Here is a 57,671-nt window from a genome sequence, read left to right on the forward strand (position 1 = left end):
AATGCCGGGCGGTCCCGGCGGAGGTATGTTCCCCGGATCAGGCGGACCGGGAGTGCCGGGTAGCCTCGGCGGAGGGATGTTCCCCGGATCAGGCGGACCGGGAATGCCGGGCGGTCTCGGCGGGGGCATGTTCCCCGGATCAGGCGTACCGGGAATGCCGGGCGGTCCCGGCGGAGGCATGTTCCCCGGATCAGGCGTACCGGGAATGCCGGGTGGCCTCGGCGGAGGCATGTTCCCCGGATCAGGCGTACCGGGAATGCCGGGCGGTCCCGGCGGAGGCATGTTCCCCGGATCAGGCGTACCGGGAATGCCGGGCGGTCCCGGCGGGGGCATGTCCCCCAATCCGAATGGACCGGGTAGACCGGGTAGTCCCGGTTTCCCGCCATTACCGACTTTCCCTGGTCCGAACTTTTGAATTCGCCGATAGGTGACGTACCGTTACCTCTTTAGGCTTTCAATCCCCTTCCATCTCCTGTTCCACTTTACGGCGGAACAGGAAAGGGACGGAGAGGGCAACGGCAAAGACGCAGCCGGCAATTGCAAATTCCCGCCAGCTTCCCTTAGTCAAGCTGGATCCGAGAAAGTTATAAGCGAAAGTTCCCGGTAACGTTCCAATGATCGTGGCGGGAAGAAATGCCCTTAGTTGCACGCGGGCTACGCCCGCCGCGTAACTTACGAGATCGAAGGGCACGAAGGGAGCGATCCGCAGCAGGAGTACCATCATGAACCCCTTCCTCTCCATTGCCCGTTCTATTTTCTCCAACCTCGGATCCTCTTTGCCTCGAAAAAAGCTCCTGCCTATTCTCCTCGCCAGTAGAAAGGACAGCACAGCCCCGGTAACCGCTCCGACTAACGTATACAACATCCCGAACCATGTCCCGAACGCCAAACCTCCAGCCATGGATAGAACGGATGCGGGAAATAAAATAAACGGTCGAGCGATATACATCCCGATATAAAGAACCGGAGCTATCCATCCGAACGATAACACCCAAGTTCGAATCGACTCCGGATTCAGCTTCAAGTAATTCAGATCGAACCATAACAAACCTGCCACGATAATGCATGCTACCGCGATTTTCCAAACCCAAGAACGACGCAATCGGACAAGCCCCTTCCTTTGTTTTCCATCCTTCTATTCGTATCATACAAAAACGGAGATAAGAAAACAAAATTAGCTGGCTAACCGATGCCAAGCCTCAAACGCAAGATCGATCCACGATTGTTCGCCACTTGGAAATATTAGCTTCTCTAGCCCAATTATTTAGATTACACTGGAACTGGCACCATAAATTAACGTTATTATCATAAAGCCGGAATTGGGTGAGTCCTCCTTATGTGCACGAATTTATTGCTGCTGCTTGGTTCGAATTTCCCGAAGTTAAACCAATCGCTGCAGGAAGAAATTTATCGCGAATTTTATCGGTTTCTGTATAAACCCATTCTATATATGGTCAACGATCATTCCGTGACGGAAGACATTATTCAGGAAGCGTTCATGACAGCGTTGAACAAATGTCCCGCAGCCGAGAATGAAGAACATATGAAAGCTTGGATCAAAGTCGTCGCCCGAAATTATACGATCAACCATATACGCAAAAGAAAAAAAAGCCGAAACGATGTCAGCTTGGAGTACGCTTGGGAGAATAGCCCGATCGTGAACATCGCAGCGGGGGGATCCGTAGAACAAGAGGTTGAAGCCAAGTCGTTGGAAGAACAAATTTCCCGCCATATGTCGGACATGAAACCCGAGCAGCGCACGATCTTAGAGCTGAAGTGGAAAAAAGGGATGTCTTACAAAGAAATCGCGCATGAAATCCAAGATACCGAAATCGCGGTCAAGCATAAGCTTCATCGAGCCCGTAGCTATCTGAAAAGGAAATTGTTCAAGGATTGGGGGAGCCGCGATGAATAACGATCCTATGGAGCGAATATTCGATGCCGCATTCGAGGCTTCCGCCAACCAGCCTCAAGACGATTCCATCGACCCTCATCCTTCTTGGCTGAAGGTACAAAGAAAATTGGCGGCACGCCGCACTCGAAAAAACTTCCGATCGAGGTTATCAAAGCTATCCCTCGTTGCCGCTTCTATCCTGATCGGAGCGACACTCTTCGGCGACAACGAAGCGGCAAGAGCCATCGACCCCGTCTATGCGAAGCTGAAACAATATCCATCGGGCATGTTAAGCTTTTTTTTCGGACGTTCCGACGATACGGCCGCCACCAAAGCAAAGACGCCTCCCCCCCCGGAGGCTCTGGAAGGGTTGAGCGTAGAGCGGGTAAGTGACACAACCGTTATGGTCAAAGTATATAGCCGCGACCATGCGAGCAAGTTAGTCTCGTTCCGTGCGCCAAGCTTTCCTTACATCCCGACAGGGTATTCCTTCGATACGGCTCAATTGTACCTCTCCGAGGGTAGCGAGAAAGCGGATCATGCCGTTTATATGTTTCACACGAAGGAAGAGAAGCTTATGTTTGTAAGCTTGCAAAAAATAGAACCTAACACCGGTTTCGGAACGAACGTGCCGAGGGAAGGGGTCACCGTCAAGCCTATCCAGCTAAGCTCCGGTCCGGCTATACTCTCTACTACGACTAACGGCAGCAGCGCGATTGAAGCCATCGTAGGCGGAATTTACATTAATATGAGCGGTATCGTGGCAAGCGACGAACTGATTCGGATGGCTGAAGAGATGTTTGATTCCTAACAAAAACAAGGTTGGACAGGATGATCATCCTGCCAACCTTGTTTTATATTCAAGCCAATTGTCCGCTTCAAGCGTAATCTACGAGATGATCTTAACGCGAAGCTTCGTCCTTCAATGACTTCAATCGTTTCATCACGTCGTTTGCGCCTCTGCCGAAGTAATCATGCAAAACGCTGTACTCTTGGTAGAGTTTCTCGTATACGGCAACGTTAGCGGGAATCGGCTTAAAAGTTTCCTCGCGCACTCGCGCCATCGCTTTCGCCGCGTCCACGACGTTATCATAACCGCCTTTGGCGCTTCCCGCCGCAACCGCTCCGAACATCGCGGCTCCGATTGCCGGCGTTTGCTTGGAATCCGCGATTTTGATCTCGCGATTCGTGACGTCCGCGTAGATTTGCATCAATAGACGATTGCGTTGCGGCAATCCTCCGCATGCGTAAACTTCATCCACCGGCACTCCGTTATTGTGGAAGGCATCGATGATTTTACGCGTTCCGAATGCCGTCGATTCCAGCAAAGTCCGATAAACTTCCTCCGGTTTGGTCAACAAGCTATACCCTACGATGACGCCCGTCAGGTTCGTGTCTACGAGCACGGAGCGATTGCCATTCCACCAATCAAGCGCGAGCAAGCCCGTCTCTCCGGGAGTATAAGCTTCCGCCCGCTCGGTCAACCATTGGTGTACGCCAACGCCTTCCTTCTCCGCCGCTTCCTTCACGTGTGCCGGTACCGCTTCCTCCACGAACCACTCGAAGATGTCCCCTACCGCGGACTGCCCGGCTTCATAACCGAGATATCCCGGAATGATTCCGTCCTCGACTACCCCGCACATTCCTTCGACTTCTACTTCATTCGATCCAAGGAGCATATGGCAGATGGAAGTTCCCATCGCCATGACGAGCTTGCCCGGCGTGACGACGCCGACCGCAGGAACGGCTGCATGCGCGTCCACGTTTCCGACCGCGATTGCCGTCCCAGCATTCAAACCCGTTAGTTGCGCCATCGCTTCCGTCAGTTCGCCCGCTTTGGTTCCGAGCGGCATGATGTCTCCGCGCAGTTTCGTTTCCGTCAAGTTTTCTAGACGCGAATCTAGCGCTTTGAAAAAATCTTTGCTCGGGTAGCCGTCTTTTTTGTGCCAAATGGACTTATATCCCGCCGTGCAACTATTGCGCACAAAATTGCCGGTCATCTGCGAAATGACCCAGTCCGTCGCTTCCGTGAACAAATCGGTTGCTTCATAGACGTCGGGAGCCTCATTGACGATCTGCCATACTTTCGCGATCATCCACTCGGAGGAAATCTTGCCGCCATAGCGGGGAAGAAATTTCTCGCCGCGCTCCGCGGCAATCGCATTCAACCGGTCCGCCTCGTCTTGGGCAGCATGATGCTTCCATAGCTTTACCCAACCGTGAGGATTATCTTTCCACTCCGGCTTGAAGCACAGAGGAACGCCTTGCTCATCGATCGGCAGCATCGTACACGCCGTAAAGTCGATTCCTAATCCGATCACGTCTGACGGATCGACGCCGGATTGCTTCAGAACTGCCGGAATAGAGCGACGAAGCACCTCTAAGTAATCATCCGGGTGCTGCAATGCCCAATCGTGCTCCAGGGGTTGGCCGGAAGTCGGTAATGTCTCGTCAATAACGCCGTGCGGATAGGGAGTGACGTGATCCGCGATTTCGTGTCCGTTGGACAGGTCGACAAGAACCGCGCGTCCCGATTGGGTACCGTAATCAACGCCGATAGCGTATTTGTGGCTCATGATTTGCCTCCTCGAAGGAATGAATGATATCGTTCACAGATCGAAACTTAGTGCTTCGAATCTCCCGGTTGACCGTAATAAGCGTTCGCGCCATGCTTACGCAAATAATGTTTGTCCAGCAGCGCTTGATTCATGGACGGTACTCCCGCGTTTAATTGCCTTGTGTGATAAGCCATCTTCGCGACTTCCTCAAGCACAACGGCATTATGCAGCGCGTCCATGGCATCCTTGCCCCATGCAAACGGAGCATGGCTGTTCACCAGCACTCCCGGAACCCGATCCGGATTGAGGCCATGGAACGTCTCGACGATAACGCTGCCCGTTTCCGCCTCGTACGCGCCTTCGATCTCCGCGTTCGTCATTGGACGGGTGCAAGGAATCGTTCCGTAGAAATAATCGGCTTGGGTCGTTCCTAGCGCAGGAATTCCTTGCCCGGCTTGCGACCAGATCGTCGCCCACGGCGAGTGAGTATGAACGATTCCCGCTATGTTCGGAAAAGAACGATAGAGCACGAGATGAGTCGGGGTGTCCGACGAAGGGCGCATCGTCCCTTCCACAATGTTGCCGTCCAAATCCACAACCACCATTTGCTCGGGCTGCAATTCCTCGTAAGGGACTCCGCTCGGCTTGATCACCATGAGGCCCGACTCCCTATCGAAGCCGCTAACGTTCCCCCATGTAAATGTCACGAGGCCGTATTTAGGCAACTCCGCATTCGCTTGGCATACTATTTTCTTAAGTTGTTCTAACAAGTAAAACACTCCCCTTCCCTACGCAGATCAAGATATCAACGATAAATTTCTCCTCAATAGCTGATCTTATTATACACTTGTACGTACAGGTGTGTCGATAGTTAGCATTAACGGATTTCCATCGTCGATTGACGAACGACCAGCTTAGGCGGATACAGCATCTCTTTGTTCGGCGGAACCGTGCCCTTCTCCAATTGCGCGATGAGAAGATTCGCCGCTTGTTCGCCTAGGCCGGACTTAGGATGCTCGATCGTAGTCAATTTGATTTCCGTTGCCGTGGCCAAGAAAGAATCGTCATATCCGATAATCGAGAGGTCTTCCGGAATTCGCAAACCGATTTCCCTTACCGTATCCAGCAGAGAGATGGCCAATTGATCGTTATAGCATACGAGCGCCGTCGGCGGCTGATCGGACAGCAGCATTTCGCGAAGCATGCGATGCGGATGTTCTTCCTTGTCCTCCGTTGAATACCGCACGAGAAGGCTTCCGTCGGACGGAATATGGTGCTCCCTGCAAGCGCGGATAAATCCCTTCATTCTTCGAACGCCTTGCAGGTCATCCGTTTTGAAGAAGCCGGCAATCTTCCGGTGTCCTAGACCGATCACGTAACTAGCCGCCATGAAGCCACCTGCATCGTCATCTACTCGAACGCTAGGAAATTCCATGTCCGGATAGGACTCGTTAATCATCACCATCGGAATGCCATGATCTTCAATGGCCAAATAATTATCGAAGTTCGGGTTGCCTTCCGCGCTCTTCGTCGGTTCTACAATTAACGCGCATACCGAATGGCTAAGCATCATCTCCAAGCACTCCCGCTCCCGATCCTTACGGTGATCCGTGCTGGACAACAGCATGCGGTAGCCGTTATCCTTCAATGTCGCTTCGATTCCGCGGACGATCGAAGGAAAGATATAATCCGAGATGGAGGTCGTAATGACGCCGACAGTACGATTGCCAGAAACGCTGCGGCGCTCCGCTGATTGCCTGCTTACGAAAGTTCCTTTGCCCTGCTCGCGGGCAAGCCATCCTTCCGTCACAAGCTCGCCGATCGATTGGCGCACCGTCTGGCGGCTTAACGAGTACTGCTCCGCTAACTCGTTCTCCGAAGGCAACTTGTCGCCCGGACGATATTTTCCGCTCGCGATCCATGACAGAATCTCTTCTTTTAACTGCAAATATTTGGGTGATTGAGCATTCAATTGGGGTACCTCCACTTCACGCGACCCTGTCAAAATGTATGTGGACATTATACCACAGCAATCGACTTGTACGTACCTTTTCGAAGACTCTGCGGCTTAGTTGTACGGTACTAGCATTAACAATAGCCCGGGATGCCCAAACCTCGCGAAGTTATGTTATAGTTTGTGTATTCTGTCCGTTGGGGGGTTGTCTTGCTGGCCAATCAAATGATTTATTCGACCGAAAACATTGATATTAGCGCTGATTCCGATAAAAAACAGGTTCATATCGAACTCGCTAGCAGCGGATATCGCCCAAAATACGTTTCGCTGTTCATCGAAGATCGACACGAGCTGGAACGGATCATCCAAGCTTTGCAAACCGCGAAAACCTCATTGGAATAACGCATACGTACGCCGCTTCATAGAATAAGGAGGAGTATCACATTGATCGACATCACGTTTAAGTACAATGAATATATGGGCAAAGCCATTCGAGGTTATCATTACAACTCCCTTAGGTTCTGGATTTCCAACGGACTCGGCCTAGCGATCGTCCTGCTGGAAATCATCATGTACACCCAAACATCCAACCCCAAACTATTATGGATCGCATTAGTCGTATTGCTGGTGCTCGCCTTCTCTTACTTCACTTCCTGCTACCTGCAGCCTACGAAGTTTTCGAAAGATCCAAGGTATAGCAAGCTGTTCACTTTATCCGTCGGAGACGAAGACATTCGCCTTCACTCCGAGGATCTTAGCTCCGATACGACTTGGGCGTCCGTTAACAAAGTATGGATGACGGACAAGTTCTACTACCTTTTCTTAGACAAGAGACAATTCTGGATCGTTCCGAGAGACCGATTCGCGGACGCCGCTCAAGAAGATCAGTTCAAGCAGATCGCTGGCCGACGCCACAAAATCAATCGGGGACTCATTAAGTAGAATTTATGTAGACTGTCCCAATGCGTCAATGATTTCCTTTAACGAACAATGCTCCAGGCTCTTCAGGGTCAAATCCGCTTCCGAGAAATCCATCCTGGCCGTTACCTTGTTCGGAATGGCTACTCCGAAGAGCCCCGCCGCTTTCGCCGCACGCAGCCCGTTAACCGAATCCTCGATCGCGAACGCTTCATGGGGCTGAACGCCGAGATCTTCAACGGCTAGCCTGTACAATGCCGGATCGGGCTTGACCTGCTCCACGTCATCGGAAGTTCGGACCGTCTGGAAATACGGCCTGATTCCTTGGTTCCCGAGATGACGTTCGATCCAAGCCCGGTCCGAGCTGGAAGCGAGTCCGATTGTTAATCCCAATCGACGCGCCTCCTCCAATCGTTCCAACACCCCGGGGAACAGCGTCGCTTTCGCGACGTTCGCCGCATGCGCATTCCGATAACGCTCCCTCATCGCATTCCGGTCTACCGGCACTCCTAAGCCTCTTTCCAATTCCGCGAAAGGATCATACCCTCCCGCCTTAGTGCCAATGCCCGCCGTCCAAGCATCGAAAGGGAATTGCACCCCATGTTCCGCGTATATTCCGCAATACGCCTCATAGGCGCAAGTTTCCGTATCCATCAACGTCCCGTCAAAATCAAAAACTACCGCTTTAATCGCCATCCCTATCGCTCCCCGTCTATTTCTCTGTTTGATTTCATTCTATTCTACGCAAGAATGAGAGAATCGTCGACTCGGCAACGGATCGTAAAAAAAAAGAACCTGCTTTCGCAGGCCCTTCGTCTCCAGAGCGATCATGAGTTCGATCACGCCGCCTTCATGTCTGCCACACCTTCCACGGCGCAGATCCCGATTTCCACATGCCCTCTAGAAGCATTTTATCCCGCAACGTATCCATCGGATGCCAGAACCCTTCGTGGGTGAAGGCTTTAAGCTGTCTTTTCTCGGCAATCGCCTCCAGCGGTTCCTTCTCTAACATCGTATCGTCTCCGCCCATATGGGCGTGTGACTACACGAATCTGACCCGATGAGACAACAGAGAAGACATTAGGTAGACGATCGCAACGACACTCGCTTGGAGCGTTGCCATTCCCCCTCGCGGGCAGGCCCAATCCCGCGATCTAACGTATAGACGACTTTGCCGCGGCTCATCGTCAGCATGACCCGACAGCGGAACTCGTTCCCCGCGTACACGCTTTGCCGATGTCGATAGAGCAGATGCTCGGGCCGAAGGACGTAAGGAGCGTCCGGATTCACCAAGACAATATCCGCATCGGAACCGATCGCCAGCCTTCCCTTCCGGGGAAATAACCCGAATCTCTTCGCCGGCCCTTCGGAGAGCAGCTTAGACAATAAAGGAAGCGGCAACCCCCTTTCAAAATGCCCTTCGTCTATGATCAACTCCAGCGTGCTTTGCGCACCGGAAATCCCGCCCCAGACCGCGAAGTAATCGTCCCCGTCCAGCTTCATCGAAGGGGGACAGGGAGAATGGTCGGAAGCGATCATATCGACTTTGCCTTCCGCTATTCTCGCCCATAACCCTTCCCTTTCCCTTAGGCCGCGAATTGGCCGAGCGCATTTAGCTAAGGGGCCAAGCCTCTCCAAGTCTTCCTCCGTAAACATCAAATAATGGGGACACGTTTCTACCGTCACATTGACGCCGTTCAATTTCGCTTCCCAGATCAGATCGACGGCCTGAGGGCAGCTAATATGAACCAAGTGCAGCGGACATTCCGTCCGTTCCGCGAACAAAAGCACCCGGCGTACCGCATCCAATTCCGCAGCCAGCGGCCTGGAATCGAGAAAATCGCGCACGCTTCTCTTAGGCCGTCCGTCGAATTTCTCGGACAAGGCAACGATGATTTCCTCGCTTTCCGCATGTACCGCTAACACTTTATTTTTACCGGCGATGACCTTCATTCCTTCGAACAACGCAATATCGTCGACCTGTTTAAAGCAACCTCCCCCCGTCTCTCCTGGAGATGACATGAAGGCTTTGAATCCGATCACTCCGGCATCCGCCAGCGCTTCCAGATCGTCCAGATTGTCTGGAACGAGTCCGCCCCATAACGCGTAATCGATATAGGTTCCCGCGGATTTCGCCTTTTCCAGCTTTTGATTCATCGCTTCTACCGTGACCGTCGGAGGGAGCCCATTAAGAGGCATGTCGATAAAAGTGGTACATCCCCCTGCCGCCAACGCCGCCGAACCGCTCTCGAAGCCTTCCCACTCGCCCAATCCCGGTTCATTCAGATGAACATGCGCATCGACGGCTCCCGCCATCACGTAAAGCCCTTGCGCGTCTATTGTTTGCTCAGAAGAAATTTGAATATCCGGGGCAATCGCTACGATAACGCCGTCTTGGATCCCAACATCCGCGACGCGAACCCCGTCCGGCAGCACGACTTCTCCTCCTTTAATGATCACATCCAACCGAACCTCTTCCCCCATATTCAATCCCTCCTGCATCCCAAACTAAAGCCTAGTTTATGTTATATAATATAACATAAACTAGGCTTTAGTTTTGAGAAGGAATTCATTATTCTTCTTTTATGTAATATTTAGTTACATTATCATCCCATAGAAAATGTCCCTACCGATTAATCGAACCATCCTTTGCGTTTAAACCACAAATACATCCCCACGCCCAGAACCATCATGACTCCAATGACGACGTAGTAGCTTGCGGTCCATTTAAGCTCAGGCATATTAACGAAATTCATACCGTAAACACCGGCTATAAAGGTTAGCGGCATGAAAATGGTCGTAATGACCGTTAACGTCTTCATAATCGCGTTCATTCGATTCGAGCGCAAGGAGTCATAGCTATCCCGAAGATCAGCCGTCATCTCGCGATTGGACTCGATCATCTCCGTCAGCTTCAACAAATGATCGTAAATGTCCGTAAAATAAGCGTATTGGTCTTTAACGCCTTGAATCTTGTCGGAGTTAATGACCCGATATAACAAATCCCTCATCGGAATAACCGTGCGCCTTATTCTAAGCAGATCCGAACGAATATCATAAATCTGCTCGGTTTTCTCCTGAATGTCAGTTCTGTTCTCCCCTTGATCCTCCAGCTCGTTAAGCTGATCCTCTATCTTATACAAGGTCGGAAAATAGTTGTCGACTAACTTGTCCACGATCAAATAAGCCACGTAGTTATGGTCCCTGTCCTTGCGGAAACCCGGGTCCTGCATTCTGCGCCAAGCCTCTTCCACTTCCTGCGAATGGCTCAAGTGGAACGTTACGATTCCTCGCGGCCCCCAGAAAAAATCCACTTCCTCCGCTTTAAGCGTCTCGGGATGCAGAGCGTGCAAAACGAAAAAGTTCGTCTCCTCGTAATGGTCTATCTTAGGCCGTTGAAGGAGATGCATGCAGTCTTCGATCGCTAGCGGATGAAAATGAAAATAACTGTCCAGAAGATGAACTTCTTCGTCCGTTGGACAGTCGAAATCGACCCAAAACCATTTGATATTGTCGTTCATCAGGTTATGAAGGGGAATGTCCACCAATAGTTCCTGCTTTTCCGTTACCGCCATTATCCGAAGCAATTCGCCTCACCTCTAACGTACATTATGCTCCGTAATGGCAGGAGTTGGCAACCTGCGTCTGGGGTACCAACCCCCGTACAGCAAAGACGCGCTGCCGAGATGAGTCTACTCGACAGCGCGTCTTATGAATTCAATATGGATTTTTACGAACGTTCAGCACATCGCATAAGAAGGCCAGCGTCAGCCCTTGCCCCCAGCCTTGAATACGCTTGTCGGGAACCCCCTTGTAACCCGCAGCATCCTGCATGACGGCAGTGCCTGCAGACACTCCGGTTACCGTGCCGTCCTCCGTGATCTGGGCAACGATTCCGTCGATGGATCGTTGCGTATATTTGTTATACAAGCGCCCTTTCGTCAGCAACGCGGCAGCGATCCCCGCTGATCCCGATGTCTCCAGCGGAGAGGTCGGATCATCCAATATCGTATGCCATAATCCGGATTCATCCTGCAGCCGCACTAACGAGCTCAATTGGTCGCGCAACGAGCCTTCGATGACCATGAAGTTCGGAAGATCGACCGGCACGATATCCAGTGCCCGCGCCATCGTCAGCGCCGCCCAAGAGTTGCCGCGCGCCCAGTGAACGCCTGACATATGATTACCGGCAATATTGTCCCAACCGTGATAATAGAGATTGGTCGTGGCGTTCTGAAGTACATTCTCATGTCCATGATATTGACGTAATCCATCGGCGAAATAATCGTCTCTATTCAACAGCTTGCCAATCCGAAGCAGGAAGTACCCCGCCATGAACATCGTGTCTACCCAGGCTTGCTCCGGGAAATTATACGTTTCGGAATTGACCGTATGCTGGAAAATACCATCCCCGAACCTTACCGCTTCATGCGTCAAATACTCCGCCATCTCTTTTGCCGTCTCAATATAACGTTCGTCCTTCGTAACTTCATAGAGCGTAAGCAACGAATGCCCGATCGATACTCCGTTTACGGACAGCTTAGGCAGCCCTTCCTCCATATTTTCGTCTACCCAAGCTTTTAACCGCTCCAGATACTCCGCTTTCCCCGTTGCCGCATACGCTTCGCACACTCCGTAGAAAGCTACGCCCCCGGGCCAATCCCAGCTAAAGTCCATCCGGAACGTCCGGTCTACTACGCGATCGATGACTTCGATAATTTCGTTATCGTTAAATTGTAATGCAGGCATGGTGTCTGCTCCCTCCAATGTGAATTACCCCTTTAAGCCGCTTGTGCTGATACCTTCGACGATATACTTCTGGAAAATAAAGAAGATAACGAATACCGGTACGAGAGACAGCGTCGACATCGCGAACATTCCGCCCCAGTTGTTAAGAGACTCTCCATCGAGGAAAAGCTTTAGCGCCAGCGATACCGGATATAAATCCGGCTTATTCAAATAGAGCAGCGGGTGAAGGAAGTCCTCCCACGTCCAGTAGAAAGAGAAGATAGCGGACGTCATCAGCGCAGGCACGATTAACGGCAGGATGATCTTGAAGAAAATCCCGTATTTGCTACACCCGTCGATCTTCGCCGCCTCATCGAGATCAACCGGAACCGTCCGGATGAACTGCATGATCAGGAAAATGAAAAACGGAATACCTAGAAACTGTGGCACGATGATCGGCTTGAACGACTGCAACCAGCCGAGCTCCGAGAACATGATAAATTGCGGAATGATCGTAACGTCGCGCGGCAGCATCAAGGTCAGCATCATGCATCCGAACCATAAGCCCTTGCCGAAGAACGGGATGCGCGCGAACGCATAGGCAACCAATCCAGAGCTGACTACCGCGCCTATCGTAGAGAGAATAACGATAATAAACGAATTTTTGAAAAACGTTCCGAAAGAATTGCCCGCGAATCCGGCCCATCCGGTTACGTAGTTGTCCCATTCGAGGCGGCTTGGAATCAGGCTATACGCCGTCGTGAAAATTTCGTCGTTAGGTTTTAGCGAGCTGACGATCAGCCATAAAATCGGATAAAACATGCAGAACGCCAATCCGCCGACGAGGAGATGATAAGAAAGCGACTTCCATCTTTTGCGCGAGATCGCCATGTTATTTGTCTCCTTTCGATTCGTAGTGCACCCAGTAGCGCGACGATTGGAAAATAAGCAGAGTAACGATACCGATCACGATCAGCGCTACCCAAGCCATTGCCGACGCATAACCCATCTCGTAGAAGACGAACGCTCTTTTATAAAGATAGAGGGAGTACAGCAAAGTTTCATCGAGCGGACCGCCTTCGCCTCTGGAAATAATGTAAGCTGGCGTGAAGGTCATGAACGCGGAGATCGTCTGCATGATCAGGTTAAACAGGATAATCGGACTAAGCAGCGGAAGCGTAATCTTGAAAAACTGGCGTACCTTATTCGCTCCGTCGACGCTTGCGGCTTCGTAATAATCTTTCGGAATGTTCTTGAGCCCCGCCAGGAAGATCAGCATCGACGAGCCGAACTGCCAGACGGACAAGGCGATCAGCGTCCATAATGCCGTTGAAGGATTACCGATCCAAGACGTATCCGATTCGATTCCGATCAAACCAAGAGCCGAGTTGACCAACCCCTGATCTCCGAACACTTGCGACCACAGAATCGATACCGCGACGCTACCGCCGATCAGCGATGGAAGATAATAAGCCGAACGGTATAGTCCGATACCGGAGATCGCTTTGTTCAGCAACATCGCGACTCCTAGCGCGAACGCGAGCCTTAATGGCACGCTGGCAAATACGTAATTAAGCGTGACGGAAATCGATTTCATATACTTCTCGTCGTCCGTAAACATCTTGTGGTAATTGTCGAACCCTACCCAGCTTGGCGCCTCCAGCAGGTTGTAATCCGTGAAGGAGTAATAAAGAGAGGAGAACACCGGGTAAACGATAAACACAAGGAAACCCAGGATGAAGGGGGAGGCGAACAAGTAGCCCACCACATGGTTATTTTCGCGTAGTTTCATGATTTCAGCTCCTTGGGCATATCAGACTCGTAAGCGTTTACTTATACTCCTATTATGAAGTTCTGAACCGCACATCTGAATGCAAAAAACCGTTGTTTTTGTTCAAATTGCAGACATGGTAGGTTGGGGGTATCCGTCAATTGGATCCAGCGTTAGAATAGCGCGGCTTTTCCGCTTTAAATCGCCGTTTGCAAGTAATCCTGTGCGGGGTGCGCAACAAAAAACCGAGCCTGCGACGATCGCAGACCCGGCTTGCTTAAGGCAACTTATTTTTTGTTCTTAGCAAGAATTTTGTTTGCTTCTTCACGGAACTTAGCCGCGCCTTCTTCAACAGTTGTCTTCTTGTAAAGAATTTGTTCGGCTACGTCTTTCAACAATTTGTCGACTTCGACGGCTCCAACCGGATTCGGAGGATCCATCTGGCTGCTGTTCTGTTCAGCCCAAGCCACATAGTCGAACACTTTAGCTTGATCAGGAGTCAGGCTTGGCTTCAGCGCTTCCTTCACTTTGGAGGAAACCGGTACGCCGCGCTCGCCCATGATGATTTTGTTCGCTTCGATATCATTAACCCAGAAGCTGATGAATTTCGCCGCTTCTTCTTTGACTTTCGAGTTTTTGGAGATAGAGAAGTACATGCTCGGTTTCAGGAACAAAGCTTTGTTGTCGTTCCAGCCTGGTACAGGCAAGATTTCGAAAGGACGTTTCGCTACACTGGATGAAAGAATATATTGGTTGGACCAGCCCCATGTGCTGACTGCGTTACCAAGCTCAAGTTCGCCGTCTTCCGGCGTACCTTTCTTCTGAGCCAATTTATCAAGAGACAACAGATTGCCATTGTCATACCAAGATTTGTACATGGTATAGAAGTCGATGAACGGTTTATCGTCGGTATAGCCTAAGCTTGTGCCGTCAGCAGCATACATGTGCTGGCCTTGGCCTCTCAGGTAGAACGGGAAGAATACGTCATGGCGAAGATCTTGAGTCAAAATTTTGCCTTGCGATTTCATGATAGGTCCAAGCTTAGTGAAGTCATCCCACGTCCAATCTTGCGTCGGCATCGTGCCGCCGGCTTTCTCCAGCATCTCTTTATCAATGACAGCCAAGAGAGCATTGGAGCCCAAGTTCATCGCGAACAATTGATCGCCGATTTTACCGCCGGACAATGAAGCTTCGCTGATGGAGCTGACATCGATTGTGCCGTTCTGCGTATACGGAGTCAAATCTTCTAATTGTCCGCGTCCGCCGTATTGCGAGAGGTAAGAGATATCCATCTGAATGACGTCAGGAAGATTGCCTGCAGCCGCGTTCGGCGCGAGTTTCTTCCAGTGATCGTCGAAGGAAGCATACTCAGGTTCGATCGTCACGTGCGGGTTAAGCGACTCGTACAATTCGATGACTTTAAGCGTGTAGTCATGACGGGCTTGACCGCCCCACCAAGCGACGCGTAGAGTAACCGGATCCTTCTTATCGCCTTCCGATGCTTTAGGAGACGCTTCTCCAGAGCTTGTTGCTGGCGATGATGCCGGTGCCGAGCTGGCCGCTTCTTTGTTGTTATTGGAGCCGCATCCGATCATGCTAATGACTAAAGCAAGCATTACTAACCCCGTTAGTGCTTTTTTCATTTTTAGTCCTCCCCTGAGCTTTGAGTAATTATTGATAGTGCTTACATTTCCTATTATCAGCGGGATAGACCGAAAGCGTAATCCAAAAAACCGTGCTGTTTGTTCAAAAACCAGAGTTGTCCGGAAGCTTCATATATTCGGATGGGGTGCAGCCCATTTGTTTTTTGAACACTTGGCTGAAGTACTGGGGATTATCTCCAAAGCCTAGCATTTCGGCCATTTCGAATATTTTTATATCCGGGTCCTTCGCCATGAACTCCGTCGCTTTTTTGATTCTCGCCTTCACGACGTAGTTGGAAAACTTCTCTCCCGTTTCTTTTTTAAATAACTTACCTAAATAGTCCGCGTTCATGTAGAGCATTTCGCTAGCTACCTGGTTAAGAGACAATTCGGAATTTCCCAACTGGCTGTCCACGATATCAATCACTTTGCGAACGATCGAAGTATGCTTGACCACGTTGCGATCATAGTGATACTGCACGAGCTCGCGAACCGTCTCTTCCAACAATTGTTGAATCGCTTGCAGCGTGTTCAACTCAACAAGCTCGGACAACCGTCCGTAATATCGGTTGATCTGCTGCGGGTCACCTAAGCGCAACAAAGAGACGAACTGCTGGATGACGTACGTTTTCGTCACATGGATATCAAGCTTAGCCTGCTTAAGCCCAGTCATTAAATTTGCCAACGCCTGCTCGGCTTCTTCCTTGTGACCGGACTGTACCGGCATCGTCAACTTCTCTTCTTCGAAGTTAAAATTGCCTATCATCTCGGGCCCTCGCGCCCCCGTATCCTTGCGCGTGATCAAGCCCCCTTCGCCAAGATAGAACCGGTAGTTCAGGCTCTGCAGCGTTTCCTGGTACAAGCTGCGCGCTCGAGTAATGCGGTCGGGTTCGCTCAAGGCGATCGTCACGTCCAACTTGTAATAATGCTGGAAGGTATCACGAATTTCATGAATCCGCCGGTAAAGTTCGGGCAGATCTAGCGTATCTTCGACGAGGACGAGTACGTGATCCCCGATCGTCGTGCTGAGCAACGTCGTATCCAACAAATCCTCGGCAATGTTGTTGACCGCGAACAGATGCTCGAATTCCACGACTGCCCCCTCTAGCTGGAACAGGAGCAAGCGCACCGGACGTTCGAACTCGAATTGAAATAGCTCGCGATAGTAATCCCAGTCTCTGCTCCCGTAGGTTTTGTTCGTGACGAATTCCTTCAGCACTTGTTGTTTCAAATGCGGTATCGCCTTTTGCAGCCCTTGCTTGATCGTGCTGACGAACCGTTCCCGTTGCTTGTCCGAGTCCAGTTCCGATACGATTTCCGATAGAGCTTCGGCGATCTTATTCTCGTTCGTCGGCTTCAGTAAATAGTGTTTGACGCCATATTGCATGGCGCGGCTCGCATAATCGAACTCTCCGAAGCCGGAGAGCAGCACGAATCGGATATCCGGATCAGCCTGATGTACGGCAGCTACGAGCTCCAACCCGTCCATTCCCGGCATGCGTATATCGCTCACAACGATGTCGGGCTTAAGCTCCTTGATCCGTTCATAAGCCTCTACTCCGTTAGGAGCCGTTCCGATCAACTCCGTGCCGAGCGATGACCAGTCGATCATCTGCGATATGCCATCAATAATAATTTTCTCGTCGTCTACTAGCATCACTTTGTACATCGTTTATACCTCCTCTTCACGCGGCAGGGCAATCAACACCCGAGTGCCGGTATCAGCGGCGCTATCTATCCGAATCCCATACTGCTCACCGAATGCGATTTTGATTCGTTCATCGATGTTGAGTAAGCCGATCCCTTTTCCCTTCGCTTTCATTTCACCGTTACGCAGCAGAGCAAGGGTGTCATGAGGCATGCCCGGACCATCATCCTCAACGAGGATGATGAGACCCTCTTTCGTAAGCTCGGCGCGAACGACGATACGGCTCGTCCCGATAGTCGGTTCCAAAGCATACTGAATCGCGTTCTCCAGGAGCGGCTGCAGCGTCAGCTTAGGCAATTTGCGGGACAGCAAGTAATCGGGAACCTCCAGCTTGAAGTCCAATCTCTCATCGAATCGATACTTCTGGATCGTCACGTAACTTCTGACGACTTCAAGCTCTTCCCCCAGTGTGAGTATTTCTTCCTTCATATTAATGGAGTTACGAAGCAGGAAACCTAGCGATTCCACCATGTTCGAAATTTGCGTTTGCTTGTTCACCTTGGCGATCCAGTTGATCGATTCCAGCGTGTTGTATAAGAAATGGGGGTTAATCTGCGCCTGCAAAGCCCTGAATTCCGTTTCCTTGATCAATAGCTGATTAGCGTAATTTTCCGTTATCAGCGTATTGATCCGCTCGACCATGAGCCTGAACGTGCGATGCAGCAGCCCCATCTCGTCCATCGACATCGGCGAATCGTCCGCGGTTTGCAGATGCGCCCCGGCGAAATTCCCTTTCTCGGCCATCTTCATTCGGGTAATCAAGCCATCGATCGGGCGCGTCAGACTTCTGGAGAACCGAACCCCTATTAACATTACGAGTGCGAATATTGCAACGAATACGATGACGACAAGCTCTTTAATAAAAATAACCCGCTCGAAAATTTGATTAAAAGGGGTAATATTCAAATAAGTCCATCCCGTATTGGAAGATCTCGTATATGAGATAAAATACGTATGGCTTTTCATTTTCTGAGTAAAATAGCCCTTCTGGGCACGGAACGAATCGTTAACCTCAGCTAGACTGAACAGAGGTTCCTTCGGATAGATAACCTCCTCGCCGGAGAAGAGAATTAGATCCCCTTCCGCTGCCGAATATTGCTGAGCGATCTTCGCGATGTTGACCCGGATGACCAGCGTCCCCAAATATTGCAGATCGAAGTTCGTGTTGCTGAACGAGCGAATTTCCCTCGCCGATATGAGAGCGGGATCCTTCTCGTCGGGATAGATCCATAGATTGTCCCCTTCGGCCTCGCTAGTCAGTTTCTTGATTCGCTCGCTCTTCTGAGGATCAATATCGGTTACATTCCCCGCTCCGTTCTCCTTCCCCTGCGAATCGATTAACTGAATCGAGTAAATAGACGGCTCAGAACCCGCGTAAGTCAGAAGCCGATCGATAACCTTCTGTCGCAAAATATGCTTGTCATACTCGGAATCCGCATCCTTAATGGACAGGAGCTGACTCTGCAGTTGAATGTCCGCGATGATGTCGTAAGACATCTGCTCAATGCGGCTGAGCTTGGTTTCGATCGCGGCCGAGGACAGATTCAACACCTGCGACGATTTGTCGTATAACTGTTTATCATAGATAGAGAAAGCATATTGCTGAACGAGGAACGTAAATGAAAACGTAACCAAAATAATGAGCGCGAATAGGATCGACAGCTTATTTTTGATCTTCATGTGCCGAAAGGATATAAACCACTTTTGCATGCTGGATGTCATCCTCTCCGTCAATCGAAATAAGTATTAGAAGTATGACATCCGCGACAATCTCTGTAAAGCGAGCCGATTCGTTTCCCACGCATTCCCATTTATCTCAAATACATCGTCAACGGCCAGATTCGTGCCTGCCTAATGCCAGAAACAACCAACTCCGCGATCCTTATCGCACCCTGCTCTTGAAAATGCGTATTATCTTCGATTCCGCCAGGGAACTGAGCAAACTCTCCCGGGGCGCCCCACATGAAGAGCGACTTAGCCTCTTCCTCGCCAATCTCTTCGAATAAATTCTTGCTCATCACCGCCAGATCCAGGAGAGGAACGCCCTGCTCCGCTGCCAATTCACGGACGGACTCCACATATGGACCGTGCGTATTCATGAGCTGTCCATTCTCTTCATAGAAACGTCTATGCACCGAAGTTACCAACACCGGATGGGCCCCCCTCGAACGGGCGCCATCGATATATTGCTGGAGGTAACGCTTATAGGTCGTAGAAGGATCGGTGAACCGCTCTTCGTCCGGCTTCTGGTCGTTATGTCCGAATTGAATGAACAAATAGTCATCGGCTTTCATTTCTTGCCAAATCGCTTCCAGCCTACCTTCGTCAATGAAGCTCTTCGAGCTCCTTCCGGACATGGCATGGTTAGCGACGAAGACATCATGCTTCAAGTATTTCGGAAGCATCTGTCCCCATCCAGCATAAGGAAACCCATCTTCGGGCTGATCCGTCACCGTCGAATCCCCAGCCAAAAACAAATTGATTGCATGAGGCGCCGCTAGGATCTCAAGCGCATTCACTCTCGGCGCAGGACCGGAAAACGTCAAATTCATCTGACCGTCCCTCACGTATACCGCGACCGTCTCCCTTACGAACTGTCCTGCGGATACGGAATGCAGATGAAGCAACAGTCTGCCCGGACTTGCCTTCAACGTCGTGCAAGCCGGCACGATCCAATCTCCCATCAAGATCGACACCGTATAATTCCCATTCGGCAAGTCCACTCGGAAAGACGTATCCGCGGGGATACACAGATCGCGCTTCAGCGCATCGGGTGCTTTCCGGTCCCGAGTGGTGACCCGGGACACGTCCGTAAAGCCGTATCCTTGCGCCTGATCATACCCGCAATCCGCGGTAACTTTCGTATATCCAGCCGCAGCATCGCCGATGCCGAAGTCGAATTTCCATTCACTCGTTGCCACAGTGCGCCCCCTAGCGGAAGGTTTTCCTTCCAGTATAGAAGAAAGACCGGATAATCGATGATCGATAATCCGGTCTCTTTGTTTAAAAATCAGTGTTCCTGCCCGGGCTTCCCGAAATTCGGAGTTCCATCCTCGTTCCACCCGAATTCCTGAGCTCGCGCATGCCGATTCGGGTCGAACAGCGGCTCGCCCTCGATGTCCTTGTATGGACGGGCGTGATATACGATAATATCCCGTTTGCCATCCGGCGTCGTCGTGAAGCTGTTATGTCCCGGCCCGTATTGATTCGCTTCCGGATTCGTGTAGAATACGGGGGTCTCCGACTTCGTCCAACTCTCCGGATCGAGAAGATCGCTTGAATCCGAAGCCGTGAGTAAACCCATTGCATAATTAGCGTCCGTCGCGCTGCCGGAGTAGGCGATGAAGATGTTGCCGTTTCGTTTAAGCACCGCCGCCCCTTCATTCACCATATAGCCGATCCTTTCCCACGCTTGATCCGGCTTGGAGATCATGGTCTGCTTGCCTATAAGCGTCCATGGATTATCCAATATTCCGATATACATATTCGTGTTCCCTTCAATTCTCGGATCTTTCTGCGCCCAGACGAGATATTGCGTCCCTTCATGCTCGAAGGTCGTCGCGTCCAGAGAGAAGGACTCCCAGTTCGTCTTGAGTTGCCCCTTCTCCGTCCATGATCCTTCGAGCGGATTGGCCGATTCATTCTCCAGCACGTAGATTCGGTGATCGAATGGCGCATCTTCTCTTGCGGCGGCGTAGTAGATATACCATTTTCCGTTTATATAATGAATCTCAGGCGCCCAAATATGCTTGCTCATCGCGCCGCTATCCTCTTTCTTCCATACACCTACCGGTTTAGCGCCGGCAAGCCCGTTCAAAGTTTTAGCCCGTCGCACTTCGATGCGATCATACTCAGGCACCGATCCCGTGAAATAATAATAACCGTCCGAATGTAGGTACACCCACGGATCTGCCCGTTGCTCCACTAAGGGGTCGCGAAGCTCCTCCTTTTGGTTCCCGCAACCCGCAACTATCGTCAGCAGCATAGCCAACGCTACGACTAATGAGGATTTGTTCCATCCCTGCATGCGCATTAAACCCCACCTGCGACTCTCGTCGGATAATTAGTTTCTCTTAACGTCAGCCACAGGTATGCCGAAGTCAGGCATTCCATCCGAGTTCCATCTCACGATCTGCGCGCGTGCGTGCCGATTCGGATCGTATAATGGATCTCCGACGATCTCCTTATAGTTGCGGGCATGATACACGAGAATATCCGTAAGCCCATCCTCCGAGACGGTAAAACAATTATGGCCGGGGCCGTATTGTCCCGTCGTCTCGTTCGTTTCGAATACCGGCTTAGCGGATTTGCTCCAGCTACTCGGATCCAGTAGATCGCTGTTTTCATCCGCCCACAGCAATCCCATGCAATAATGATGATCCGTAGCGCTAGCGGAATAACTGATGAATACTTTTCCATTACGATGAATGACCGCCGCTCCCTCGTTAACCAAGAAACCGATGATCTCCCAATCGTACTCCGGCTTGGTAATCATCACCTGCTCCCCTTCAAGGGTCCATGGATTGCTCATCTTAGCGATATACAGATTGGAATTCCCCTTAATATCCGGGTCTTTCTGCGCCCAGACGAGGTAACGGATCCCCTTATGCTCGAACGACGTCGCGTCTAACGCGAACGATTCCCACTTCGTGATGATTTTCCCTTTTTCCGTCCAAGTTCCTTGCGTCGGATCCGCAGATTCATTTTCCAACACGTACATCCGGTGATCGAACAGCCCTTCATTCGTCTCCGTCGTATGAGCCGCCGCGAAGTAGATATACCATTTACCGTCGATATAATGAATTTCCGGAGCCCATATGTTCGCGCTCATAGGACCGCTGTCATACTTGCGCCAGCAGACGACCGGAGCAACCGACTCGATGCCTTGAATCGTCGCCGATTTACGCAATTCGATCCGATCGTATTCCGGTACCGAAGCCGTAAAATAATAATAGCCATCCGTATGTTTGTATACCCAAGGATCGGCACGTTGTTCGACGATCGGATTGCGGAATTCCGTCAACACGGCAACTCCCCCATCGTTCCCGGAGGACTTCTCACCGTTTACTTTGTTTTCTATATTCTCCATGCTTCAGCACCACTCTATCTTTAGTATGAATTTCTCTTCCACGCTGACTTACTTGCCCGAATCGAGCTTCTTCCCCCACACTCCAGTACCGTCCGACGATATTCCGGTAAAAACAAGGGCGGGTTTCCTCAACTCCCAATCCCATGATGGCAACAGCTCCAGAGCTTCTACGGTTGTCTCGCCATTGTCGAGCGACCACGTCACTTCAAGGGTATGCTCGCCCTTCAGTTTCCACTTGCCGGTTCCCGGTTCACCTTCCGCCGCGCCATCCCAGGACAACGAGAGCGGCTTCCCTTGCACGCGGCCATTGACATCTTTAGCTTGATAGATCCGCTCCCACTCACCGGGAATGGACGATTCGGGAATCGCTTGGATGGTCTCCCCCGCATATCTTTCCGGCGACACGACCGGCCAACCATCCTCGGTCCATATCATTTGCCTTACGTGCAAATACGCCCATGAAGTTTTGGATTGACCTCTCGCATGATGGATCATGAAGCTTCGATCCCCATCTTGAAGGATGGAGTTATGCCCAGGAGCGACCCAACCGTCACCCTCCGAGAAGCTGTAGTCTCCGAGCACCTTATTACCGATTTCGTACTGAGGCTCATAAGAGGAATCATTCATCTCATGACCGTTCCTATCTACATAAGGCCCCTCGATGCTGTCCGACCGGCCGACCCGAACATTGTAATCTGCAAATAACGAATCATAAGAAACGAACAAATAATACTTCTTAAACTTCGGTTCATAGATGATATAAGGACCTTCCAACGCGCCTTCTTCCGTCTGATGGCTTCTGCTCGCGATCTGCTTCCCGAATCCCTCGTCTTTGAACTTCCCGGTCGCCGGATCGAGTGGCGCGACATAGATTCCTCCGAAGAAGGATCCGTAAGCCATCCACGGCCGACCGTCCGCATCGATAGCGATATTAGGATCGATCGCGTTCGGCGCATCGCTTTGCTGCGTTCTCACGACTTCCCCTTCATCCGTCCATGGCCCTTCGATGCTAGAACTCGTAGCTACTCCGATTATGGAACGATTCGTCCCGAACTCGGACGCGGAATAGTAGAGATAGTACTTCTCGCCGAGCTTCGCAATGTCCGGAGCCCATAAATTCGTCGCTTTCGTCCATGAGGAGGCAGCCAAAGGAATGCCACCCTTCAGCGCGTAGCCGACCCAATCCCACTGAATGAGATCCTTCGACTTGCGCACCATGATGCCCGGGCGCGGAGTTCCGGCGGCCTTAATATCGGTGGAAAAAACATAGTAGGTGTCCCCGACCTTAATGATCGAGGGATCATGCGCATTGCTAACATGCCATTCCTGTTCGTTATCGACGTTGCTCAGATCATAGAGAGGGTAATCTATCGGCGCGGTTGGATAGACCGGCTCCGCCACTACGGCTCCACCGGAGCAGCCTCCTATGAGAAGAGCGGCCGACAATAGAATGCTGGCCGCCCCTTTCGAATATTTAGGCATGCGCTTTTTGCATCCGGATCACGTTCCATGACTGTTTCGGCAGCACGGCGTTAATGATCCCGCCATCCAGCTTCGCATTGCCGTTGTTATGAGGCTTCACCATCTCCGCGCCGGCGGTGTTAACTGCTTTCAGATTCGGATTCTCAAGTACGATATGCTCCACGATACGATATCCTTCGAAGCTTCTGACATCGCACGTCAACTCCAACCCATTGTCCAGACTGCGATTAACCGCGAATACGACCACTTCGTCCGCCTCATCGTTATAGACGGCAGCCGCCTCAAGATAAGGGACGTCGGTGAAATCTTTGCTATCGTATTTGTCCGATACGACAACCGGATTGAGCGCGATCCCTCGACCGAATACGGATGCGTGCATATACGGATAGTAGATCGTTTGTTTCCATGCCGCGCCGCCATTATCGGTCATGATCGGAGCAATAACGTTAACTAATTGAGCAAGACACGCGATCTTAACGCGATCCGAACGCTTGAGGAAGGAGATAAGCAAGGTTCCTACAAGCAGGGCATCCTCGAAATTATAGATGTCCTCTAATTGCGGCGGGGCGATGGACCAAGGATCAATCCGCTTATCCGCATCATTAGAGTGATACCATACGTTCCATTCGTCGAAGCTCAGGTTCATCGTTTTCTTGCTTCTCTTTTTGGCCTTAATGTAGTCGCATACGGAAATAATCGTATTGATAAATCGATCCATCTCTAACGAAAGAGCCAAGTAATTCGCGCTATCGTTGTCGCGATTGCCGAAATACTGATGGAGGGAAATATAGTCAACCGCCTCGTAAGTATGTTCAAGCGTCGTCGCTTCCCATTGCGGGAACGTAGGCATACTCGAATTCGAGCTTCCGCAGGCAACGAGCTCGATATCCGGATCGACCCAACGCATAACCTTCGCCGTTTCGATCGCGATCCGTCCATACTCGTCCATCGTCTTCCGGCCCATTTGCCATGGACCGTCCATCTCATTGCCTAGACACCAGGTTTTGATCTTGTGAGGCTGCTTGTATCCATGGGAGATACGAAGATCGCTATAATAAGAACCGCCCGGGTGATTGCAATATTCGATCAGATTTCGAGCATCCTCGATGCCGCGCGTTCCTAGGTTGACCGCCATCATTACCTCGGATCCGACCTTCTTGCACCAATCGGCGAATTCGTTCGTGCCCACGTAATTCGGCTCGATCGTCCTCCAAGCCAACTCTAGCCTGCGAGGTCGGTTCGCCAGCGGCCCGACACCATCTTCCCAGTTATAGCCGGAAACCATATTGCCTCCCGGATAACGGACGATCGGAACGTTCAACCCTTTCACTAACTTGATAACGTCCTTGCGGAACCCGTTCTCGTCCGCTTCCGGATGGTCGGGCTCGTAAATACCGCCGTATACGGCTCTGCCGAGATGCTCTATGAAAGAGCCATAAATTCTTTTATCGATACGAGAGATTTGAAACTCTTTGTCTACGATCATTTTCGCTTTAACAGTCGATGTCATGGTGCTCTCCTCTTTCTATGTCCGTTTCTGTTATCCCTTAACTCCGCCAACCGTCAGACCGGAAATAAAGTATCTTTGGAAAAATACGAACAGCAGCAAAATCGGCAAGATTGCCATCACAGAGCCGGCTATCAGCATTTGATAATTATTTCCGTAAGGAGTCAGTAGGGTACTGAGACCGATCGGGATGGTCAGCATATCGTTCGTCCTGAGAATAAGCAGCGGCCACAAGAAGTTGTTCCAGTTACTAAGCGCGATAAGAATGACCATGGCTCCGAACGCCGGAACCATTAAAGGAATAAAAATGCGGAAAAACATGCCGTATTCCGTACAACCGTCGATTCGTCCCGCGTCCATGAAATCTTTTGGCAGCCCGCTGGCATATTGCCGGAAGAAGAAAGTCGGAAGCGGCGCTACGGCAAAGGGAATGATGACCCCCCAAACCGTATTGATCATCTTGAAGCTGATCATCAACTTGTAAAGCGGGAGCATAATGATTTCCATCGGTACCATCATAACGAGCAGGATGGCCACGAAGATAACGTTCTTGAGCTTGAAGTCATACATCGCAAGTCCGTATCCGACGAAGGCAGACAAAAATAAAGATAAAACCGTCGCAAGAACGGTAATGACGATACTGTTCTTGAACCACATGAAGTACTTATCCGCGGATTCGTTGAACAGGGATTTATAGTTCTCGAAGGTGAAGATTTCCCAATCGATCTTATAACCCAAGCCCGAGCTAATCGCCAGCTTAGCCGGTTTGAAGGAAGCTACGATGATCGCGTAGAAAGGCGTAAGCATTAGCACCGTAACGGCTATAAACAACAGGAGCATCAACATCGAAGAAGGGGTGATTTTTACTTTTTCTTTCACCGGTCAGTCCTCCTTCTTGAAGAGCCCGAATACTTTAAGCTGAATCAAGTTCAGCACGAGGGTGAATCCCAGCAGGGACAAACCGATCGCCGATCCTAAGCCCATATTGTTCTGTTCGAAACCTTGTTGATAAATATAGCCGACCATCGTGAGTCCCATATCCTTAGGCGAGCGATTCCCACTCCACAGCATGAAGCTCTCGATAAACATCGACAAACCGCCGAATATGCTGATGGTCAGCACGTAAATGGTTACCGGTTTAAGTAACGGCACCGTAATTTTCATAAACCTTTGCCAAGTCGTGGCGCCGTCGATCGAAGCCGACTCGTAAATATCGTGCGGAATGCTTTGCAGCCCCGAGAGAAAATAAATAATGTTCACTCCGAGCCAACGCCAAGTTGCCATCAATACGAGAGCGATCATTCCTAGGCGCGCATCCGCCAGCCACTTCTGGGGTTCAAAACCGAATAAGCCGATAATTTGGTTCACGATCGCGCCTTCGGATTGACCGAGCATTAAACGGAATATCGTACCTGCGACTACGATCGATACGAGCGCAGGGATAAAGAACGTCGAACGGAAAAAGTTTTTGAACGGCAACTTATTCGAATTAAGCATAACCGCGAACAATAAAGGAAGCGGAATAAGTACGACTAGCGTCAGTGCCGTGTATATCAAACTGTTGTAAATCGCACGGTAGTAGTGCTTGTTGAAAAGATTTTCATAGTTTTTGAATCCGATATATTTCGTGGCGCCCGGCAGAACCTCTTGAAAGCTCATCTGGATCGTAGAAATGACCGGGTAAGTGAAGAAAATCAGAAACGTAAGGACAAACGGCAGCGTGAATACGTATGGTGCATAACGTTGGTTGTACAGGAAGCCGGTTTTTCTCGGTGCTGGCGCTTTCGCGGTCGCGGTGCTGGACGGTTTGCTCACCACGTTAATCCCCCTTCTTGGAAAGAACCACTAGCCAGGCTGGACCGATGCCAACGCGGCTAGTGATTGTTTGTTGCGATTTCAATTAGGATTCCCTTATTGCGCTCTTACTTCTTCCGCTACTTCTTTAAGCACTTTCGCCGGATCTTCCATGTCATTCAGGGTACGGAACATGACCGAACGCTTCACCGCGTCGATAATCGCAGGCGTTTTCTCGCCGATGTTAACTGGCTTGATCTCGTTTTTCACTCCGGACAGCATCGTAAAGATATCGGTACCGAAGTAGTCCGTGAATTTGTTCGCTTCTTTAAGCTCAGGAGCTTCCCAAACTTCGGATCGAATCGGATCGAAGCCAAGCTGTTTCCAGATCTCGATGTTTCCTTCTTTAGATAATTTCGCGTAAGCAAGGAATTGTTTCGTAATCTCTTGTACTTTGGATTGTTGAGTAACAACCGTACCCGTACCGCCCATACCTGCGGAACGCGCTCCGCCTTCCGTCCAAGCCGGCATCGGTTTAATGACCATTTTGCCTTTCAAATCAGGCATATTGTCTACAAAACGGCCCATGTACCACATCGGCATCCAGATGGAAGCCGCGCCGCCTTTGTTCATGAATGCCCAATATTCTTCGGAGTGGTGGAAACCGCCCGGAGTGCCGATAGCGATTTTCTCTTTTATGAGGTCTTGCATGTATTGCACGGTTTTGATGTTTACGTCGCTATCGAGCGTTACGCTGCCGTCCGCGCCCAAGAAATCGCCATCTTGCTGAGCGATCAGAGGCCATAAGGACCATTGCTCAGTCGTTTCCAAAGTCGTCATCGGAACGCCCGTTTTCTCAAGCACGGTTTTACCGGCCGCTTTGTAGTCGTCCCAAGTTTTGATATCATCCGGATTTACGCCGGCTTTATCGAGAATTTCTTTGTTGTAGTAAATAACTGATGCGCCTACGTGGTAGTCGATTCCGTAGTATTGTCCGTCTTTCGCATAGATGTCGAAACGGGATTTAACCAGGTTGTTCAACTCCGGCTCAACGATATCGTTCAGCGGCGCAAGCTGCGGAGTACCTTTTAAGTAGTTCGCGAATTTACTGATTTCAATGTCGGCCATATCCGGCGCGCCTACGCCCGTCTGAAGAGCAACGAGCAATTTGTTGTGCATGTCGTCATATGGGAAAGTGCTGCCTTCGAATTCGATTTGTTTGTCCGGGTTCTTCTCGTTCCATTTTTTCGCCATATCTTCATAATATTTTTGATGCAATTCTTGGAACGTCCAAAATACGATTTTAGTCGGTTTTCCATCGCTTTTCGGTGCTTCGCTAGCCGCCCCGCTCGCTGCTGGCTTGCTTGCCGCCGGTTCTTTGTTGTTTCCACCGCTACACGCCGTAAGCGCTAACATTACTGACAGCATTAGAGCTACAACCGTAAACCAAGACTTACGCATTTTGTTTCCCCCGTTATGATGTGATTTATAAATCGTTTTAGGTTTTTATAAAACAATTTATGAGTTAATGATAATTCGTCTTCCCTTTTGTTGTCAACAGCAAATTTGTATGCGTTTACCGCTATTTTATTTAGAATAGTATGAACCATAGTTCAAGCGGTCGTTCAATCAACTGGAGACTGCTAGGAAATCCCCAACCAACGGCTATAATACAAGGTTTTTTACAACCTATAAGCATCAAATTCTAATCTGCTATTCACTGAACCACTTTTTATGTAAGCGATTTCTTTTTGGTGTTGACAACAAATGTGCGGTTATGTTTTATAATTACATATAATAATCATATAGTTTAGACAATACTAAAAACCATAAGCTTTTAACCTCAGGCAAAGGACGTTCCCTATGACTAAATCCTATCCGTTTCGAATCAAAGAGCTCTTCAAACCCACGCTAAGCGCAAGATTATTTATTTCTTTGTTCGCAAGTATATTGATTTTCACTTTATCCGTCGGTTTGTCGTCTTACTATTCTTCTAAAACTTTGCTTCAAGACCAAATGGAGCAAAACTCCGTTCAAACCGTCGTCCAATTGGGGCAAAAACTCGATTATTATTTTAACGTATACGAAAGTTTATCCCGGCAAGTCATGACCAATCGCGACATCGAGAACAATCTTCTGAAAATGCAGAAGGCGGATGCCAATTCCCTTGCCTATCGAGAGCTGAACCTCAAGCTTCGGGAGCTTCTGAACGGATTATCCAACACCGTCCCCTCCGTCGTGGCCATCCATATTCTAGAGCCTAACGGATCGGATTTGAAAGTAACGGAGCGAATGTTTAACGGCCCTTCCGACTTAAAGGAAAATCCGTGGTTCGAAACGGTCATCCATAATGGAGCCAAGCCTACATGGTTGCCGGTCATTAAAGACGGTTATTCCCACACGAGCAATTCTTATAAGAACAGTTTTGCCATGGCCAGGGCGTATACAGGCCTTCAATCCGCTAAGGAGCTCGGCATTATTTTCATCGAGATCGATTCCGACAGCTTGCACGATCAACTAATCGAACTCCAAAGCTATGGCAAAGCGTATGTGCTCGGAGCAGACGGAACGACGATATATGATCGCACGACCGATCAACTGGGTGCTCCCTATCCGCTTGAGAAGACGGAAGAATACATGGATACAGGCAAACAATCCTATTATTCCGATGACCATCTGACCGCGGCTTATTTGTCCCCCGTCACGGGCTGGTCCGTCGTTCAAGAAATTCCGGTCGAACGAATCGTGAAGGACGCCGCCAAGATTTTGAACTTCACGCTTATCATGTCGGGCTTTTCCCTTATTGCCGCACTCCTTATCGGTTACTTCGTTACCCGCATGATCAGTCGGCCCTTGTCCGCAATGAAAAGGCTTATGCTGGAAGGCGCCAACGGCAAATTAAGCGTTCGATCCCGCTTTAAGCGAAAGGATGAAATCGGTCAACTCGGCCTCTCCTTCGATCAGATGATGGAAAACATGAACGTATTAGTCCAGGAAACCGACGCTTCCGTCTCAAAGGTTCTTCACGCCGGAAGCAAGCTGCTTAGCTTATCCGAAACGACCCACAACTCGGCCAAAGAGATTGCCGCTGCCTCGCAGGAGATCGCCGCGGGCACAGTTGAGCTATCGGCCGAATCCGATAACGTTAGCGCTTTTACCGTACAATTCGGCAGTAAGCTGCAACAATTCGCCGAAGCCAATTCCACATTGGTTAGCTCGGCATCCCACGTCAAGCAATCTAGCGACAGAGGGATAGCGATATTGGATGACCTGAGAAAGCAGACGGACCGATCCGAATTTATTAATCGCTCTATGAGTATTAAAATGGCCGAGTTTCAACAACACGCCAAATCCATTCAGAACATTCTGGATGTACTGCACCAAATTACGAACCAGACGAACATTTTATCGCTCAACGCAACGATCGAAGCTTCTCGCGCCGGCAACGCCGGCAAAGGGTTCATGGTTGTAGCGGACGAAATACGCAAGCTTGCGGAACAATCCAAACAGTCGATCGAAAACGTTGCCGATACGCTTGACGTCATACAAACGAGCGCGTCCGAAATCGTCGAAGAACAGCGGAGCGCCCTGTTGTTGTTCAAAAGCCAAAACGATTCCGTACATCAGACCAATCATATATTCGATGACGTAAACAAGGATATGGAGCTTTTCATGGACGAGCTTTACAGAACGACAGAATCTCTTAACGAGTTCAAGAATGCGCAACAGCTCTTGGCTAAATCCATGCATATCGTGAGCAAAGTCGCGGATCAATCGCTCGCCGCCTCGTCCCATGCGGCCTCCATGACGCAGAGCCAAACGGAGGCAAGCAACGAAACGGTCAACTATGCTAAGCAGCTTAACGAGTTATCCCAACAATTAAACCTCATTCTACAGAGATTCACAAGACATTAAGGAGCCTATTGTCGTCAGATGTTGAACAATCATTTATAATGTTTTAGGTTTATGTATAATAAATAAATCCTTTATGGTAAGCTGTACATAAATCGAACTTTCATTTCGGAAAGGACTTGCGGAAATGATTCATATTAAAGAGCTCCGGTCCGGTCTTAATATTTTCAAAGCTCTAAGTTCGGAAATCCGAATTCAGATTCTCGAGTTGCTCGCCGAACACCAGACGCTGAATCTTAACGATCTGGCTACGAAATTAGAATTGACCAACGGCGCCATAACCATGCACATTAAGAAGCTTGAAGAAAGCGGTTTGATCGAGATCAACACCGTCGTCGGCAAGCACGGTTTGCAGAAAATGTGTTACCTCAATGAAGAGAAACTCATGGTAGAGCTACGAACGAAAGAAGTCGGCAATCTGTACGAAGTAGAATTGAAAACCGGACATTACAGTAATTATCATGCCGTTCCGACATGCGGGTTGGCGACCAAGGACAGCATTATCGGAGATTTCGACGATCCTCGTTATTTCGCCGATCCGCAAAGAGTGGATGCCGAGATCATCTGGTTATCGGAAGGTTATTTGGAATATCGCATTCCTAACTATTTGAAGCCTAACCAAGAGTTTCAGGAGCTTCAATTCTCCTTGGAGCTCGGCTCGGAAGCACCGGGTTTCGCCGATAATTGGCCGTCCGACATCTACTTCTACGTCAACGATATCGAGATCGGCTCCTGGACGAGCCCGGGCGACTTCGGCGATACGAAAGGAGCCTTCAACCCCGATTGGTGGCCTCCTCATCTTAATCAATACGGAATGCTGAAGCTGATCCGGATTAACGGCGAAGGAAGCTTCATCGACGGTTGCCGAATATCCGACGTGACCATGTCTCAGATCGCCTTGAACTACAAAAGTGATATTCGCTTCAAGATGGCCGTCGAGGAAAAGTCGAAAAACAAAAGAGGCTTAACCGTATTCGGCAAACATTTCGGAAATTATAATCAAGATATTCTGATCCGGGTATTATATCGAGATCTTCAATAACGATCTCTTCGTAACGAGCCGCCTTCGACAGTCTTTGCGCTGTCGGGGCGGTTTTGCGTATCCGCATTGACGGCAAGCCTTACATTGGTTAAACTTAAACTAATTCTAAATTAAAGGAATGATTGCGATGAGAAAAGCGGGCGCGATGACCGTACAGCGCAAAACCATATACGATTTACTTACCGCAACCCACGATCACCCTACCGCCTCCGACATTATCGAGAGGCTTAAGGCCGACGGACACCATTTCGCCTACGCCACCGTGTATAACACGCTGAAATATTTAACCGAGGAAGGTCTCATCCATGAGCTTAAGCTGCATGGCGATGCCAGCCGTTACGATGCGCGGACCGAAAACCACCAACACGTCGTCTGTATTTCCTGCGGTAAAGTCGACGAAGTATTCGCCGAACTTCCGGCCGCATGGCTCAGTTCCGTCTCCGAGCAGACCGGTTACGATATCACCGAAGAGAAGATTTTGTTCAAAGGAGTGTGCGAGGGATGCAAGAGCGCGAACAAATCCAGCCATTAAACGGGTCTTCAGACATCGCCGTCTTAAACGATAGCCTGATCTCGCCTATACAACCCGATGCCCAGGGCTATTGCGAAATCACGAACCGGATTCTGATCATTAGCCCACGTCCTGCTACTCTACGCTCTTTAGTTGCGGAGCTTGCCGACAAATGCTTCGACGTCCTTCTGCTTCATCATGCCGACGACCCGCTTCTTAACATGGTGCAAGGAAACATTATCGTCGTGGATCGTACGTCGCAGCCCCCTTCAACGGCCGCAACCGCTTGGCCGAGCGATGGAGGATCTCCCGTTCTCGCTCTCGTGAACGGAACGAACTCCGCGCTTCTCCCTGGGGAGGAAACCGTTCAATGGCCCGGTCCGATCGAGGAAGTGATCGCGAAGATTCAACAACTGTCACTGAAGCAAACCGTACCCGTCGAAGAATCGCGTAACTATGTGTTCAAAGACATTATCCTTGATCCCGACCGCATGACCGTTACCCGGAATGGCTTGAAGGTCGACTTGACGAAAACGGAGTATGACCTTCTTCGAACGCTTATCGCGGCGGATGGAAAGGTACTATCCCGACAAGAGTTAATGAACGAAGTATGGGGAGAACAGTATTTCGGTGGCAGTAACGCCGTCGACGTTCATATCCGCAGCTTACGAAACAAGCTGGAGGACGATCCGAAGGAGCCCCGTTACATTGCCACCGTTAGAGGTGCCGGATATCGTCTCGCCGACTCCTAAATGCCGTTCATGAGATCTTCATGAAACCTTAATCATACCTTCATGCAGCGCAAGCTGTAATGGGGTATGATTTTTTCATGGCCAATAGTTAGATTTAGTTTAATTATAAAAAATAAGGAGTGGAATGCATGATGACAGAAGCCATTACAAAAACCGCAAAAATCGGGGAACTTGCCCCTTCGTTTAATCTCCCCTCGACCAAAAATTTGGACACGTTGTCCGAAAATCTAAGCCTCGAGGAATACCGGGGACGTTGGGTCATGCTGTTCTTCTGGCCTTATGACTTCACGACCGTCTGCCCGACGGAAATCATGGCATTCAACGAGTCGGTCGGTACGTTCCGGGATCTCAAATGCGACATTATCGGAGCTTCGGTAGATAGCGTCTATACGCATAAAGCATGGATGAACACCCCTCGCGACCAAGGCGGAATCGGAGCGATCCGCTATCCGATGGTATCCGACTTCACCAAAGAAACTTCGCGCGCTTATGGCGTGCTCGACGAGAAAACCGGCGCCGCTCATCGAGGATTGTTCATCATCGATCCCGAAGGCATCATTCGCTATCAAGTCGTCACGGACATGAACGTCGGCCGCAGCGTCGAAGAGACGATCCGCATCCTCGAAGCGCTGCAATCCGGCGGATTGTGCCCGATCAACTGGAGAAAAGGCGACAAAACATTGGGATAGAAGATGGGATTGAAAAAAAGGGATCGTTCTCATCAAGAGGACGATCCCTTTTCATATTTGTTTATCAACAAATCAGGTAGGTGAAGCAGTTTATCTGGATTAATCACGATATAAATATCGGTAATGGCTTCTTCCTCCAATCGGAAAGACATAACTGCCTCCGGCTTCTCTCCGACATAAGTGACGATACCCGGTTGACCGTTGACCGAGGTAATCCGGTAGGAAAAATCAGGCGAAACTTTGCTTAGAAGTCCCAACAAGAACGAAGATATTCTCTCTGCTCCCAGAATCGGACGAATAGCCGCCGTCACTTTACCGCCGCCATCGGAATACAGTCTGGCATCCGCCTTCAGGATGTTCACAAGCTGCCCTGTATTACCAGTAGTCAGCGCCTGAACGAACAGCTCTATCCTCTGTCTGAGGGATTCCGATTTGGGCGGCGCCGCATCGGTCATGCTAGAAAACCCGGATACGGCTCCTTTGGCGCGATGAAAGATTTGTCGGCAATTGGTGCTATTCTTACCCACGATGTCGGCAATCTCGTCGTAGTCGTATTGTAGAACCTCCCGCAAGACGAATACGGCCCGCTCGATCCAAGTCAATTGCTGTAATAACAATAAATACGCGGTGGAGAGGGATTCCTTATGCAAATAAGTTGCGGCCGGACCGTCGAGCCCCTCCGAAGCATCCATGATTAACGGAGATGGAAGCCAAGGTCCCACATAAGCCTCCCTCAGCTTACTGGCAGAACGAATATTATCGATGCAGCGATTCGTTACCATTTTACATAAATAAGCTTTTGCGTTCTGAACCTGCCCAGGCTTACCCTCGTTCCATGCCAGAAAGGCTTCCTGAACGATATCTTCAGCATCCATTACGCTGCCCAGCATCCTGTATGCAATAGAGAACATTAGCGGTTTGTACGCTTGATAGTCTAGTTCGGACTTGTTGGATTCCAAAAGACCCTCTCCCTTCGGATTAATGCGCTAGAGCACCTTCCATCGTTGTCCGATTGTTCGCGCCGCTGGTTGCTTTTACGATAGAGCCCGCAGCCCTGACAGCACTAGCGACAGCAGCATCGGCAAGCATCTCCCCGTGGCTTGCCCAATCGCCTGAGACATACAATCCTTGGATTTCCGGAACTTCCGGGCCTACTTCGCCTTTCGTTCGTCCCAAATGCGGGTAATCATGCACGACGGAAATGTTAGGCAAATATTGGCGGGATACGACCTCCCGCTCCCATCCCGGATGCAGAAGGCTCATCGTCTGCTCGAGCAAGCTCTCGTCCGCCTTCGCATCGTACTGTCCCGGCCCGTTATACTTAGTCAAATGCACCACTATTGTACCATTATCGCTCAATCTCGCAGCTCTGGAATGATCGGAGAAAAACACCGGCTGGTCCAGACCGATGGCGAAATGGCTATTCGCAACGGGTAAGCGTTTCAAAGCTAAATCCAAGCTTGCCACAGTCGAAGGTCTGGCCTCGTCCTTCCACCTTCGCAGCACGGTATTTTCTGCCCCCTTAACCATCAAGAAAGTCGCCGCTGGCGGGGCTGTGCTGATGACGCTTGTAATTAAGATAGTGTCACCGTCAGAGCAGACTACGCCTTGAACCTTACCATGATCGTGCTTAATCTCGACGGCGGATTTGCCCTGTTGAATATCGACTCCCAAAGTGATGGCCATCTCCTGAAGCTGATCGACGATGGATTGCCAGCCTCCATCCAAATATTTGACGCCCGATTTAAGCGAGCTCCTCACCTGCTTTAATACCGGTCCCGCAGCTTGGTAGTCGGGATCCGTCGTATACGTAGCCGTCCGGCATAAAGCATAGAAGATGTGACGGACCATCGGGTCTCCGATCTCGGATTCCGCCCATTTCCTTAAACTGATATTCGACATGGTTGCGGGGTCCGCTCTCATCAACTTTACCAACGTAGACATCAACTTCGCCTTACCCGGCCAGCCAAGCAGTTTGGAAGACAGCAAACCTTTCGGATCTCCCGGCAAGGGCGACAATTTATTATCCCATATGGCCAGACCCTTGGTTGACGGTTTACTGCCCGTCAGCTTTAATCCGTATTGCTCGAAAATACGATTAGCTTCTCCCCCAACATATAGCGCATGCCCTCCCAGATTGAACAACGCTCCGTTCTTGTTAACCGTCATCGCTCTGCCGCCGAGATTGCCCGATTTTTCCAGCAGTAATATGGATTTACCCGCTTTCGCAAGTTCAATAGCTGCAATAAGTCCCGCTAACCCTCCGCCAATGATCGCCACGTCAACCTTTTTCATCGTTTTAGCCCTCCATGAATTCGTTCTGAACATAAGTCGTTGGAGGAGGTAGTTTTGTGACATCTAAGACGAAAAAAATGATAAGCGGGAATCAAGGAATCAATATTCGAGTTTGAGCGCAAAGTAAGCCCATTCGGTATTCAAAGGGGGGCTAACCATGTCCAAGCAGCAAGGCCACGCAAATAAAAATACGACGACCAGAACGTCCGATAAGAAGGGCAACAACGGCGGTAAAAATTAAAACTTAAGGTGGGGATTTCATTGGCGGGACGAAATAACAAACCCGATAATGACGGACCGGCTAGTAGCCCTAGCCAGCTTGGTCAATTCGGAAGCAAGCTGGCCGAGGATAACGAAGAGGAATATGAAGCCGCCTTCGAGCAAGCTTGCGAAGTAGCGGAGGAACCGGATCATTAAACGCGGACAAGGACCATCAGAATATCCTGATGGTCCTTGTATTAGGCTTTAATAGCGTTTAGTGCTCGGAGTTTTCCAAAAATCTTTCGCAATCGAGAGCCGCCATACAGCCGGTTCCGGCTGCGCTGATCGCTTGGCGGTACTTGTTGTCCTGCACGTCGCCGCAAGCGAATACGCCGGGAACGTTCGTTTCGGTCGACCCCGGATTCACGAGCAAATATCCCGTTTCATCCGTATTCAACTGCCCGTCCAAAAACTTCGTATTCGGCGTATGGCCGATCGCGATGAAAATTCCGTCCGTCGCGATTGTCTCTTCCAAGCCCGTCTCGTTATTTTTAACCTTAAGTCCCGTTACCCCCATCGGTCCGCTTTCGACTTCAAGAGGCGTGCGGTTCAGGCTCCAAGTGATTTTAGGATTGCTGCGGGCGCGATCCTGCATGATTTTCGAAGCGCGAAGCTCATTGCGGCGGTTGACCAATACGACTTCGGACGCGAACCGAGTAAGGAAATGCGCCTCTTCCATCGCGGAATCCCCTCCGCCTACGACGATAATTTTTTTGTTGCGGAAGAAGAAACCATCGCAAGTCGCGCAAGTGCTTACGCCCCGTCCAACGTTGTCCTTTTCTCCCGGAATGCCTAAATATTTCGCCGATGCCCCGGTAGAGATAATGAGAGTCTCCGCCGTTAATTCACCCATGCCTTCCACTGACAAAGTAAAAGGGCGTTTCGACATGTCCACGCTATTGACCCAACCGGAACGGAACTCCGCTCCGAATCTCTCTGCCTGCTTACGCATGTTTGCCATCAACTCAGGTCCCATAATGCCCTCAGGGAATCCCGGGAAGTTCTCTACTTCCGTTGTCGTCGTCAATTGGCCGCCCGGTTCAGGCCCTTCGATCACTAACGGATTCAAGTTTGCACGCGCCAAGTATATTGCTGCCGTTAATCCTGCTGGTCCAGTTCCGATTATGATTGTTTTATGCATGATCGTCCACTTCCTTATAAGTTCTGTTATAAAAAAATCATACCATTCACGCAGGTAACCTGCATGAAGGTATGATGAACGTTAAATGAAGATTTCATGAAGATTGGAATCGCGCCAAGCCTTGCACGAGGTTGTCATAGGTCCAGTTCACATGATGCTCGTCCTCGTATTTGCGATAAGTGCATTCCACGTAAAGAATGAGATCTAGATAAAGATCGTACAGCTTTATTCTAGAGAGCTGCGAAGACTCCTTTGCCGACAACCCGTAACCTTGCCTGAACGCTTCCGACGAATGGAAGTGGCTGAAATAGTGCTCCATTAACGGATCTCCCCATAGCGCTCGTTCGAAATCGATAATGCCCGTTACTTGGCCATCCTTGACGAATACATTGCCGTCCCACAGATCCCAATGGAGTAATCTAGGCTCGACGACATCGTTCAAGCAATCCAATTGTTTCTCGATCAGCTTTTCCAGCTCTTCATAAGCGATCGGCATCGTTACCCCCGCGTCTTTCCCGTCCGCAACGACACCGAAGATCATCTCGGCAAACGCATCGCGCCAGGACCGGAAGGAAGGCTGAGAATAGAAGCCGAATCCCGATCCTTGGACTTCATTGATCAGGCGATTCAACTTGCCGATCTGAAGATAGATTTCTTCCCTTTGCTCCTCCGACAAATCAAGTTTGACCTGATTGTAGGGTCTGCCCTCCAAATGTTCCATAATGAAGTATTCGACCGGAAGCAGTTCAAGCGACTGATCATAGGCGTAGATACGCGGAATAGGCAGCTCCCCGCTCGACGATAATTGCCGCATCGCGTGGACTTCCGTCTTCATCAGATCGACTTCGCAGCGCATGAATCGGATGCCCTCCGGAGGACGCGCCTTCAACACGACCTTCCTGCCGTCTTCAAGCTCGATCGAATAGGCGCTGTTCGCCCAGCCATCCGATAGCTCGGAATAGGAACGGATTGAGCTATTCATAACGTTACGAATGACCTGGTTAAGCTGACTTTCATTCAACTTCGATTTATAGGCACCTTCCACTTCGACCCGCATCCCCCTTCGGATACAAAACGTATTACAACGCCATCTTACTCCCGGCCTGATCTAACGGATCGAAATGGACCTGCGGGCAACCCGGCGCTATTCACCAGATTTGCTTCCGGATAGTTGGCCCATGCATACCGCGCATGAATCGGTGCTTGGACGGATTCGCTCCAAACCTGGACTTCATCCTCGCCGATGATCGATGCCGAAGCAGGTACATATATACCGCCTTCCCCCGCAACCTCGAAACCGACGATTTCACCGCCATTAGACGCAGCAAGCCCGTCCGCGCAACTGTCGAACGCAAGCGTAAGCCTCCTGCCTGCGACTCCTATCCCCCTGTATACGGGACCTGAACTCGTCACATCTCGCCCATATACGGAACGCAAAGCTACTAACGCCAACCGCTCCCCTACAGGCTTTTTATCCAGGGGGTGGATATCGTTCTCTTCCCCGCAATCCAAAACTACGGCCATTGCCGTATGCGGAACGCTCTCCGCGACGATCAGTTGGGATTCCCTTAGAAGCGGCCATTGCTCCCCTTGCGGTTTGCCGTCTTGCGCATATCCCGGCAGCTGTACGAATAAGAACGGCAGCTCCGAATTTCCCCAATCGCTTCTCCAAGTTCGAATCAATGCGCCTAATAGCTTGGAGTACAATACCGGCTTATGATCGTCGCTCTCCCCTTGGTAATAAATAAAACCCTTCAAGCCGTAAGGAACAGCCTTGCGAAGCATCGTATAATAGATTCCATTCGGCCTGAGGAAGCTTCGTTCGCTTACCGGAGGCGGCCATGGATAATCCCCTAGCTCTTCGCCTATCGCCCCCGCCGATTGCCTGCGGTTGAACTCTTCTACCGCTTGGAGATATTGCTTCTCCTCTAGGGCTCGCTCCTCTGGGCTTACTCTATCTAACGTCGTTTGGAACTCCTCGACATAAGCGCTAAGCTCCTCGTCACCGGCGAGCGCCTCCTTCGGAATCCAGCAGGAGGCCGATGTCCCACCCCAATTACAGCCGATGATGCCGATGGGGACATTCAAGGTACCCGCAAGCTCCTTCGCATAATAATAGGCGACCGCCGACATTTCACCTGCCTGGTCATTGGAACACGTTTTCCAATCCGCAAGATGTTCCAGTCCATCGTCATATGAAACTCTCGGAACCTCATAGTAACGAATATTCGCGAACGACGCCTGCGCGCTCTCTTCCTGGCCACCCTTTGAATCCTTCAATCTCCACTCCATGTTCGACTGGCCGCCAGCCAGCCACACATCCCCGAACAACACGTCGCGGAATACGACCGATTCATCGCCGGATTGAATTGTCAGCTCATAGGGACCGCCAGCCTCCAACGTATGTAACTCCGCTTTCCAGATCCCGTCCTTGATCGCAGTCTCCGCGCGGCACCCCCGGCAAGTTACCGTTACCGATTCCCCGTCTCTACCTTCCCCCCATATCGGAACTATGCTATCTCTTTGCAACACCATATGGTCCGAGAACATCGCATTCACTTTTATTGTCCGGCTCATCCGCTTAAACCACCTTAACGGTTTGTTCTTACTACATTCTTCTTATATCTCATAAAAGCGCTTTTCTGTCTATACCATGAATGCGCATCAATGCATAAGCGACTGTCCGTTGAACATAATAGGTAAACCGCTCCTCCACCATCATTTTCCTTAATCAACGAATCGGGGTTGATAAGTATTGGATTCCGTACAACTTCGTAAATCCGTCGATTTTTTCCAGAAGGCCTTGGGGAACAGCCCTGATCTTATCATTAGGTATATCAAGCTGAATGACGATCTGCAGGTGGCGGTCCTTTACATGGACGGGCTCGTGAATTCCGAATCTCTTCATGACTTTATTATCCAGCCTCTGATCTCCCTGCGAAACATTGAGATTTCCCCATTGTTACAGTCGCGGCGCGATACGTTAACGTTCCTGTCGGAAGAAGTTTTATGCGCTGGCGAGATCGAAATCGTGCAGGATAGGGATGCCCAGTTAACGAATCTCTTGTCCGGCCAATCCGTGATTCTCGTGCCCGGCTACACAGAAAGTCTAAGGATCAACGTATCCGGCGTGGAAGAGAGAAGCGTAACCGAACCGCTTACCCAAACGGTTGTTCGCGGCCCTATGGAAGCTTTCACGGAAAATTTTCAGAGGAACGTGGCACTGATTAGACGCAAGATCAAGGATCCCAATCTCTGGGTTGACGCAAGGCGTATCGGCACCGTAACCCGAACGAAAGTCGCCTTAATGTATATCTCCTCGATCGCAAGCGACAAAGTCGTAGACGAGGTGCGCCGGCGGTTGGATCGTATTCAGATCGACGGGATTCTGGAAAGCGGATATATCGAAGAATTCATCCAAGATCGTACCTATACTCCATTTCCAACCGTGTACAATAGCGAACGCCCGGATGTTATCGCGGCCGGATTGCTGGAAGGAAAAGTGGCCATCCTCGTCGACGGGACCCCGTTCGTGTTGTTGGTCCCCGCTCTGTTCATCCATTTTTTTCAATCGCCCGAAGACTATGCGCAACGATTCGATATCAGTACGCTAATTCGTTTGTTACGGTACATTTCCTTCTTCATCACGCTATTTGCCCCTTCTCTCTATATAGCGGTGACGACCTTCCATCAAGAAATGTTGCCTACGAACCTGCTTATCAATCTCGCAGCCCAGAGGGAGGGCGTACCGTTTCCCGCTTTCATCGAGGCTCTTCTGATGGAGATTACCTATGAGATATTGCGCGAAGCCGGTATTCGCATGCCGCGGACCGTCGGACAAGCCGTATCGATCGTAGGAACGCTCGTCATCGGCCAAGCGGCCGTTCAAGCAGGCATTATTTCCGCGGTCATGGTTATCATCGTATCGATTACCGCCATCTCCAGCTACGTAATGCCTTCAGGCAGCATGTCGATCTCCGTTCGGATGCTACGATTCCTCTTTATGGGTCTTGCGGCTTCGTTAGGCATCTTCGGTATTTTCGCAGGAATACTCGGATTGTTGTTTCACCTGTGTAAGCTTCGTTCGTTCGGAGTCCCTTACATGACTCCTCTGGCGCCTTTTATTTCCCAAGACCAGAAGGATACGCTCTTCCGTTATCCATGGCCCCGAATGAAGACTAGACCCGCACTGATCGGCGACAAAAATAAAATCAGGCAAAAACCTGATCAATGAGGAGCCGACTCTCCATGAAGAAGATCGGTATTGGTCTGTTGTGCGGTCTATTGCTCCTGATGGTGACTACGGGCTGCTGGAACCGTCGCGAGTTGAACACCCTGGCCATTCAATTGGGAACGGGAATCGATAAAGTAGGAAACCAATATCGGCTATCCGTTCAAGTCGTTAACCCCGGCCAGGTGGCAGCGGGCTATAACTCCGCAACCATGCGTTCTCCCGTAACTTTGTACGCGGCAACGGCCCCGACCCTATTCGAAGCATTCCGGAAGTTAACGACCCTGAGTCCAAGGAAAGTTTACGGAGCGCATATCCGCGTGCTTATCCTTGGCGAATCTTTGGCCAGGGAAGGCGTCGACAAGGTGTTGGACCTTCTATCCCGCGATGCGGAAAACAGGACGGATTTCTATATCATGATCGCCCGCCGCAACACCGCCGAAAACACGCTTAAAGTGCTTACTTTGCTGGAGAAAATACCGTCCAACAAATTATATTCCTCCTTGGATGCTTCCTCGCATGCTTGGGCTCCTACGACCGCGTTCACCCTCGATCAGTTGATCTCCCAATTGGTAACGGAAGGGCTGAATCCGGTACTGACCGGAGTCCAAATCCAAGGCGACCCCCGAATAGGAGAAACTCCTAAGAACGTAGAGGAAATTGAACCCGCAACTCGATTGGTCTTATCCGACTTAGCGGTATTTCATAAAGCCCGGATGATAGGTTGGCTGAACGAACAAGAGAGCAGAGGATATAACTTGATTATGAACAACGTCAAAAGCACCGCAGCGAGTTTGACCTGCCCGGGCGGAGGCAAGCTTACCGTTGAGGTTCTACGGAACAATACCAAAATAAAAGGACACGTCGAAGACGGCGAGCCCAGCATCAACATTCACATCAAAACCGAAGCCAACATAGCGGAGGTGAATTGCGAGATCGACCTAGATAACCCTGTGACGATCAAGAAAGTCGAAGAGCAGATGAAAGATACCGCCTTCGAGCTCATGGAAAAGTCCGTAGAAGCCGCTCAAAACCGTTACAAAACCGATATTTTCGGCTTCGGGCAAGCCATCTTCCGTTCCAATCCGAAATATTGGGATCAAGTATCCGAGCGTTGGACGGAAAAATTCGTTCGATTGAAAGTGAATTACTCGGGTGTATGCTTGATCCGCAGGTCGGGAACGACAGGGAACACTTTTTTGAAAGACATTAAGAGGTGACATTCATGCTTGGGACGATCGTTGTACTGGCCGCGTCGGCTTTGGTCGCTGCTTTAGAGCTACCTGCCTTGTTTCGCCGAAAGTGGCGGAAGGAAATTTTCTTGTATTTCGTACTGCTGATCCCCGGTACGCTGCTAAGCATATTCGCGATCCGCGTTAGCCGGATACCGAGCCCGTTAAACATAGTTATCGTTGTATATAAGCCTGTCTACGAGTGGTTTTCGTATCTCTTAGGCTGAATGAGGGTGTATAGGTTGGATAATGAAAAGATCAGCGTTAGGCAAATAGGGGTACTCGTTATTCTTGCGGTTATCGGAGATTCCATTCTCGTCTCTCCCGCCCTGATTGCCCAATCCGCCAAGCAGGATGCTTGGATTAGCGGATTGTTTGGCGTCTTCGTCGGCATGTTGATCGCAGGACTTATCTATTACGTAAGTCGTCTATTTCCCAACTTCACTCTCATGGAATTCAACAGGAAAATACTCGGAAAGTGGGCGGGCGGAGTCGTTTCCCTTCTCTTCTTGTGCTACTTCTTGATGAATACGGCCGCCATGAGCCGCGAGATCAGCGATTTCATTACGACGCAGATGATGCCCGAGACGCCTATTTGGGCGATCCATTTGATATTGGTCCTATTACTGCTCTGGGGGATTCGCGGTGGAATCGAGACCATTGCCCGGTCTGCCGAGATGTTGTTTCCTTGTTTTTTTCTGTTCCTCATCTGCCTTTTGTTGTTTCTTACTCCACAAATCAAGCTGGAGCAAATATTCCCCATCCTCCCTCACGGCTTCAAGCCGATTCTTAAAGGATCTATCTATACCATCGCGTATCCTTATGCTGACTTGATTGTCTTTCTCATGGTGCTTCCGTCCGTTATCCGCAAGAAACATGCGAACAGGGATTATGCGCTTGCTGCCTTCATTGGAGGGATCGTGCTCGTTGCCGTTATTCTAATCTGCACGCTCGTGCTCGGCTCGTACATTACCGCCCACCAGAGATATCCTACTTATGCTTTAGCCAAAAAAATCAGCATCGGCAATTTCTTGGAGCGGGTTGAAGCGTTTTTGACTTTTATTTGGATCATGTCGATTTTTATCAAAACGATCTTGTACGGCTTCGCATTCGTGAAGGGGATGTCCCAGTTGTTCAATACCAAGGACGAGAAGTTTCTGCTCTTGCCGTCGGGATTTATCATCTTCGGGCTTGCCTACGCTATCTCGCCCGATATCGTCTACTATCAAAATGTATTAATAAAATATTGGCCCTTCTGGGATCTCACTTACGCCCTTCTTTTCCCTCTCCTGTGTATTATCGTGTATCACGTGAGGATAAGATTTCGCTAACTTTTTATTCCGGTCATCGTGATTCCCTCAACGAAATACTTTTGACCAACCAGGTAGAAAATGACGCCCGGAGCGAAGGACAGGCACGTTGCCGCCATCGTCAGCGACCAGTCTGACTTTAATTGACCTCTAAAATTGGTAAGCCCCAACGCTATGGTGTATTTGTCACTCGTATTAATGTAAATCATCTGTTGGAGCAAATCGTTCCAAAGGCCGATGAAAATAAACAACGCGACGACAATCATGGCAGGCTTGATCGCCGGGATAATAATGCTGAACAAGATACGTAAGTATCCGGCGCCGTCGATCGTTGCCGCTTGGTCGAGTTCTCTCGGTATGGACATGATAAACTGTCGGATCAAAAAGATATTAAAAGCGCCGCCGCCGCAGAAATAAGGGAGAATCAATGGCAGATAGCTGTCATGAATCCCGAGCCCCCGTGTCCACCCGATGTACAGCGGAATGAGCGTAACCATCGTAGGCAAAAGCATAGAACCGATGCAAAGGGCCCAGATCAACTGTTTGCCCCGAAACCGTAACCTTGCAAAGGCATATCCGCATAAGGTGGCCGTAAACGTTCCTGCCAAACAGGATGGAACGATAATCACCATCGTATTACATAAATATTTCCAAAATTTGAATACTTTTAGTGTTTTTTCATAGTTGGAGAACAGCCAATTTTCCGGTATTAGAGATGGCGGAAATTTGTAAATCTCGGCATTCGTCATAAGAGACGTACGGAATATCCACCAGATCGGAAAGAGTACGAGACAGGCAAAGAAAACGACGACTACAAGCGTTATGATGTTCGTCGTTCGATTACTGCGTTTCTTACTTTTTAGTCTGCCGAATGCTACTTCGCTCATTTGTCGTCGCCCCCCTCAGAAAAGATCCATCGATTTGACGTCTTGAACAATACAGCAGTAAACCCTGCAAGGATGGCGAAAATAATAAAGGTCGTCGCACAGGCATAGCCCAACTTGTAATTGACAAAAGCCTGATCGTACATCAGATAAGTCATGAATCGGGAAGAATTGCCCGGGCCGCCGTTGGTCAGAGAAAGGGCCGGCGTAACGACCTGGAGATTGGCAATCAGACTCATCAACAAGTTGTAAAAGATAATCGGCGAAATGCTGGGCAAGGTAATATGCCTGAAACGTTTCCATCCATTCGCGCCATCCATTTCAGCCGCTTCATGATAAACGACTGGAACGTTCTGAAGTCCGGCCAAAAATATAACGATCAAGTTTCCCGCCAGCCATACCGATATCAACGAAAGAGAAGGGACTACATATCTGGAATCCGCAATAAAGAGAACTTTATTCAATCCAATCTCGGAGAGGAGATAGTTAAAGAAACCAAAATTCGCCTCGTAAAGCCAGGACCATCCTACGTAAATGGCGGCCGCCGGCAAAACAAACGGCACATAAAATACAGCTCTGAAGAAACCTCTTGCCGGAATTTTACGGTTTAACAGAATCGCGATGAAAAGCGAATAAATCATGCTTCCGACTACGGATAAAATGGCGAAGTAGATCGTCGCTATAATCGATTCTTTAATATAGGGGTCAGTGGTAAATATCTTGATATAATTATGGAGGCCGATGAATTCGGGTTTTGTTAGCCCTGTCCAATTCGTCATACTGATTCCCAGCACCCCCAGAAGAGGCAAATAAGTCAGGAAGATCAGTCCGAGAAAGGCAGGAATCAAGCATATATAAGCAACACGTGCCTCGCTCGAATAAATACGGGAACGGCGTTGCCGCGGTTTATTAAATGTTTCCATATCTCGCTCCCCACCTCATGTTTGAAGGATGACCGCCACTTGCGTGATCTTGGCGGTCATCCTTCCTTTTTACTAACCGTTATTTATCGCCTTTATTAGCTGCTTTCAAAGCTTCGAGATTTTTGGAAATGGCGTCCTTGGCGGTCGTCTTTCCGGTCCAAACATCCCCAAGAACCGATGCGAGCAAGGTATTGAATTCCGTCGTATGATTCGTAAAGAACCAGGAAGCCGGTCTCGCGGCGGAGGATTGCGCATAATCGACTACCGCAGACTTGTATTCATCGTACGGAGGGAAGTTCGGATTGTCGACCCATTTATGGGTGAGAGTTTCATCCTTATACCACTTATCCAGCACCGGCATCCAAATGCCCGACGAGATGAGTCCCCAGTTGTTTTCTTCTTGAGTGTACCATTTAAGCCATTCCATCGCTTCTTGCGGATGCTTGGACTGGGAGAATACGACATTAGCGCCGCCCGTGTTGAGGGTAACCTTATCCTTCATGTAAGGCAATACGGCTACGCCATATTTCAGCCCTTCTTCCTTGGCCTTATTCAAGCTGGTTCCTACGTTCCACTGGCCGTTCGTGGCCATGGCGACCGTCCCTGCGATAATGGTGCGCTGAATGCCGTCATCGGTCTGTCCGACGGACAGCGGTGCAACATGATCTTTCAAGTACAGATCCGCGACTTTTTGAATCGCTTCGACGCTGGCGTCTTCCCCGATTCTCACATCTGTCCCGTCATCGTTATAGAAACCGCCCCCATTGGTAAGCGTCCAAGCTTCCAACTGCCACGTCAGATTTTCGACAGATGCGCCGTACTGAACGATGCTCTGTGAATCAAAGCCGTCTTCCCCAGGATGTTTACCATTTTTGTCATTCGTCAGCTTCTTGGCCGCTGCTACGAATTCGTCCCATGTCCATGCTTTATCCAGCGCGGAAGGAGGATACGGCACACCCGCTTTGTCGAACATGTCTTTGTTGTAATACATGAGGAGGATTTCGTTGGTAGCCGCATAGGCTACGGGCTTGCCTTGATAGGTGTAAGCCAAGCTATCCAGCGGCTTGCTGTCGCTTCCTTCGTACATGGCGCTTACATCAGTCAGCATGCCTTCGGAGGACCACTGGACGACGCCATCCTCCCGCATCATCCCCGCATCCGGCAATTGGCTCGCCGTTGCCATCGTATTCAGCTTGGTCATGTAGTTCTCGTAAGGAATCGCTTGCACTTCGACTTCGATTTTGTCTTGGGAGGCATTAAACTTGTCCGCTGTTTCTTGGACTACTTTCCCCTCTTCCGCGGTTCCCCACATCGAGTAGGTAATCTTGACCTTCTCCGTCTTGGAAGGCGTCTTCTCCGGCGATTTTGAAGCCTCTCCCGATGGAGCTGTGTTTTTTGTCTCATTGTTGTTCCCACAGCCTATGACACCGAATACCAATGCAGCTGCGATCAGACCTACCCCAAGTTTCTTTCCTGCTTTCATTGCCCCGTTCTCCCTTCAACATTTGAATGATTTTATATGTCTAACCGTTTGACCCCTATAACTGCCTAAACCCTCAGACTTTGTCCGTTACAACATAACCCTCCATCTTATATAATTCGTGCTCTTTCACCAATTCCTCCCACATACGCAGGGAATATTCATTCTGCTTTACGAGGTTGCACTTCGGAACGACTATTCCATGTACTTCCCTCCCTGACCAGAGTCAGAATCCAAATCAGAAGCGTTTATATGAATTTGGTTGATGCCATTGTCTCGGCCACCCATACTCTCATTTCCCCAGAGCCTCGGTTTGCCCAAGCGAAATAGGGAATGAATCGTGCGGTCGTCTCCTCTAGCTCCATGTCGATGTTGGCCTGATATAACTTATCCGCCCATCCGTCTTTCCGGATTCGGTAAGCGGGAACCGTAATCGACTGCAAACCTCCCAACAAGTTCGATTCGAAGACGACTTGCTTATCGGCGTTGGATTGTACGACCAATTGGTGAAGATTCGGGCCGTTGTCCGCTTCCTCTAAGCAGTAAACCATCGGGCCTCTCTGCAAGGCGACCTTACCGATCGTTTCGCGGATTAGGGGATTGCCCTTCATCGAATGGACCGGCATGGGCAGCACGAGATGCAGAACATCCCCGGGCAGCCATTCCCTCTCGATATGAACGTACCCTTCCTGCCGTTGATCGGGAGTGATCACCTGCTTATCGCCGTTAATGCGAATTTCGGGTGTACCGCTCCAGTCCGGAATTCGCAACGCTAGCGTAAATCTGGCCGCTTGTTGCAATCCGATCTCGAACCGAACGATTCCTTCCCATGGCAGCTCCGATTGTTGAACGAGATGAACCTTCTGGCCCGCAACCTCCAATTGAATCTGACTTCCGATATATAAATGCGCGTAGGCCGTATTCTCTTTCACCGAGTAAATATAGGAACCTAATGATGCGAGTAATCTCGCGATGTTAGGCGGACAGCACGCGCAACCGAACCATTGCTGGCGCTCTACCTTCACATGCTCGAAGTTTTTGTTTATGCGGTTCGCTTCGGGCCACACCTCAAGCGGGTTCACGTAGAAGAAGTGCTTCCCGTCGTGGGACATTCCTCCGATTACCGTGTTGTACAGCGCGCGTTCCAGGATGTCCGCGTATTCTCCTCTTGGCTCGATCTGCAGCATCCGCCGAGCGAAGAAGATTAACCCGATAGATGCGCACGTTTCCGCGTAGGCCGTATCGCTTGGCAAATCGTAATCCAGCGTGAACGCTTCTCCGTGAGCCATCGAACCGATCGCCCCCGTGATATACATCCGTTTAGTGACGATGTTTTTCCAGAGCGCCCTGCAAGCTTGCAGCAACCCTTCGTCTCCCGTCTCGGCGGCGACATCCGCCATTCCAGCGAGCATATAAACTACTCTTACCGCATGGCCTTCGGCGGTTTGTTGAAGCCTAACCGGCAGGTGCGCTTGGCTGTATGATCTGTCCTTGGCCATTCTCAAGCTCGGGAAATGGGTTTCCCCTTTGCGTCGCTCATATTCTTGATCATAGAAGTGAGGAAGCTGTCCCCTCTGATCGAGGAAAAACCGAGCGAGCTGCAAATACCTGTTAACGCCAGTGGCGTGGTATAGCTTAACGAGCGCCAATTCGATTTCCTGATGTCCGTCGTAGCCCTTGATCTTGCTCTCTTCCGGTCCGAAAGCTTCATCTATGCAATCCGCTAACCTGCAAGCTACGTTAAGAAGCCGATCTTTGCCCGTTGCCTTGTGATAAGCGACGGCAGCCTCGATCATATGTCCCGCGCAGTATAATTCATGGCACTCCGCTAGATTCGTCCATCTGCCGTTCGGCTCTTTGAGCGTGAAGTACGTATTGAGATATCCATCCGCGTGCTGTGCCTTGGCAATAATCTCGATAACGGAATCGGCTACGTTCTCCAACTCCGGATCCGGTTGAAGTTCCAATAAGTACCCGACCGCTTCCAGCCACTTGGCTACGTCGCTGTCCTGAAACACCATTCCGTAAAATTCGCCTTTCGCCAAACCTGCGGCGATCTTGAAATTTTTAATCGCGTGGCTCGGCTCCGTCCCCTCGATCCTGTCATTCAACGCCTCCCATTGATACGGAACAACGACATCGCGGACTAATGAAATATAAGGGGACCAAAAGTCATCCTGAATGATTATGTTCTTAAGAGAAACCGCTGTGTGTACGGATAAATTTCGCATCCATTAATCCCCTTTATTTTATAAATCCCACCTATGATGTAAGCGCTATATTGAGTATAATACATGTAATACCACGGCATTTATATATTCAATTACAACCACATTTTTAAAAATTACAACCAACAGGAGGAGTCAAATTTGAGCTCGCCTATCCTGCATTTCATCTCACCGCCTGTCCCTTACTTCATCGATTGCGGCCGTGCCTATTATCGTGCGGGAGAACGTCATATTAGTCGAAATAACATCGGGGTGTTCGATTTAGTCGTCGTTACGAAAGGGAGTTTAAGCCTTGCGGAAGGGGCGAACGAATGGAGAATTGAACCGGGGGAAGCCTTCATTCTTCGGCCCGACGCCAGTCATTACGGCACCGAGCCCTGCTTGGAGGAAACGGAAATCATTTGGATTCACTTTCATACGTTCGGGGCATGGGATGAATGCAGCGGGATGAACAATTGCTTGGATAACCAATCGTCCCTCATCGCAGCCCATAAGCAAACCGCGTATTTGAACCATAGCGAGGTATGTTCGATTTTTATCCCGAAGCATACGATGCTTAAACCGAAGACGCTTGAAATATTAAATCAGTTTTTTCAATTAGAGGATGAGCCTAGATCTCTGCGCAATTGGAAAAGGCAAACCGCATTCCAAATGTTCATTCAGCATCTGGACCGCGAGCTTGCCTCGACGTCGGACGGAACCGCCTTCCATTTGGCAGAGAAGATCGAGTTGTTCATCCGGCAAAACTATACGATTAAATTGAGTAACTCCACGCTGCAGAAGGAATTGAATTATCATCCCAATTACTTGGCCAAGTGCATGCTCAAAGTATATGGAATGACGCCTATGGACTACTTGCTGCAATACAGGATAGAGCAAGCTAAGAAACTGCTCGTTCAGACCGAGTGGTCCGTCAGTCGCATCGCGGAGGAAGTCGGGTTCCAGCACGGCTCCTATTTCACGTTTTGTTTCTCGAATAAGGAAGGGATCGCTCCCCTGGCCTTCCGCAGGAAAGTCATGGGCCACGTATAGATCACATGCCAAAAACCCGATTGGCTTTGGAGCAAGCAATCGGACTTAGATCGCAATTAGAGTGAGCGTTCCTTTATTATGTTAAAGGTGCCGTTTATTCTATCGCCTTATTGATCGCTTCAACGACACGACTCGCGTGAAACGGCTTAACGATAAAATCCTTAGCGCCGCTTTGGATAGCTTCAATAATTAAATTTCTTTGCCCTATCGCGGAGCACATGACGATGTTGGCGGTAGGATCCATCTTGCGGATTTCCTTAACGGCTTCAACGCCTTCCATGATAGGCATCGTGATATCCATCGTCACAAGATCAGGTCGCAACTTCCTATACCGCTCTATTGCTTCTTCACCGTTCGCCGCTTCGGATATGACCTCATGGCCCGCTTTCACCAAAATATCCTTAAGCATTGCCCGCAAAAAAGCAGCATCGTCGACCACCATGATTTTTGCCACTTCGTCTACCTCCCGTGCCGTAAACCTTTCTTCCGATCATACCCGACAGGACTCAACAAATTCTGAACATATGAAATAAACGAATTCACTAGTGATTTATACGCACAAAAAAAAGAAGTCCTCGCCCGAAAAAAGCGAAAACTCCTTCTTTATCGTTCACCAGCTTATGCGTCCTTTAATTCTTTATATCCATCGCATATCAGCTCAAGGTGCCCTGTTTCGGGGTGGATCAAGAAACCGTGCACGGGGATATACGTCGGGATAAGCGGATGCTTGCGGATCATCTCGATGCTATGCTTGACGCCGTCCTCTGGCTTATCGAATCCTCTTAAAAAACGATCCATGCGGATGCCCGAGTTTTCGAGCGTCGACAATACGACATCGGAAATGCCGTTAGCCTTAAATTTTTCCACGAGAGACCCGGAGTCGAGCTGCGTCATGCCGCAACCGTGATGCCCGATCACGAGCACCTCCTTGGCTCCCATCTCATGGATTGCGATTAGAATGCTTCGCATAGCGCTGCCGAAAGGCTGAGTCAGAATCGCGCCGGCATTCTTAATGAACTTCGCGTCCCCATTGCGCAAATTTAGCGCTTTGGGCAATAACTCTACAAGGCGCGTATCCATGCAGGTCAGGATTGCGACTTTTTTCTCGGGGAACTTGTCCGTTAAATATTGCTCGTATTTTTTCTGTTCAACGAATTCCTTATTATGTTTCATAATTTCGCTTACGATAGACATATATTCACTCTCCTCGTATTCCATTTCCAATGGAACTTTCCCTGTATGATACTGTATGATGCTGTACGATTCCGCGGAGCAATAATAAAGAAACGACTAAGCTATCTATATAATTTTATTCTATTTATTTGAAAATGCAAAACTTTTGAGTTAACTTTTTATGGCAATCGTCTATCTCCCGCATGTTTTTCAGTACTGCACTGCCGTTTCAAGAAGGGTAATCGTACCGTTACCGCCATCCATATTCACGAAAGCACCGATCGGTATGGCCGCCTTAAATACGCCGTGGCCGGTGGCCAAATTGATAATTAACGGTTTGCCTAGAGGAACGATAAAATCATTGATCAGATCATCATAGGACTGCCCATACGCGTCCATGCAACCCGTACACTCACCCAGAATAACGCCGCGGCAATCGTTGAACTTACCGGCTAACTTGAGCTGTTCCATGTAACGGTATACGGTGTTGACCGGTTCATGCACTTCTTCCAGCAACAATATTTTACCTCGCGTATCGATCTCGAACGGCGTACCTAAGGCGCCGACGAACGAAGTCAAGTTGCCCCCCACTAGCGTTCCGTTGACGTTCCCCGGCACTTTGCCGATTAACGGCCTTCCGGTCGGATTCTGGATCTCGCGTGGCACGACAATCGAGGAGGTCGCCGCAAAAAACTGATCGAAGTTGTAGGCTGGACTCTCCGGTTTAAAATCGATGAGCAGAAGGCTATTAAGGGTAATCACTCCCGAGAACTGCGCGATCGCATTTAACAGCACCGTAATATCGCTATATCCGCTAACGATCTTCGGATGACGGCGAATATAGCTGAAATCCAGAAAGGGTAATATCCCCGCCACGCCAACGCCGCCCCTGGAAGGTAAAATCAGCTTTACCTGATCATCCCCGAACATCGCCATGAGATCTTCCGCGCGCTCCCGATCGGTTCCCGCCAGAAATCCGTTCTGTTCGTACACATAGCGGCCCAATACGACTTGGAGGCCAAGAGATTCCAAATAAGCAATCCTTGTGTTAATTACGTCTGCATCCAGCGGACTGCCCAAAGTCACGATTCCGACCGTGTCCCCCGGTTGCAGTGCCGGCGGTTTAATCGCCATTCCTCCAAACCCCTTTCCGCATTGGCTCGCTATTGCTATGTTATGTGGGAATAGGATTGAATAGCTCATGTTTGGCAAATTGAGCTTTTGTGCTATAATTATAGTTACTTTATGTAAGTAACTATAATAATCTCATTTGGAGGAATGCCGAATGTCTCAATCCATACACGAGAACACCGTGCTCGGACAGTTAAAGCTCAAAGTAAGCGATCTAGAGCGTTCTATCCGGTTTTACCGGGAAGTCGTAGGCTTTCAGTTATTAAGCCAAGAAGGCCGTCTCGCGAAATTATCCGTGGACGGAAAAAACACTTTTCTCATTCTCGAACAACTGCCGAATGCCGTCGTCGTTCCTAGGAGATCCGCAACGGGGCTGTACCATTTTGCCATACTGGTTCCGACCCGGGAGGATCTCGGGCTGTCTCTGCGTACATTGGCCGAATCCGGAATCCATATCGGACAAGGGGATCACCTCGTAAGCGAAGCCTTATACATCGCCGACCCGGACAACAACGGAATCGAAATTTACTGCGACCGTCCACGTTCGGAATGGAAGAAGGACTCGGAAGGCAACTACATCATGGGCTCCGATCCGGTGGACATTAAGGGACTGCTGGAATTGGCGGGGGATAAACCTTGGAATGGTTTATCTAAGGGAACGATTCTAGGGCACATCCATCTGCACGTGAGCGATCTTGCTAAATCCAGACAGTTCTACTGCGATGTTCTCGGGTTCGACATGGTAGCGGATGCCGCGGAGATGATGGGCGCTTATTTCATCTCCGCCGGTGGCTACCATCACCATATCGGCATGAACATCTGGGCCGGCGTAGGCGCGCCACGGCCGCCGTTGAACGGAACCGGACTTGCTTACTACACCATCGCGCTTCCTTCTGATGAAGAGCTGGATCGAGTACTCGCGAAGCTGACAACTGCCGGTATCCCTTCCGTTCAGGAAAATGGCTATTGGCAAGTGAAAGACCCTTCGGGCATCGAAATTAGGCTTACTGCTGCCATATGACAATGAACTAAAAAAAGACTTGCCTGCCCCGAACACCGCCGGGGGCAGACAAGTCTTTTTCTCATTCTTATGACGAAGCCTTAGCGTCCGTAGAATTCGCGGAATCCGTAGCTTGCGTGCCCGCCGAAGACTTATCGCCCTTAGTGCCTAAATCTTTGCCGCCGTGATGACGGCCTTCTCCGAAGCCTTTGCCGTTGACGATTTTCTCGGCGCGGTCAGCTACGTTGACCAGTTGCTTGTCCGCTTGCTCCTGCGTCAACTTACCGGCTTGAAGCGCTTCGTTGATGCTCGCGGTTATCGTGGCGGCTTGCGCATCGATCAGCTTCTGCGCATCCACACCTTTGTCGGCCGCAAGATCGGCTAACGATTTGCCGGCCTTCAACTGTGCCTTCACCTCGTCCGCGCTAAGCCCAAGCACTTTCGCGACGGCTGTTAGATCCCCGTCTATGCGATCGCCGCCGCGCCCGCCTTCGAATTTGCCCGCTTTCAGATCCGAATCGATCATTTTGTCCAAATTGTCCGCGTATTGCTGCTTCTGCTCTTCAAGCTTTTTATTATAGGCTTCCGTCATCGCGCTCTTTAAATTTTCCCGAGAAACGCCCTGCTCCTCGGCGATTTTGGACAACGTTGTTCCCGCTTTGAGCTTCTCGTTTAATGCCGCCTTATCCAGCTTAAGTAGGTCGAGCACTTCCTGGCTGACGATTGCGCCGCCATGTCCGAATCCTCCGCGCCCTTCGAATGCTCCGCCTTTGGCCGACCATTCCGTCGCTTCCTTCGTCTCTCCCGTTGTGCTGCCTGTAGTCGTTGCCGCATAAGCGGAGAGAGGAATCATGACCGCAAGCGCAGCCGTAATCCCCAGAGCTCTTACCGTGTTTTTCATCGTAAATCCTCCTTGTTCCTATATTGGTCTTACATCACCCATTATTCGCATCTTTTCTGAAATTAGGATGAAGTAAACCTTAACGGAACATAAGGCTCCACTGAAAACTAACTGAATGCGGCCTTTCGATCACCCGCTTAACGTTACTTCAGGAAAGCAAGAGTAAAGAACAACGGAGCATTATAATCAATCGCATATTCATTGCTCGCATAACTGAGCAATTCGTCAACATAGCTCTTGGCCGGAGGAAGGCCCTGGTCGGCCATCTTCTCGAGAACCGGATCGTTCATGTATGGGTTCGGGCCTCCGACCATTAATCCGGGCACTAATATTCCGCTTGCTGCCGATATTCGGTGGTGAGGATGAATTGGATACAAAGTCCCTATCCCCGTTACGTAGCTCATCCCCATCGCATTCCGGCCAAGGACGAAATGAAGCTGGTCGGCAGCCGCATCTACGAATGTCATATTCGGCTTGAGCTCATTCGCCAGCAGCATGATTTCTCCCTCCGCCAGCGCGTTTTTATTCGACGCCCACGTATACTCCTTGCTACTCAGCGCGCTTCGGTATCCATCCTTGCCGACGCGAGAGGAAATCTCATCCGCGGCATGAACGATAGCATCGACTGCGGCACCCTTACCGGCCGGAGGCGAGTTCGCCGCTGTAGCCGCTGCCCACTGCCCGAGCAGGTGTGCGTTGTTCCAGCTAATGAAGGAAGAACGGCTTTGCAGCAAATCGGTATATCGGCTCATCATTTCATCGGCATAACCGCTTTCTCCCGTCGTCTTCAGCAGCTCGGCCAACGCCCAGAAGCGCTCCTCGCGGTCGGTCGCTTTGTCATAAGGACCGGAACCGGAGTTCTGTCCTTCATCCATTCGGAAAAACGCTTTCGGATGTTCATTGAGCCACGTCTGCGATTTCTTGGAACTCTTCAGCAATTGTGCCGCATAGACCGGATCGTACGGTTCGTAAATCCGCGCCGCCATAGCCGTCGCCGCCGCGAACATGGCCGTTCCGTAAGTCGACATCCCGTACACCATCCGGTCTTGTACATCCTCGGAAGGCACAATAAAGTCGGGAAATGCCCCTCCGCTCACTTTGTGGTAGACAGCCCCATCCTTCCTTTGCATCCTGAGCATCCAATCGAGCTCGAATTTCACTTCCGTGAGCACATCCGGCGCTTCTCCCGCATGTTCCCAGCCCGACTTCTCGCTATCTTGCAAAAACTTGTTATCCGTGAAAAACTCCGGCCGCAGTTCATAAGCAAGCAAAAGCTGCGCTACCGTCACCGCCGCTACCGGCATGTATTTTCCGTAATCACCCGCATCGTACCAGCCTCCGTGCACATCAATGACCGGCTGACGGCCTTGCTCATCCTTATAGTAAAGAGTTGCCTCCTTGTCCTGGAGATGTCCGGGTAGCAGCTTTAATCCCAGAAGCGGATCATCGATCGGTTCCCCCGAACGCTGCAGTCTGTAGGAGCGCGCCACATGATAAAACAACTCTTTGTACGCTTCTTTGTTAATCTTGAAGGGCGCCGATACTTTGCCCGCAACCTTGACTTGATACGAACCTTCGTCCGTCAACTCTCCGAAATTTGCTTGAGATACCCAGTCACCGGAGATATTATCCTGACTTGCAGCGGGAATCTTGCCTTCCCATACCGGCTTCTGATCGCGAATATTTTCCACGATGATCTTAAGCTCAGGGAAATCTTCATCCGCCGCGATTACGACGACCTTAGGGCTTCTCGGCAAGTAACCGGCCTGGTTCAGGTGAATTCGTACATTCATATTAAGGTCATTTACTCGCGTAGAAGGCGCTATCTCAGCCGTAGCGGATGCCGATTCGGTTGCGGATTCGGTTGCCGCAGACACGGACGGTGACGGAGATACCGTCTCCGTATGCCCCGAACCTCCCGTACATCCTGACAATGACGCCGCGCTTCCCATCCATATGCTTAATAAAACCACCGTTATCCCCCATTTTCTCATTTGGCATAAACCTCCTCTGAACGATAGAAAACGTTATCAAAAGTTTATTCGACTCTACGGTAAAAATTCCTTCCTCAACTGTGCCGCCCCCTTATCCCCACTTCATTTCCCTCATCAAATCGCAATCTTAAGAAATTCTTCAGATGTTATTTCCAAAGGGTTAAGGATTGTCCTTGTATAATCAAACAAGAACGGAGGGAATTCAATGATCGAAATGATTCAAGTCAACCATCAATTCGCCATAGGCAAAAAAGGCAAGGAACGGGTCGTTCCCGTGCTTCACAATATCGATCTTCACGTTAAGCAAGGGGAGATCGTCGCCATCATCGGGCGGAGCGGCTCGGGGAAGTCCACCTTGCTTAACCTGATGTCGGGGTATATCCGGCCTACGTCCGGGACGATCCGCTTGGCGGGACAAGTCGTCACCGGCCTGAGCGAAGGGGATTGGGCGAATTTCCGCTTAGCCCATCTCGGCTTTATGTTCCAGAGCTTCCAGCTCATTC

At 50.1% G+C, this 57,671-nt stretch carries 54 protein-coding genes (1 of these 54 running past the window's edge); 18 read left to right on the top strand and 36 right to left on the bottom strand.

From position 1 onward, the window contains the following. Nucleotides 1–415: hypothetical protein (locus L3D05_RS10240; RefSeq protein ID WP_239615957.1), on the top strand; the 415-nt coding region annotated here is incomplete at its 5' end. A gap of 39 nt (nucleotides 416–454) precedes the next feature. On the opposite strand, the gene L3D05_RS10245 is transcribed toward L3D05_RS10240, so the two are convergent. After that, on the bottom strand, nucleotides 455–1,102 hold the full coding sequence (locus L3D05_RS10245; RefSeq protein ID WP_239615958.1) for a TVP38/TMEM64 family protein: 648 nt from the start codon (nucleotides 1,100–1,102) through the stop codon (nucleotides 455–457). 234 nt (nucleotides 1,103–1,336) lie between these two features. Between L3D05_RS10245 and L3D05_RS10250 the strand changes: the two genes are divergently transcribed. Beyond that, on the top strand, nucleotides 1,337–1,915 hold the full coding sequence (locus tag L3D05_RS10250; protein ID WP_239615959.1) for an RNA polymerase sigma factor: 579 nt from the start codon (nucleotides 1,337–1,339) through the stop codon (nucleotides 1,913–1,915). Next, complete coding sequence (locus L3D05_RS10255) at nucleotides 1,908–2,705, top strand: DUF4367 domain-containing protein (RefSeq protein ID WP_239615960.1); 798 nt, start codon at nucleotides 1,908–1,910, stop codon at nucleotides 2,703–2,705. The genes L3D05_RS10250 and L3D05_RS10255 overlap by 8 nt, the downstream gene beginning before the upstream one ends. 91 nt (nucleotides 2,706–2,796) lie before the next feature. Here the strand turns inward: L3D05_RS10255 and L3D05_RS10260 are convergent, their stop codons facing one another. From L3D05_RS10260 to L3D05_RS10270, 3 genes are all read right to left on the bottom strand, one after another. After that, nucleotides 2,797–4,470, bottom strand: coding sequence for a ribulokinase (locus L3D05_RS10260; RefSeq protein WP_239615961.1), 1,674 nt, complete (start codon nucleotides 4,468–4,470; stop codon nucleotides 2,797–2,799). A gap of 47 nt (nucleotides 4,471–4,517) precedes the next feature. After that, the gene (araD, locus tag L3D05_RS10265) at nucleotides 4,518–5,222 is read right to left on the bottom strand and encodes an L-ribulose-5-phosphate 4-epimerase (protein ID WP_239615962.1); all 705 of its coding nucleotides are present in this window, start codon (nucleotides 5,220–5,222) and stop codon (nucleotides 4,518–4,520) included. A 107-nt stretch (nucleotides 5,223–5,329) separates the two neighbouring features. Beyond that, the gene (locus tag L3D05_RS10270; RefSeq protein ID WP_239615963.1) at nucleotides 5,330–6,424 is read right to left on the bottom strand and encodes a GntR family transcriptional regulator; all 1,095 of its coding nucleotides are present in this window, start codon (nucleotides 6,422–6,424) and stop codon (nucleotides 5,330–5,332) included. A gap of 192 nt (nucleotides 6,425–6,616) precedes the next feature. Here L3D05_RS10270 and L3D05_RS10275 point away from each other — a divergent pair, with 192 nt between their 5' ends. After that, entirely contained in the window at nucleotides 6,617–6,808 is a 192-nt protein-coding gene (locus tag L3D05_RS10275) for a hypothetical protein (protein WP_239615964.1), read from the top strand. Between the two features lie 42 nt (nucleotides 6,809–6,850). Next, nucleotides 6,851–7,348, top strand: a complete 498-nt coding sequence (locus tag L3D05_RS10280; RefSeq protein WP_239615965.1) for a YcxB family protein — start codon at nucleotides 6,851–6,853, stop codon at nucleotides 7,346–7,348. A 3-nt stretch (nucleotides 7,349–7,351) separates the two neighbouring features. Here L3D05_RS10280 and L3D05_RS10285 read toward each other — a convergent pair whose 3' ends face one another. The 18 genes from L3D05_RS10285 to L3D05_RS10370 all read right to left on the bottom strand — a co-directional run bounded on the left by L3D05_RS10285 (nucleotide 7,352) and on the right by L3D05_RS10370 (nucleotide 28,507). After that, nucleotides 7,352–8,020, bottom strand: a complete 669-nt coding sequence (locus tag L3D05_RS10285; RefSeq protein WP_239615966.1) for an HAD family hydrolase — start codon at nucleotides 8,018–8,020, stop codon at nucleotides 7,352–7,354. A gap of 154 nt (nucleotides 8,021–8,174) precedes the next feature. Continuing rightward, the gene (locus L3D05_RS10290) at nucleotides 8,175–8,336 is read right to left on the bottom strand and encodes a hypothetical protein (protein WP_305037433.1); all 162 of its coding nucleotides are present in this window, start codon (nucleotides 8,334–8,336) and stop codon (nucleotides 8,175–8,177) included. A 68-nt stretch (nucleotides 8,337–8,404) separates the two neighbouring features. Further along, nucleotides 8,405–9,808 carry an allantoinase AllB gene (gene allB / locus L3D05_RS10295; protein WP_239615967.1) on the bottom strand — a complete coding sequence of 468 codons (1,404 nt, stop codon included), beginning with the start codon at nucleotides 9,806–9,808 and terminating at the stop codon, nucleotides 8,405–8,407. 149 nt (nucleotides 9,809–9,957) lie between these two features. Continuing rightward, nucleotides 9,958–10,911: a magnesium/cobalt transporter CorA gene (gene corA / locus L3D05_RS10300; RefSeq protein ID WP_239615968.1), complete on the bottom strand. Its 954-nt coding sequence runs from the start codon at nucleotides 10,909–10,911 to the stop codon at nucleotides 9,958–9,960. A gap of 130 nt (nucleotides 10,912–11,041) precedes the next feature. Beyond that, the gene (locus tag L3D05_RS10305; protein WP_239615969.1) at nucleotides 11,042–12,073 is read right to left on the bottom strand and encodes a glycoside hydrolase family 88/105 protein; all 1,032 of its coding nucleotides are present in this window, start codon (nucleotides 12,071–12,073) and stop codon (nucleotides 11,042–11,044) included. A 24-nt stretch (nucleotides 12,074–12,097) separates the two neighbouring features. Next, the gene (locus L3D05_RS10310; RefSeq protein WP_439647938.1) at nucleotides 12,098–12,874 is read right to left on the bottom strand and encodes a carbohydrate ABC transporter permease; all 777 of its coding nucleotides are present in this window, start codon (nucleotides 12,872–12,874) and stop codon (nucleotides 12,098–12,100) included. Nucleotides 12,875–12,944: 70 nt separating this feature from the next. Continuing rightward, entirely contained in the window at nucleotides 12,945–13,844 is a 900-nt protein-coding gene (locus L3D05_RS10315; RefSeq protein ID WP_239615971.1) for a carbohydrate ABC transporter permease, read from the bottom strand. Nucleotides 13,845–14,110: 266 nt separating this feature from the next. Beyond that, nucleotides 14,111–15,466: an ABC transporter substrate-binding protein gene (locus L3D05_RS10320; protein WP_239615972.1), complete on the bottom strand. Its 1,356-nt coding sequence runs from the start codon at nucleotides 15,464–15,466 to the stop codon at nucleotides 14,111–14,113. Between the two features lie 103 nt (nucleotides 15,467–15,569). After that, nucleotides 15,570–17,135, bottom strand: a complete 1,566-nt coding sequence (locus L3D05_RS10325) for a response regulator transcription factor (RefSeq protein WP_239615973.1) — start codon at nucleotides 17,133–17,135, stop codon at nucleotides 15,570–15,572. Nucleotides 17,136–17,138: 3 nt separating this feature from the next. Beyond that, entirely contained in the window at nucleotides 17,139–18,884 is a 1,746-nt protein-coding gene (locus L3D05_RS10330) for a cache domain-containing sensor histidine kinase (RefSeq protein WP_239615974.1), read from the bottom strand. Nucleotides 18,885–18,985: 101 nt separating this feature from the next. Continuing rightward, nucleotides 18,986–20,095 (bottom strand): rhamnogalacturonan acetylesterase, encoded by a 1,110-nt coding sequence (locus L3D05_RS10335; protein WP_239615975.1) that lies wholly within the window; start codon nucleotides 20,093–20,095, stop codon nucleotides 18,986–18,988. 89 nt (nucleotides 20,096–20,184) lie between these two features. Then, complete coding sequence (locus tag L3D05_RS10340) at nucleotides 20,185–21,159, bottom strand: glycoside hydrolase family 43 protein (RefSeq protein WP_239616022.1); 975 nt, start codon at nucleotides 21,157–21,159, stop codon at nucleotides 20,185–20,187. A gap of 78 nt (nucleotides 21,160–21,237) precedes the next feature. Continuing rightward, nucleotides 21,238–22,263: a glycoside hydrolase family 43 protein gene (locus tag L3D05_RS10345; RefSeq protein ID WP_255807471.1), complete on the bottom strand. Its 1,026-nt coding sequence runs from the start codon at nucleotides 22,261–22,263 to the stop codon at nucleotides 21,238–21,240. Nucleotides 22,264–22,311: 48 nt separating this feature from the next. Next, a complete protein-coding gene (locus tag L3D05_RS10350; RefSeq protein WP_239615976.1) occupies nucleotides 22,312–23,745 on the bottom strand; it encodes an arabinan endo-1,5-alpha-L-arabinosidase in 1,434 nt (477 codons plus the stop codon). Further along, a complete protein-coding gene (arfA, locus tag L3D05_RS10355) occupies nucleotides 23,738–25,255 on the bottom strand; it encodes an arabinosylfuranosidase ArfA (RefSeq protein WP_239615977.1) in 1,518 nt (505 codons plus the stop codon). Before arfA ends, L3D05_RS10350 begins: the two co-directional genes overlap by 8 nt. Before the next feature lie 30 nt (nucleotides 25,256–25,285). Continuing rightward, entirely contained in the window at nucleotides 25,286–26,098 is an 813-nt protein-coding gene (locus tag L3D05_RS10360; protein ID WP_239616024.1) for a carbohydrate ABC transporter permease, read from the bottom strand. 36 nt (nucleotides 26,099–26,134) lie between these two features. Beyond that, a complete protein-coding gene (locus L3D05_RS10365) occupies nucleotides 26,135–27,070 on the bottom strand; it encodes a carbohydrate ABC transporter permease (RefSeq protein WP_239615978.1) in 936 nt (311 codons plus the stop codon). A gap of 93 nt (nucleotides 27,071–27,163) precedes the next feature. Next, entirely contained in the window at nucleotides 27,164–28,507 is a 1,344-nt protein-coding gene (locus L3D05_RS10370) for an ABC transporter substrate-binding protein (RefSeq protein WP_239615979.1), read from the bottom strand. Between the two features lie 402 nt (nucleotides 28,508–28,909). On the opposite strand from L3D05_RS10370, the gene L3D05_RS10375 reads away from it, so the two are divergent. The 5 genes from L3D05_RS10375 to L3D05_RS10395 all read left to right on the top strand — a co-directional run bounded on the left by L3D05_RS10375 (nucleotide 28,910) and on the right by L3D05_RS10395 (nucleotide 33,952). Further along, nucleotides 28,910–30,961, top strand: coding sequence for a methyl-accepting chemotaxis protein (locus L3D05_RS10375; protein ID WP_239615980.1), 2,052 nt, complete (start codon nucleotides 28,910–28,912; stop codon nucleotides 30,959–30,961). Nucleotides 30,962–31,085: 124 nt separating this feature from the next. Further along, a complete protein-coding gene (locus tag L3D05_RS10380) occupies nucleotides 31,086–32,000 on the top strand; it encodes an ArsR/SmtB family transcription factor (protein ID WP_239615981.1) in 915 nt (304 codons plus the stop codon). 127 nt (nucleotides 32,001–32,127) lie between these two features. Then, nucleotides 32,128–32,532, top strand: a complete 405-nt coding sequence (locus L3D05_RS10385) for a Fur family transcriptional regulator (RefSeq protein WP_239615982.1) — start codon at nucleotides 32,128–32,130, stop codon at nucleotides 32,530–32,532. Then, on the top strand, nucleotides 32,502–33,263 hold the full coding sequence (locus L3D05_RS10390; protein WP_239615983.1) for a winged helix-turn-helix domain-containing protein: 762 nt from the start codon (nucleotides 32,502–32,504) through the stop codon (nucleotides 33,261–33,263). Before L3D05_RS10385 ends, L3D05_RS10390 begins: the two co-directional genes overlap by 31 nt. Before the next feature lie 131 nt (nucleotides 33,264–33,394). Next, a complete protein-coding gene (locus tag L3D05_RS10395; protein ID WP_239616025.1) occupies nucleotides 33,395–33,952 on the top strand; it encodes a peroxiredoxin in 558 nt (185 codons plus the stop codon). 32 nt (nucleotides 33,953–33,984) lie between these two features. On the opposite strand, the gene L3D05_RS10400 is transcribed toward L3D05_RS10395, so the two are convergent. Both L3D05_RS10400 and L3D05_RS10405 read right to left on the bottom strand, forming a co-directional pair. Beyond that, on the bottom strand, nucleotides 33,985–34,911 hold the full coding sequence (locus tag L3D05_RS10400; protein ID WP_239615984.1) for an RNA polymerase sigma-70 factor: 927 nt from the start codon (nucleotides 34,909–34,911) through the stop codon (nucleotides 33,985–33,987). 19 nt (nucleotides 34,912–34,930) lie between these two features. Then, nucleotides 34,931–36,247, bottom strand: coding sequence for a phytoene desaturase family protein (locus tag L3D05_RS10405; protein WP_239615985.1), 1,317 nt, complete (start codon nucleotides 36,245–36,247; stop codon nucleotides 34,931–34,933). 261 nt (nucleotides 36,248–36,508) lie between these two features. Between L3D05_RS10405 and L3D05_RS10410 the strand changes: the two genes are divergently transcribed. Continuing rightward, complete coding sequence (locus L3D05_RS10410; RefSeq protein WP_239615986.1) at nucleotides 36,509–36,664, top strand: hypothetical protein; 156 nt, start codon at nucleotides 36,509–36,511, stop codon at nucleotides 36,662–36,664. A gap of 58 nt (nucleotides 36,665–36,722) precedes the next feature. Here the strand turns inward: L3D05_RS10410 and trxB are convergent, their stop codons facing one another. The 3 genes from trxB to L3D05_RS10425 all read right to left on the bottom strand — a co-directional run bounded on the left by trxB (nucleotide 36,723) and on the right by L3D05_RS10425 (nucleotide 40,226). Then, nucleotides 36,723–37,649: a thioredoxin-disulfide reductase gene (gene trxB, locus L3D05_RS10415; RefSeq protein WP_239615987.1), complete on the bottom strand. Its 927-nt coding sequence runs from the start codon at nucleotides 37,647–37,649 to the stop codon at nucleotides 36,723–36,725. Nucleotides 37,650–37,743: 94 nt separating this feature from the next. Continuing rightward, on the bottom strand, nucleotides 37,744–38,694 hold the full coding sequence (locus L3D05_RS10420) for a phosphotransferase family protein (RefSeq protein WP_239615988.1): 951 nt from the start codon (nucleotides 38,692–38,694) through the stop codon (nucleotides 37,744–37,746). 47 nt (nucleotides 38,695–38,741) lie between these two features. Next, the gene (locus L3D05_RS10425) at nucleotides 38,742–40,226 is read right to left on the bottom strand and encodes a sialate O-acetylesterase (protein ID WP_239615989.1); all 1,485 of its coding nucleotides are present in this window, start codon (nucleotides 40,224–40,226) and stop codon (nucleotides 38,742–38,744) included. Between the two features lie 178 nt (nucleotides 40,227–40,404). Between L3D05_RS10425 and L3D05_RS10430 the strand changes: the two genes are divergently transcribed. From L3D05_RS10430 to L3D05_RS10445, 4 genes are read left to right on the top strand one after another with little or no spacing between them, the layout of a single operon-like run. Beyond that, the gene (locus L3D05_RS10430; RefSeq protein WP_239615990.1) at nucleotides 40,405–41,883 is read left to right on the top strand and encodes a spore germination protein; all 1,479 of its coding nucleotides are present in this window, start codon (nucleotides 40,405–40,407) and stop codon (nucleotides 41,881–41,883) included. A 14-nt stretch (nucleotides 41,884–41,897) separates the two neighbouring features. Continuing rightward, entirely contained in the window at nucleotides 41,898–43,100 is a 1,203-nt protein-coding gene (locus tag L3D05_RS10435) for a Ger(x)C family spore germination protein (RefSeq protein WP_239615991.1), read from the top strand. A gap of 5 nt (nucleotides 43,101–43,105) precedes the next feature. Beyond that, a complete protein-coding gene (locus tag L3D05_RS10440) occupies nucleotides 43,106–43,339 on the top strand; it encodes a hypothetical protein (RefSeq protein ID WP_239615992.1) in 234 nt (77 codons plus the stop codon). Between the two features lie 15 nt (nucleotides 43,340–43,354). Then, a complete protein-coding gene (locus tag L3D05_RS10445) occupies nucleotides 43,355–44,443 on the top strand; it encodes a GerAB/ArcD/ProY family transporter (protein WP_239615993.1) in 1,089 nt (362 codons plus the stop codon). Here the strand turns inward: L3D05_RS10445 and L3D05_RS10450 are convergent. The 4 genes from L3D05_RS10450 to L3D05_RS10465 form a co-directional block, all read right to left on the bottom strand. Next, the gene (locus tag L3D05_RS10450; protein ID WP_239615994.1) at nucleotides 44,440–45,309 is read right to left on the bottom strand and encodes a carbohydrate ABC transporter permease; all 870 of its coding nucleotides are present in this window, start codon (nucleotides 45,307–45,309) and stop codon (nucleotides 44,440–44,442) included. The two genes, L3D05_RS10445 and L3D05_RS10450, sit on opposite strands and share 4 nt — an antisense overlap. Next, the gene (locus tag L3D05_RS10455; protein WP_239615995.1) at nucleotides 45,306–46,229 is read right to left on the bottom strand and encodes a carbohydrate ABC transporter permease; all 924 of its coding nucleotides are present in this window, start codon (nucleotides 46,227–46,229) and stop codon (nucleotides 45,306–45,308) included. Before L3D05_RS10455 ends, L3D05_RS10450 begins: the two co-directional genes overlap by 4 nt. Before the next feature lie 79 nt (nucleotides 46,230–46,308). Then, nucleotides 46,309–47,712 carry an ABC transporter substrate-binding protein gene (locus L3D05_RS10460; protein WP_239615996.1) on the bottom strand — a complete coding sequence of 468 codons (1,404 nt, stop codon included), beginning with the start codon at nucleotides 47,710–47,712 and terminating at the stop codon, nucleotides 46,309–46,311. A gap of 245 nt (nucleotides 47,713–47,957) precedes the next feature. Next, nucleotides 47,958–49,940 (bottom strand): glycoside hydrolase family 127 protein, encoded by a 1,983-nt coding sequence (locus L3D05_RS10465; RefSeq protein WP_239615997.1) that lies wholly within the window; start codon nucleotides 49,938–49,940, stop codon nucleotides 47,958–47,960. A gap of 138 nt (nucleotides 49,941–50,078) precedes the next feature. On the opposite strand from L3D05_RS10465, the gene L3D05_RS10470 reads away from it, so the two are divergent. After that, the gene (locus L3D05_RS10470) at nucleotides 50,079–50,969 is read left to right on the top strand and encodes a helix-turn-helix transcriptional regulator (RefSeq protein ID WP_239615998.1); all 891 of its coding nucleotides are present in this window, start codon (nucleotides 50,079–50,081) and stop codon (nucleotides 50,967–50,969) included. A 94-nt stretch (nucleotides 50,970–51,063) separates the two neighbouring features. On the opposite strand, the gene L3D05_RS10475 is transcribed toward L3D05_RS10470, so the two are convergent. From L3D05_RS10475 to L3D05_RS10485, 3 genes are all read right to left on the bottom strand, one after another. Next, on the bottom strand, nucleotides 51,064–51,423 hold the full coding sequence (locus tag L3D05_RS10475) for a response regulator (RefSeq protein ID WP_369417965.1): 360 nt from the start codon (nucleotides 51,421–51,423) through the stop codon (nucleotides 51,064–51,066). Nucleotides 51,424–51,587: 164 nt separating this feature from the next. Then, on the bottom strand, nucleotides 51,588–52,163 hold the full coding sequence (locus L3D05_RS10480; protein WP_239615999.1) for a beta-class carbonic anhydrase: 576 nt from the start codon (nucleotides 52,161–52,163) through the stop codon (nucleotides 51,588–51,590). A gap of 189 nt (nucleotides 52,164–52,352) precedes the next feature. Next, on the bottom strand, nucleotides 52,353–53,276 hold the full coding sequence (locus L3D05_RS10485) for a S66 peptidase family protein (RefSeq protein ID WP_239616000.1): 924 nt from the start codon (nucleotides 53,274–53,276) through the stop codon (nucleotides 52,353–52,355). Between the two features lie 151 nt (nucleotides 53,277–53,427). Here L3D05_RS10485 and L3D05_RS10490 point away from each other — a divergent pair, with 151 nt between their 5' ends. Next, nucleotides 53,428–54,294, top strand: a complete 867-nt coding sequence (locus L3D05_RS10490) for a VOC family protein (protein WP_239616001.1) — start codon at nucleotides 53,428–53,430, stop codon at nucleotides 54,292–54,294. A 67-nt stretch (nucleotides 54,295–54,361) separates the two neighbouring features. Here L3D05_RS10490 and L3D05_RS10495 read toward each other — a convergent pair whose 3' ends face one another. Beyond that, nucleotides 54,362–55,174, bottom strand: coding sequence for a hypothetical protein (locus tag L3D05_RS10495; protein ID WP_239616002.1), 813 nt, complete (start codon nucleotides 55,172–55,174; stop codon nucleotides 54,362–54,364). Between the two features lie 143 nt (nucleotides 55,175–55,317). Next, entirely contained in the window at nucleotides 55,318–57,168 is a 1,851-nt protein-coding gene (locus L3D05_RS10500; protein WP_239616003.1) for a glycoside hydrolase family 9 protein, read from the bottom strand. A gap of 205 nt (nucleotides 57,169–57,373) precedes the next feature. Here L3D05_RS10500 and L3D05_RS10505 point away from each other — a divergent pair, with 205 nt between their 5' ends. Next, nucleotides 57,374–57,671, top strand: partial view of an ABC transporter ATP-binding protein gene (locus L3D05_RS10505; RefSeq protein WP_239616004.1) — the 5' end (the start) only. The gene runs 419 nt beyond the window's last position; 298 of the gene's 717 nt are visible here — the first part of the coding sequence; its start codon is at nucleotides 57,374–57,376; its stop codon lies off the right edge, out of view.

It is taken from the genome of Cohnella mopanensis, from assembly GCF_022352055.1.
In the GTDB taxonomy this organism is placed as follows: domain Bacteria; phylum Bacillota; class Bacilli; order Paenibacillales; family Paenibacillaceae; genus Cohnella; species Cohnella mopanensis.

Bases quoted from the DNA above. Each gene is read 5' to 3' on its own strand.
- L3D05_RS10455 (WP_239615995.1), bottom strand. From the start codon at position 46,229: ATGGAAACATTTAATAAACCGCGGCAACGCCGTTCCCGTATTTATTCG.
- L3D05_RS10340 (WP_239616022.1), bottom strand. From the start codon at position 21,159: ATGCTGCTGACGATAGTTGCGGGTTGCGGGAACCAAAAGGAGGAGCTT.
- L3D05_RS10385 (WP_239615982.1), top strand. From the start codon at position 32,128: ATGAGAAAAGCGGGCGCGATGACCGTACAGCGCAAAACCATATACGAT.
- L3D05_RS10480 (WP_239615999.1), bottom strand. From the start codon at position 52,163: ATGTCTATCGTAAGCGAAATTATGAAACATAATAAGGAATTCGTTGAA.
- L3D05_RS10465 (WP_239615997.1), bottom strand. From the start codon at position 49,940: ATGCGAAATTTATCCGTACACACAGCGGTTTCTCTTAAGAACATAATC.
- L3D05_RS10440 (WP_239615992.1), top strand. From the start codon at position 43,106: ATGCTTGGGACGATCGTTGTACTGGCCGCGTCGGCTTTGGTCGCTGCT.
- L3D05_RS10460 (WP_239615996.1), bottom strand. From the start codon at position 47,712: ATGAAAGCAGGAAAGAAACTTGGGGTAGGTCTGATCGCAGCTGCATTG.
- L3D05_RS10305 (WP_239615969.1), bottom strand. From the start codon at position 12,073: ATGCCTGCATTACAATTTAACGATAACGAAATTATCGAAGTCATCGAT.
- L3D05_RS10260 (WP_239615961.1), bottom strand. From the start codon at position 4,470: ATGAGCCACAAATACGCTATCGGCGTTGATTACGGTACCCAATCGGGA.
- trxB (WP_239615987.1), bottom strand. From the start codon at position 37,649: ATGCATAAAACAATCATAATCGGAACTGGACCAGCAGGATTAACGGCA.
- L3D05_RS10310 (WP_439647938.1), bottom strand. From the start codon at position 12,874: ATGTTTTATCCGATTTTATGGCTGATCGTCAGCTCGCTAAAACCTAAC.
- L3D05_RS10490 (WP_239616001.1), top strand. From the start codon at position 53,428: ATGTCTCAATCCATACACGAGAACACCGTGCTCGGACAGTTAAAGCTC.
- L3D05_RS10380 (WP_239615981.1), top strand. From the start codon at position 31,086: ATGATTCATATTAAAGAGCTCCGGTCCGGTCTTAATATTTTCAAAGCT.
- L3D05_RS10495 (WP_239616002.1), bottom strand. From the start codon at position 55,174: ATGAAAAACACGGTAAGAGCTCTGGGGATTACGGCTGCGCTTGCGGTC.
- L3D05_RS10390 (WP_239615983.1), top strand. From the start codon at position 32,502: ATGCAAGAGCGCGAACAAATCCAGCCATTAAACGGGTCTTCAGACATC.
- L3D05_RS10395 (WP_239616025.1), top strand. From the start codon at position 33,395: ATGACAGAAGCCATTACAAAAACCGCAAAAATCGGGGAACTTGCCCCT.
- L3D05_RS10315 (WP_239615971.1), bottom strand. From the start codon at position 13,844: ATGAAACTACGCGAAAATAACCATGTGGTGGGCTACTTGTTCGCCTCC.
- L3D05_RS10255 (WP_239615960.1), top strand. From the start codon at position 1,908: ATGAATAACGATCCTATGGAGCGAATATTCGATGCCGCATTCGAGGCT.
- L3D05_RS10285 (WP_239615966.1), bottom strand. From the start codon at position 8,020: ATGGCGATTAAAGCGGTAGTTTTTGATTTTGACGGGACGTTGATGGAT.
- L3D05_RS10290 (WP_305037433.1), bottom strand. From the start codon at position 8,336: ATGTTAGAGAAGGAACCGCTGGAGGCGATTGCCGAGAAAAGACAGCTT.
- L3D05_RS10330 (WP_239615974.1), bottom strand. From the start codon at position 18,884: ATGCAAAAGTGGTTTATATCCTTTCGGCACATGAAGATCAAAAATAAG.
- L3D05_RS10370 (WP_239615979.1), bottom strand. From the start codon at position 28,507: ATGCGTAAGTCTTGGTTTACGGTTGTAGCTCTAATGCTGTCAGTAATG.
- L3D05_RS10375 (WP_239615980.1), top strand. From the start codon at position 28,910: ATGACTAAATCCTATCCGTTTCGAATCAAAGAGCTCTTCAAACCCACG.
- L3D05_RS10320 (WP_239615972.1), bottom strand. From the start codon at position 15,466: ATGAAAAAAGCACTAACGGGGTTAGTAATGCTTGCTTTAGTCATTAGC.
- L3D05_RS10450 (WP_239615994.1), bottom strand. From the start codon at position 45,309: ATGAGCGAAGTAGCATTCGGCAGACTAAAAAGTAAGAAACGCAGTAAT.
- L3D05_RS10425 (WP_239615989.1), bottom strand. From the start codon at position 40,226: ATGAGCCGGACAATAAAAGTGAATGCGATGTTCTCGGACCATATGGTG.
- allB (WP_239615967.1), bottom strand. From the start codon at position 9,808: ATGGGGGAAGAGGTTCGGTTGGATGTGATCATTAAAGGAGGAGAAGTC.
- L3D05_RS10250 (WP_239615959.1), top strand. From the start codon at position 1,337: ATGTGCACGAATTTATTGCTGCTGCTTGGTTCGAATTTCCCGAAGTTA.
- arfA (WP_239615977.1), bottom strand. From the start codon at position 25,255: ATGACATCGACTGTTAAAGCGAAAATGATCGTAGACAAAGAGTTTCAA.
- L3D05_RS10325 (WP_239615973.1), bottom strand. From the start codon at position 17,135: ATGTACAAAGTGATGCTAGTAGACGACGAGAAAATTATTATTGATGGC.
- L3D05_RS10435 (WP_239615991.1), top strand. From the start codon at position 41,898: ATGAAGAAGATCGGTATTGGTCTGTTGTGCGGTCTATTGCTCCTGATG.
- L3D05_RS10405 (WP_239615985.1), bottom strand. From the start codon at position 36,247: ATGAAAAAGGTTGACGTGGCGATCATTGGCGGAGGGTTAGCGGGACTT.
- L3D05_RS10360 (WP_239616024.1), bottom strand. From the start codon at position 26,098: ATGTTGATGCTCCTGTTGTTTATAGCCGTTACGGTGCTAATGCTTACG.
- L3D05_RS10500 (WP_239616003.1), bottom strand. From the start codon at position 57,168: ATGAGAAAATGGGGGATAACGGTGGTTTTATTAAGCATATGGATGGGA.
- L3D05_RS10350 (WP_239615976.1), bottom strand. From the start codon at position 23,745: ATGCCTAAATATTCGAAAGGGGCGGCCAGCATTCTATTGTCGGCCGCT.
- L3D05_RS10485 (WP_239616000.1), bottom strand. From the start codon at position 53,276: ATGGCGATTAAACCGCCGGCACTGCAACCGGGGGACACGGTCGGAATC.
- L3D05_RS10345 (WP_255807471.1), bottom strand. From the start codon at position 22,263: ATGGAGAATATAGAAAACAAAGTAAACGGTGAGAAGTCCTCCGGGAAC.